The following is a 57,671-nucleotide window of genomic DNA, read 5'->3' as shown; positions in this document are numbered from 1 at the left end:
TGCTTGCAGTGTCAGGACCTGTGGTGCCTTGAGCTCAAACGAGGTTGGAGCGCCTAGATTGGCCTGAATCTCGATCGACACAAGACCTGCCTCCTCTTCAAAAAAGACGGCACCGGGAATCTCTTTACCAAGCGCTCCAGTTTCGGCCAGAACAAATGCAGTCCCAATATTGGGGTGGCCGGCGAAGGGGATTTCTGTTGTGGGGGTAAAAATTCGCACCTTTCGTGTGTGGCCAGTTTCAGCGGGCAACACAAATGCAGTCTCTGAAAAATTGAACTCCCGCGCAATCTGCTGCATCTGCCATTCCGATAGTGTCTCGGCATCCGGCAACACAGCCAGCTGATTTCCTCCGAACCGCTGTTCGGTAAACACGTCACAAATAAAGTAGTGGTATTTCACCGACGATTTACGGCATTGCCTGGGTCAATTCAATTGCGTTTATGCCGCGACGAATTCCCGGACGCTCCATCGGTCAGGTTTAACAGTCAGCACAAGGCATGATGCGCCTCCTTTGGTTCTGACTCGTCCCGCGGCACCAGGATTCATTACCCACGGCTGATTCGTTGTATCTATTCGTCTGATGTGGCTATGACCGTAAGCAATCGCTCGGGTATCAGGATACTTGTTGCGCAGCCGGCTATGGTAATTGGCGCTGTCCCAGATACGGTGACCGTGTTCGATGGCAAGAACACCGCCTGGTAATTCGATCTGCAGGCTTTCCGGCAGTCCGGACAAAACGTGATGCTCATCAACTGACCACTTCTTAGGAACATCGTTGTTGCCAGCCACCGCCAGCACATTCCCACACCTGGATTTGAGCGCTGCCAGCACCGAGGCACTGCCGATGTCACCCGTGTGAACGACCAGTTCCATGCCGGCTGCCAGTTCTACGATTGAGTCATCGACCCAGCCATGGGTATCACCGAGCAGCAGAACCTTCATTTCACCACTGCGACATCAGGATTACCTGTATCGGCGTGTTTTCTGAGGTCGCGCCTGCGCGAAACTCTCGGCGTTGGTGCGCCCGATCGGATCGCAACAGTCACGTCATCGTAGAGAACTGTTTTGAAAGATGGCTCCCGTTCAATCAACGATGTGATACACAGGGGCTTTCTCCATAGTCCACTCCCCGGATTCTTGGTCGTACTGGGATAAGGTGAAGCAATGCCAATCGGTATCATTTAGTTTCATATGATCGGCCCGATAGTAATACCCCGGCCAACGGGTTTCGGTGCGGAACATTGTGTGGTGGGTCACTGATTCAGATGCCAGAACCCGGTGCTGCAGCTCCCAGGCCCGCATCAGTTGGTGAAGATCTTCCGCCGCGAGATGGTCGAGGTCTTCTTTCAGCATATCCAGCAACTCCAGTCCACGGGTGAGCAACGGTTCGTTCGTCATGTAGTGGGCACTGATACCGCCGCAATACTCATCCATGATCTTCTCGAGACGTTGAAGACCATGGAGAGGCAGGATATAGCTCGGTGAAACGGTTCCAGCGACAATCTCATTCCGACCAATCTGATAATTCTCCAGGGGTTGGAAGATTACCTTCTTCAGATCTTGGTATTGTTTTTCACTGACCTGAAACTTTTCATTCTTCATGTCGTTCACGTAATTGACAGCCGCCTTTGCGGCGATCCGACCTTCGGCAAAGGATCCCGACGAGAACTTGTGCGCGGTGCCACCGATGGTGTCGCCAGCGCCAAACAACCCTTCGACGGTCATCATCCGGTTGTACCCCCACTGGTAATCGGACGGTGCGTAATCTGAAGGGCCACTCGCCCAGGCGCCCGAACAGGTCGCATGGGATCCCATGACATAGGGCTCGGACGTGGTCAGTTCGGGATTGATCTCCTTGGGATCGATGTTCTGCGAAGCCCAGACAACTGCCTGCCCAATCGTCATACCCAAGAAGTTCTCCCAGCCAACTTGCTCCTTATGCGGATCCTGGAAAGCCTCCTTGGTTACCATGCGGATGGGGCCACGACCGGCCTTGATCTCTTCGAGAAATGCGTGGTTGCGCAGGCAGGTCGGCACCGGGTGGCGATCGATGTAATCCCCGACTAGTTCCTTCGTATGGTCATACCACTTGGATTCGTATTCGTCTCCGTAGGCATTCTCGGTGTACGTCTTGAGGTGCAGAAAGTAGGCGCCGACCGGACCGTAACCGTCCTTGAATCGGGTCAGTACAATCCGGTTCTCCATCTGCGTCATCTTAGCGCCGACGAGAATCGGCAATGCGTAGGCTGAAGCACTGCTCCACGGTGCATACCACGTCCGTCCCATGCCTTCTCCCACTGAGCGGGGCTTATAGATGTGTGACGCGCCGCCAGCGCAAACGATTACGGCTTTGGCACGGAAGACGCAGAAATCCCCTGTGCGGACGTTAAAGCCAACAGCCCCGGCAACCCGGTTGGGCTTCGTCTCGTCCATCAGCAGGTGGGTTACCATGACACGGTTGTAAACCTCTGAAGCGGCCTTGCGAGCAGCCTCGGCGACGATCGGCTTGTAGCTTTCGCCGTGAATCATGATCTGCCATTTGCCTTCGCGCAAATAGTGTCCGGTTTCAGGGTCCTTCATGATCGGGAGGCCCCACTCCTCGAACATGTGCACGGTAGAGTCGACGTGGCGGGCAATGTCGTAACCCAGGTCTTCGCGCACGAGACCCATGAGGTCGTTGCGGGCATAGCGGACGTGGTCTTCGGGTTGGTTCTCATCCCACTGCATACCCATGTAACAGTTGATCGCATACAAACCCTGCGCAACCGCACCGCTGCGTTCGATGTTCGCCTTTTCGACGCAGACAATCTTCAGGTCCCGACCCCAGTACCTGGTTTCGTAAGTAGCGCCGCAGCCTGCCATGCCGCCGCCGACGACGAGAACATCTGAATCGACAAAAACCGTCTTGCTTCCACCAAACAATCCCATCAGATCAGCCCCTGCTTGAGTTGATCGGATCTCAACGCTGGCAATCCGTTAGCGACATTAAGCGCATCCGGTTCGTGGGCCAGTTCTTGTGAATGAAAGTCTTCAGCACTAGGTACTGGGAGTTCAGCCGGTGACGGGATCGAGCCCCATTCCGTGGTGCGAATCGGTGAGACGAAATTCTTTTCGCGGCCGTCGCGAAACTTGATCTTCCAGGAAATTGTGGCCTTGGGTTCTTCCCGGAGTACTCGCACGCTGTGGCCGAGTGGGGCAAAATCGGCATAACCACGCACGTCAATCGCGTTTTGCGGACAGGCCTTTACGCAGGCATAACACTCCCAGCACATATTGGGCTCGATGTTATAGGCACGACGATAAGTTTTATCGATGTGCATAATGTCGGAAGGACATATGTCGACACAATGTCCGCAGCCATCGCAACGAGTCATATAAACAAATGTTGGCATGATATTCCGTTATCTCCTGAATAGAGAAGTCCAGTGATGGGTTGATTAATAATGTTGAGTTGTCTGGCGGGAGCTGCCAAAAACTTCAGGCTTATCGGCAGGAGCCGGCAAGTTGCTCCTTGAACCGTCCGCTTCTGCGATACGATTTTGCAGGGCCGCTGCTGGCTTATAGAACATGTGTGAGAACTTTGACCACGGAATAGATCCGAAAAGCACCGTCGTAGCGATCATGTATAGAGCAAACAACAAGTTTGCCCACGAATTTCCTGTTACCTGCACGTACCCCCAGATCAGGCCCAAAGTCACGCTGGCGAGAAGCGAAATAATAAACAGGTCGGCCTGCACAATGCGAAACGGAGAATTGCCCTCAGCGGCAACATCCACTCGAATGAAGAACCAAAACCAGTAGCCACCAACACAAATCAGCAGACCGCCGATATACCAGATTAAGGGCCAGATGGCGGGTGCGGGTGTGGCGGGCGTTGGGTAGCAGAACACCAAAATGGCTGTGGTAATGAAGTGGGCGAGGAAGCCGTACATGGTCAAGAGATGGGCAATTCTGCGCCGGGCATTACAGAATTCGCCAGACATTAGGCCGTCGACCACGGCAGTTCGAACCGCCAGGGCCACCACTTCCCCACCACCGACCCGTCGCGCACCGCTGGCTCTTTCTTTTTGCCAGTTTTTAAAGAAATACTTGGCACTTTTTTTGTGAATAGTGTCATACAGCGTGCCAACCACGACGAGCACTACCATGATGACGACATAAGTCTGCATGAAGGCTGGTGGCATGAAGCCTGAAAGTTCGGCAAAGGGATTGCTGGTGAACATCAAATCACATCACTCCATAATTACCTGGTATTGCACCCGTATCGGATTAGATAGTAGCCCGGCGGGGGTTCGTGTCGCCAGTTGAAATCCTGTGGAAAGGAGAAACTCTAATCGTTTGTTTGAGGCTAGACTAATCAAAATGTTCCGCGGCCCGGATAAATAACGTTTATTTCTACCTCGATGATCTTTGCTGCTCGAAATTGAGTACTCTGGGGTGTTATGCCCCATAACTATCCAGACCCCATGTAATCGACCGGTACCCCACGGATCCGACATCCGTCAAGTCTGACGCGACCGCCCAGCCAACAAGAGCCAAAGTCCTGCGATCAGCATTGGCAAACACAACAGTTGTCCCATCGACAGTCCATCCAGAAAGACCAGCCCAAGATGGGCATCGGGTTCTCTGAAAAATTCAACGGTGAACCGGAATAGCGCGTAACAAATGAGGAAAAGTCCCGACACGCTTCCCGTAACCCTTGGCTTCGATGAATAGGTCCAGATGATCAGAAATAGCAACAGCCCCTCAAGTCCCGCTTCATAAATCTGTGACGGGTGTCTCGCTAAAGGGCCTGCAGATGGAAAGATCATCGCCCAGGGCACATCAGACACCCGCCCCCAAAGCTCCTCGTTGATAAAGTTCCCCAACCGTCCTGCACCCAGTCCCAGGGGACACAATGGTGCCAGAAAGTCCGAAACGGACAGGAAACTACGGCCGGAACGCCTGGCGTACAGAGCGAGTGCAACACAGGCCCCAATCAACCCACCATGAAACGACATACCACCCGACCAGATATACAGCAGCGCAATCGGATGCTCCAGATAGTAACCAACGTTATAGAACAGGACGTAACCGAGTCGGCCGCCAACGATCACGCCCACTGCCACATAGAACAGAAGATCCCAGACCTGCTGTGAGGACCACGTAGAACCGGACGCCCGGGCACGCAGCACACCCAATGCGCCACCACCAAGGAATCCGATCAGATACATGACGCCGTACCAGTAGACCGTTATCGGCCCGACAGCAAAAACAACCGGATCAATAGAGGGATAAGTCAACATCGATGAGAATCAAGTGGCTTCAATTCAGTGCGATGAGCCCCATGAACTGGCCTTCAGTGGAGACATAGAAAACCACTAGCCAGTGTCTGCGGGAAACTCTCAGGGTCAATGTTTCAGTTCCGGCAAATCTGCAAAAAGATCGAGTGCCTCCGGGTTTGCAAGTGCCTCTCGGTTTTTCACCAGTTCACCATGGATGACTTTTCGAACCGCAAGTTCAACAATCTTGCCACTCTTGGTGCGTGGGATATCAGATACCTGTACGATACGCGCCGGCACATGACGAGGTGTTGTGTTTTGTCGAATCTTGGCGCGAATGACATCAGCAAGATCACTATCCAGGACAGTTCCTTCTCTTAAACGCACAAACAGGACAACTCGGACATCGCCTTCGAATTGCTGGCCAATCACCAGGCTTTCGATGACTTCATCAATCTGTTCGGCCTGCCGGTAAATCTCGGCTGTACCGATCCGCACTCCGCCAGGGTTAAGGACTGCATCAGAACGCCCGTAGATAATCATCCCCCCATTTTCAGTTTCGGCGACATAATCCCCGTGACACCAGATGTTCGGAAATTTGTCGAAGTAGGCTGCACGATACTTCTGACCTTCCGGATCATTCCAGAATCCGACGGGCATACAGGGGAACGAATTACTACAGGTCAATTCACCTTTCTGACCCGGTGTCAGAATCTCGCCCGAGTCGCCCCGGACCTCCACCTGCATGCCCAACCCCTTACACTGGATTTCGCCACGCCGAACGGGCAGTGTCGGATTCCCGAGCACAAAGCAGGACACGATATCCGTACCACCTGAAATCGATGACAGGCACACATCTTCCTTGATCGACTGGTAAACATAGTCGAAACCTTCCGGCATCAGTGGCGACCCTGTGGAAAGTACACTGCGCAAGTCAGTCAGATCGTGTGTTTCTGTCGGATGAATGCCAGCTTTGTTTGCCGCGTCAATAAACTTAGCCGAAGTGCCGAAAATGTTCATCTTTTCTTCAGATACAAAATCGAAAAGGGCGTTTCCGTCAGGGTAGAACGGTGATCCATCATACAGCCCGAGAATCGCGCCACTGGCAAGACCCGACACGAGCCAGTTCCACATCATCCAACCACAGGTCGTAAAGTAAAACAGTCGATCACCCGGATGGATGTCAGTATGCAGTCTGTGTTCCTTGAGATGCTGAAGCAGCGTACCGCCAGCACCGTGAATGATCGCTTTCGGAACCCCCGTCGTACCCGACGAGTACATGATGTAGAGGGGATGGTTAAATGGCAGTTTATTGAATTCTATCGAATCAGCGGGAACCAGAAATTCCTCCAGTAATACCCCTTTCGTGATCCGGCTGACGTCGGGTTGATCGGCCACCAGGGGGACGACCACGACCTTTTCCAGCGATGGTAATCCTGCACGGATAGCGTTCAGTTTGTCGAGCGAGTCATGTGCATTGCCGTTGTAAAAATAGCCATCCGCACTGAACAACACCTTTGGCTCAATCTGGCCAAACCTGTCGAGCACACCCTGGACGCCAAAATCCGGGGAACAAGATGACCAGATAGCGCCCAGCGATGCAGATGCCAGCATAGCGGAGACGGTTTCAGGCATGTTCGGCATGAACGCACAGACCCGGTCTCCCGCCTCAACGCCTGTTGACCGTAGCGCGGCGGCAATATCAGCCACCTGCCCATAGAGTTCCGCATGGCTGATCACCCGTCTGACTATATTCTCGGAACGAAACACCATGGCTGGTGAATCGGCCCGTTGGATCAACAAGTGGCTGGCAAAGTTTATCCGGCTGTCCGGAAACCACCGGGCCCCAGGCATGTGATCACGGTTTTCTACCGTGCGTTCATCGGGTGATCTAGGAGGCAGGCCACAGAAATCCCACAGGCACTCCCAGAAGACACAGGGTTGAGCCACTGACCAGGCATGTACTGCATTGTAATCTGGCAGCGACTGACCAGTTCTTGACTCAACTTGACGGACAAATGCCGTGATGTGCGCGTTGGCGATTCTTGAAGAAGAAGGCTGCCACAGAATTTCTGATACCGAGTCCATGTCTTCCAAGACCAACCGTTAACCGACCCGCTAAGGTCAGCGCGTTAAGATAAAACCAGTAGAACCTGGCAACCCCAAACTGGATATTCTAACAATCTTAATTGGCGAGACTTCAGCCAACCATCCTAGAGGGATCTGCGCAAACCGCTTACACTAGCGATTCACGTCACCCCGGGCAATGCAGCAACCATGCGAACTTCCCAGTTTCTGATTGCGACCCTTAAAGAAACCCCAGCCGACGCAGAGATTATCAGTCACCAACTGATGCTCCGAGCCGGACTGATCAGGCAGGTCGCAGCCGGTATCTACAACTGGCTGCCACTGGGTCATCGCGTGCTTCGCAAAGTCGAAACTGTAGTGCGTGAAGAAATGAACAGAAGCGGTGCCCAGGAGGTCCTGCTATCTGCCATCCAACCAGCCGAACTGTGGCGTGCTTCGGGGCGTTGGGAGGACTATGGGCCGGAATTGCTGAGACTGACTGATCGGCATCAACGCGAATTCTGTTTTGGCCCCACCCATGAAGAAGTCATCACTACCCTAGCCAAGTCCGAAATACGTAGCTATCGCCAGCTGCCTCTTAACCTGTACCAGATTCAGACCAAGTTTCGAGATGAAATTCGGCCGCGGTTCGGTGTCATGCGCGCACGTGAATTCATTATGAAAGACGCGTATACGTTTGATGCCGATGCAAAAGGTATGGCCAAAAGTTACCAAACCATGTACGACACTTATCAGCGCATTTTTGATCGCCTGGGATTGGAAACCCGCGCGGTAGAGGCAGACAGCGGCAGCATTGGCGGAAGTTTTTCCCATGAATTCCACGTATTGGCTGATTCGGGGGAAGACTCGATCGCCCTTTGTTCTGAAGCCGGTTATTCAGCAAATATTGAAAAAGTAACCCTGGAGCCATCGCTGGCTGGAAGACCCTCGCCCGGTACGGCGATGGGCGAGATTGACACCCCGGGCCAACACACCATTGCCGATCTATGCCAATTCCTCGCGATTCAGCCCCAACAAACGGTTAAGACCCTGATAGTCGCAGGTGCTGACGGCGGTGTTGTTGCACTCGTTCTTCGCGGCGATCATGAGCTCAATAGCGTAAAAGCAGAGACACTGAACGAGATTGCCAAACCACTGCAGATGGCCAGTGCAGATGATATCCGCAGGGCGACCGGCTCGGAGCCCGGTTCGATTGGTCCGGTAGGGCTCTCGTTTCCTGTTGTTGCTGACTACAGTGCTGCTGTACTCGCAAACTTTATTTGCGGCGCAAACCAGGTCGATAAACACTTGGAAAATGTCAACTGGATGCGCGACCTCCCAGAACCCGCAGTAGCGGATATCAGACAGGCTGTAGATGGCGATCCCTGCCCCACCGATCCGTCAAAGACGATCCATGTACGGCGAGGAATTGAAGTAGGGCACGTCTTTCAGCTGGGCACCAAGTACAGCGAAGCACTGGGGGCCTCCTATCTCGACAAATCGGGCAAAGCGCAGCCGATGTATATGGGCTGTTATGGGATCGGCATCACTCGTATCGTGGCAGCGGCGATCGAGCAGAGCCACGATGAACACGGCATCATATGGCCCGACCCCATCACGCCGTTTGACGTGGGCATCGTGCCCATTGGCCTGCACAAGTCCGCCACCGTCGCTTCTGCAGTTGAGCGGCTTTATACCGAGCTGACAAGCTGCGGATTTGAAGTTCTGATCGACGACCGGAACGAGCGTCCCGGCGTCATGTTTTCAGAGATGGATCTGGTGGGTATTCCGCATCGGCTGGTAATCGGTGAGCGCGGCCTCAAATCCGGGACGATCGAATACCGTAACCGCCGCTCCGGTGCAACTGACGACTATCCATTCGATGAGGTCGTACAAGCGCTCGTGACTTTGCGCGAGCTATAGCCGTCCGCGTCTGTGACAGGCGCCCAAGATCCGGCGTTTAAAGAGCCAACATCAAGTAGTCAATATCTGCCTTCTCAACCACGCCTAGAGCCCATGCTCCGCGGGTTTTTGCGTGGTCTATCGCCAGCTGAATCTGCTGCTCACTGGCCTCTCGGTCGATATGCAACACCTGGCCCGGATAGATCAAGTCGGGATCGTAGATGTCGTCGCGATTTCGTTTGTACAGCAGAGGCCACTGGTAGGAATCACCATAAACCTGTGCCTGTCCAGAGATTCCCCACAGATGATCGCCCGACTGAACAATGTAACGACTGATCGGTGCAGGTCCGGTACTGCCTGAAGAGGCACTGCTGTCACTAGCAGAATCATCCGTCGACTCGGCGCTGGTGTCGGAATCAGCGGAAGTGTCGGTGGACGGCGCTGGCGCGGCAGCTGTAGCAACTCCCGCCTCGGCTTCTGTCGGCTTCGCAGTGGTACAACCACTCACTACAAAAACAATGGCGAACACCGCAAGGAGGATTCGAACTGCGCTGAAGGGATTGTTCATGAGGTCACTCGAGATTTCGGTTTTCTTGTAAAATCAGGACTCTGGGTGCGATTATGAATTCGGCACTCACATCAGTTGCAAACTAACACTCGCGTTTACCAGTGTCAAGAAATATGGAGTATTCAGTATGCCAATCACCATCTATCACAACCCTCGCTGTTCAAAATCCAGAGCAACCCTGGCGCTCCTGCACGAACATGGTCATTCTCCTGAAATTATCGAGTATTTGAAGTCACCCCCCGATAGTTCAACGCTGCGTACGCTCGCGAACAAGCTGGGGCTGCCTCTATCTGACATAGTCCGTACCGGAGAAAAGGAATTCAAAGACAACAACCTAACCAATGCGGATGATGACACACTGGCAAGCGCAATAAGCGAACACCCGATCTTGCTGCAGCGGCCGATCGTTGTATCCGGCGACCAGGCAGCCATAGGTCGCCCGCCCGAAGCCGTACTCGCCATTCTCTGACGACTGCTCGGCCCACGAGTGTCGACTGAACCACCCGGCCGGCAGCTTCCCTTGGACGCCAATGTCCTGGGTTGGACTGAAATTATTGGGTTGAAACTGCCGAGTCAGTACTCAGAAAAGAATTCTTTTTCAAGTTCCTTGACGAAAGGTACCGTGATTCGCCGCTGGCGGGAAAAAGCGGCTTTGTCGATGCGATCCAGCAGGCTGAACAGTACAGAGCTGTTTCTGGGTAGCCGCCGAATAAGGTACTGGATGACGTTATCGGGCAAATCCAGACCACGCATGCTGGCCCTGAAACGCATGGCCTGTGGCAGGTCCGGTTCCGCCAGTGATTTCAAACTGTAGACCCCGCCCGCAGCAAGACGCGTCGCGAGATCAGCGAGATCAAGTCCGACCAGTGACGGGGGTTGCTTGGCACTGACGATCAGTACGCCATCCCCGCCATTGAGTCGTTCATACAGTTCCAGGATACCCTCTTCCCACTCCCTGTCCCCGACAATCTGCTCTAAGTCATCCAGGCAGACCACTGTATCGGCATTAAGCTGGGAAACGAGATCCGGGCTAACACCGCTTGCGCCAGCGGGTACATACACATTTAGCCCATGCTCCTCAACCGTCAGGCGGCTTAACGCCTGCAGCAGGTGCGACTTTCCGCTGCCCGGCGGGCCATGGATGAAAAGCGATGGCTTAGCATTGGCGCGTTTCGTCACCGATCGAACAACCTCGACCACCTCTTCATTTCCGATCGGGTAGAAGTTGTCGAACGAAGCTGAATCACTCAGTCGCAACGGCAGGTTGAGTTGTCCTGTCATGGCGCTAGACCCTAGCTACTTGCTGAATTGTTGTTTTCAGTGCCCCGGATAAACCACAAATAAACGTAATGGATACCGCTGGCCAACGTGGTCAATCCCACCAGGACAATCAGAAATTCATTTAGCCAAGGCAGATGGACCCAGCCAGCACGGTCTATCAGGACAACAGTCACGAGAATGATCTGTAGAACCGTATTGACTTTGCTCAAGAAGCTGGGGTGTAGGGGTACGGAACCATGAAGCGTATCGAGAATGAGGTAACCGCCAATAATGCCCACGTCGCGGAACACGATCAGTAACAAAAGCCAGAACGGGAGATCGCCAAGCAGAACCAGTACCGCGTAGGTGCTCACAATCAGAACCTTGTCGGCTATGGGATCCAGAATCGATCCCAGCCGCGTTACACAGTTGAATTTCTTGGCGATCCAGCCATCGAGTCCATCGGTGATACCTGCACCGACAAAGATAGCGACGCCAATTGCGTACTCCCGTTCCCGCAGAAAAAGAATCAGTACCGGAACAGCACCAATTCTAAGCAGGGTCAAGAGATTAGGTAATTTTTTGAGCAAATGCGGCTACCATGAGAAAAAGTAGAAAAGATTCTGACAGCGGCGTGTTGCCACCATCATCATAGATGGCATCAAAAACCCGTCTACGTCAGAAATCGCCAGTACACGCCTCAGATACGATACCATAAACACCTCTTTCATCAGTACAGTGTCTCCCGATAAACCCCAGATGTCGAGCAAAGAAAAAAGTCGTCTAAGCTATCGGAGCGCGGGTGTCAACATTGACGCTGGAGACAACCTGGTTGAACGGCTCAAGCCACTCGTGTCACGCACCCGGCGAGAAGGTTGGATAACCGGTATCGGGGGATTTGGTGGGCTTTTCGAACTTCCTGTTGAACGATACCAAGCGCCCGTTCTGGTGTCGGGAGTCGACGGGGTGGGTACAAAACTCAAACTCGCAATCGAAATGGATCGGCACGACACTATCGGTATCGATCTGGTCGCTATGTGTGTCAATGACGTCATCGTCTGTGGTGCCGAACCACTTTATTTTCTCGACTACTTTGCAACTTCTGTTCTTTCAGAAGATCTGGCGGAATCAGTCATCTCTGGAATCGCCCGGGGCTGCGAAATCGCAGGTGCCGCACTGATTGGGGGTGAAACCGCAGAAATGCCGGCCATGTACCGCGAGGGCGACTATGATCTGGCCGGTTTCTGTGTGGGCGTTGTCGAAAAATCGAAGATTATCGACGGCAGCACGGTTCGTGCAGGTGATCAGGTCCTGGGACTCGCAAGCTCTGGTGTTCATTCAAATGGTTATTCTCTAATCCACGCCGTACGAGAACGATCCCAGGCGACGCTCACTGATGCTTTTGGCCAGCAGACACTCGGGGAGTCACTGCTGGCGCCAACCCGAATCTACGCCAGTTCAATCAATCGTCTACTGAAGAATATCCCAGTTAAGGGAATGGCTCACGTTACCGGCGGTGGATTGGGCGGTAACGTGAGTCGAATCATGCCTCAGGGCCTGCAGGCTCAGATAGATTCAACAGCCTGGCAACGTCCTGCGATTTTTGACTGGATCCAGACCCAAGGTGATATCGAAGAAACTGAAATGCTGCGAACCTTTAATTGTGGCATCGGTATGGTGGTAATCGTCGCTCGGGGCGACGTTGCCAACGCCCAAGTTCTGCTGGAGGAAACGGGAGAAAACATCACGGTCATCGGTGAGGTGAGACATGGCCCGCACGGTGCGATCGTTGAGTAAACCGCAGACCAGCAACTGTCATCTGCTGATCCTGATCAGCGGCAGTGGTACAAATCTGCAGGTCATCATCGACCAGTGTGCAAACGGCACGATACCGGCGCAGGTGTGTGGTGTAATCAGCGATGAACCTCAGGCCAAAGGTATTCAGCGCGCCAAGAACGCCGGAATCCAGACCACCGTAGTCGATCACCACTGTTTTGATGATCGCCAGTCTTTCGATCATAGACTTGACGAGAAGATCGATTGCTACCGACCGGACCTGGTGGTACTGGCCGGCTTTATGCGAATTCTCGACGCCAAGCTTGTGGAGCGGTACTACGGTCGGATGCTGAACATACATCCGTCCCTGCTACCCGATTACCCGGGCCTGAATACCCATGCACGGGCTATCGCAGATCTCGTAACTGAACACGGTGCCAGTGTGCACTTTGTTACCCCTGAACTCGACGCCGGGCCTATCGTAATACAGGGACGTGTCCCCGTGTTGTCATCAGATACACCTGAATCGCTGGCACAGCGGGTTCATCAAGAAGAATATCGAATCTACCCCACCGCCATTACCTGGTTTGCGCAAGGCCGGTTATCAATTGAAGCCGATCGCGTACTTCTGGACGATCGTCCGGTCGACATCTACGTGTGACCGTCGCAGCGTACTTTATTCAATCAACCCACGCAGACTGACTGGAGCTCAGAAAATTCTGAACCGTCTATTAGTGTTTTACAGGCGGCTCAATATCGAACTTGAGCGCATCATCTTCGCTATAAATCCGAACATGACCACCGCCGGCCAATTTTCCAAACAACAGCTCCTCAGCCAAAGCCTGGTTGATACGCTCCCTGATCAGTCGGTTCATTGGCCTGGCACCCATCGCCGGATCGTGGCCGTGAACAGCCAGCCACTGCCGGGCTGACGGGTCAAGCTCAAGCGTAACGTGCTTGTCCGCGAGTTGGATCTCCAGTTGAAGAATAAATTTATCCACAACATGCAATATCGTGTCAGCATCAAGGGCGCTGAATCGAATCACTGAATCAAGCCGGTTTCGAAATTCCGGGGTGAACATCCGCTTGATGACCTCCATATCGTCGGCGCTGTGATCCTGATCCACGAAACCAACTGAACTCCGCGCCACATTTTCAGAACCGGCATTGGTCGTCATCACTATTATCACGTTGCGGAAATCAGCCTTTCGGCCATTATTGTCGGTCAGAGTCCCATAATCCATCACCTGCAACAACAGGTTGAAAACATCCGGATGGGCCTTTTCTATCTCGTCCAGAAGCAGTACTGCATGCGGGTTTTTTGTGATGGCCTCTGTCATCAAACCGCCCTGATCAAACCCGACGTAGCCCGGTGGTGCCCCTATAAGGCGTGACACGGTGTGCCGCTCCATATATTCCGACATGTCAAATCGCACCAGTTCGATGCCCAATGTCATTGCCAGCTGACGCGTCACCTCCGTTTTACCAACACCTGTTGGCCCGCAAAACAGGAAAGATGAAATCGGACGGTCGGGGTTGCCGAGCCCAGATCTCGCTAGCTTTATTGCACTGACCAGTGCCGAAATTGCGTCACCCTGACCGAAGACAACGCGTTTCAGGTCGGCGTCAAGATTCCTGAGCACATCTTTATCGGAAGCACTCACTGTCCGGGGTGGGATTCGGGCCATTTTGGAGACGACCCGCTCTACGTCATTCACGCCTATCGTCTTCCGTCGTTTAGCGGCTGGAACCAGTCGGGTTTGAGCCCCTGCTTCATCAATGACATCGATTGCTTTATCTGGCAACTGCCGATCTGTGATGTACCGTGCCGACAGTTCAGCCGCGGTGCGTAACGATGGTGCTGTATACCTGACCTCATGAAATTCTTCGAATTGCGTCTTCAGACCACGCAGAATTTCCACGGTCTCGTCCACACTGGGTTCCACGATTTCGACTCTCTGGAATCGCCGCGATAGTGCTCGATCTTTTTCGAAAATTCCCCGGTACTCCTGATAGGTGGTCGAACCGATACATTTCATTCGGCCCGACGCCAACACGGGCTTGAGCAGGTTCGATGCGTCCATTGCTCCACCCGAAGCCGCACCTGCGCCGATGACCGTGTGTATCTCGTCAATAAACAAAATGGCGCCTGGGGTATCCTCTAACTCGGCCAGTACAGCTTTAAGGCGCTGTTCAAAATCTCCTCGGTATTTGGTGCCAGCGATTAGAGCCCCCAGGTCGAGTGCAAAAATGGTGCTGTCAATCAAGACTTCAGGTACTTCACCTTCAACAATCTTTCTGGCCAGGCCCTCGGCAATTGCCGTCTTTCCTACGCCAGCTTCCCCAGTAAACAGTGGATTATTCTTTCGCCGGCGGCATAAAATTTGGATCGTCCGTTCTATCTCTGTTTTTCGTCCAATCAAAGGATCTATACGACCCGCCATGGCTTGCTCATTCAGGTTGACGGCAAACGCGGTCAGAGGGGTTTGTGCTTCATCATCCTCAAACCCCTCGTCCTGATCAACGCCAGCGGGTGGGGGCAAACTGGTGCTTTCCCCACCGACTCGGGAAATACCATGGGATATATAGTTGACCAGGTCGAACCGAGTGACGTCCTCGCGAGATAAAAAGTAGACTGCGTGAGACTCCTTTTCTGCAAACATCGCGATAAGCACATTGGTGCCGGTCACCTCTTTCCTGCCCGTACCTTGAACATGCAGGATCGCCCGCTGGATCACGCGCTGGAACCCTAACCCCGGCTGAGAATCTTCATCACTATCGTTCGGCAGTAGTGGGATATATTGTTCAAGGAAATTATCAAGCTCATTACGCAGCCCCTCAATACTGCCACCGCAAGCCTGAATGGCCTGAATGGCTGGAGGGTTATCCAGCAAAGCATAAAGCAGATGTTCCACCGTGATGTACTCATGCCGGTTTTCACGGGCTTTCTGAATGGCGAGGTTCAGAGATTGCTCGAGTTCGCGGGACAACATTATTCCGGCTCCATCGTACACTGCAGTGGGTGCTCATTCTCCTTGGCGAAATTCATCACTTCACGCACCTTGGTCTGAGCAATTTCGGAAGGGTAAACACCACATACTCCCGACCCCTTCGTGTGCACATTAAGCATAATCTGAACTGCGTCATCATGAGTGAGTCGGAAAAACCGTTGCAATACCATCACAACAAATTCCATGGGTGTGTAGTCATCATTGATCAGGACTACACGAAAGAGCTGAGGTCGCTTCAGCTTGGGTTTGGCTTCTTCTACGACTAGGCCGTCCGAACGCTGAATTTCCTTACTGTCACTCATCAGTAGTACCCGATTGTCTCATTAGAAAGAAATCTGCCTCAATCCTTAAGGGTAAATGATAGTGGTTTAGCATACCAATGCTCAAGCTATTTACAGATCTCCAGCCAGTTTTTCTGAAAAACCGGTGACAGGTTACCCCGTCACCGGTTTTGTGGTTGATACAGTCCAGTGAGCGTTTCAGCCGTTTTCTGCCCCGCCCGGACATATTCTTTTAGCCGGTGGCGAACTGCGACTCTTCTGTTGACCCAGCCATCGCCGTCACTGATGACTGACCGCCTTGAATAACATTTGTGACATCGTCGAAGTAACCAGCACCTACTTCGGCCTGATGACTGGCAAATGTGTAACCCCGATCCGCGGCCGCAAATTCCTTTTCCTGGACCATTTCCACATAAGCGCTCATACCGTCACGAACATAATTCGCCGTGAGGTCAAACATGTGATACCACATACTGTGTATACCAGCCAGTGTAATGAACTGGTATTTGTAGCCCATTGCTCCCAGTTCTCGCTGGAACCTTGATATCGCTGCATCGTCCAAATTCTTTTTCCAGTTGAAAGATGGTGAACAGTTGTAGGCCAGCAATTGATCCGGATAGTCCCGCCTGATGGCTTCGGCATACTGCCGGGCTTCGTCCAAATCCGGTACTGCAGTCTCACACCATATAAGGTCTGCATAAGGTGCATAGGCAAGGCCCCTGGCAATAGCCTGGTCGAGACCGGGGCGAGTGACATAAAAACCTTCAGTACTCCGTTCACCCGTCATGAACCTTCGATCCGACTCGTCCACATCAGACGTCAACAGCGCTGCAGCATTGGCATCGGTACGGGCGAGTAACACTGTCGGTACTCCACAGACATCGGCCGCCAGACGAGCTGCTGTCAGCTTCTGAACAGCCTCCTGTGTCGGCACGAGTACCTTACCACCCATATGTCCACACTTTTTGACAGACGCAAGTTGATCTTCAAAGTGGACACCACCGGCGCCCGCATCAATCATGGCCTTCATCAGCTCGAACGCATTCAGGACGCCACCAAAACCAGCTTCAGCGTCGGCCACGATGGGCACAAAATAGTCCACATTGCCGACACCACTGGCGCTTTGGATCTCGTCTGCCCGCTTGAAAGCATTGTTGATCCGTCTCACAACAGAGGGCACCGAATTAACCGGGTAGAGAGACTGATCGGGATACATGGTGTCACCCAGATTGGCGTCCGCAGCGACCTGCCAGCCGGACAGATAAATCGCCTTGACACCGGCTTTAACCTGCTGCACTGCCTGACCACCCGTCAAAGCACCCAGGGTAGGGATAAAATCCTCCGTGTTAACCCTGCGCCACAATTTCTCGGCACCGAGCCTGGCAAACGTGTACTCGATCTGGACAGACCCCTTGAGTCGAACCACATCAGATCCCGTGTAATCCCGTCGGACGTTTTTCCAGCGTGGGTTTTCCCTCCAGTCCTTCTCGATCGCTTCAGCAGCAGCCAGCAGCGTTTTCATACCTTCATCTCCGTCAATTAATTGATGTGTCGACTCAAGAGACTGTTCATCAGCCAGCCCGCCGTGTCTCTTCAGATTCAGGCGCTGGAACGGGAACTCGCCTGTACATTGTTTGAACGACGTGGCCCACAAATTCGCCTGACCCAGGCAGGGCAGGCGCTTCTCGAGATCGCGCTTCCGCTTGTCGATGGAATAGACTCGATCGGTGAAGATTTTGCCAGTGAACTGGGGCAACTCGATTCAGGTGAGATCAACATTGCCGCCGGTGAATCAACGATACAGTATCTGCTGCCCGAACCGGTAAAGGCTTTTGCAGAAGCTTACCCTGGGATTAGGATCAAACTCCATAATGTGACCGGCCAGGACGGTATGGCAATGCTTCGGGCAGATAACGCTGATTTTGCCGTCGGCTCCATGCTTGAGGTACCTGACGATGTGGTGTACCACCCGATTGTTAACTACAAAACGATGCTGATCACCCCGCTGGGGCATCTGCTCGCACAGAAAAAACCCGGAAGATTAAGGCTTAAAGACATCGGCCCGTACGGTCTGATTCTTCCACCGCGACATCTTGCCACCTGGCGCATCGTCGATACCGTATTTCGACAACATAATGTCAACTATTCGGTCACGCTGGAGGCTGGGGGCTGGGAAGTGATCAAGAAATATGTTGAACTCGGACTGGGTATATCTATCGTTACTGATATCTGCCTTACCGGAAGCGAGGATGTGAGCAAAGTGTCGCTCCAACGCTTTTTTCCTGACCGCAGTTACGGTGTTGTCGTTCGTAAGAAAAAGTACTTGTCTGCCGCCATTCGACAGTTTCTTGAAATCTTGGCACCGGGGATAATCGATGTCTTCAGCCCAGAGACTGGCCACTGAACAAAATCGCCACCATCAGATAAAGCTTTATAATCAGACCACGTTGTGCACTTTCCAGACCCCACAAAGGACCCTCAACATGCGCTGGTTTCCATGTTTCACGAGCGTAACGGTGGTCCAGGAGTACTTTTCGGCGAGACAGCGCCAACAATTTAAGTTCTACCGGGTAGCCTGTTGATGAACGCGCGCCTTGCCAGCGCCCTGCTGGTATGTCTGTGCATCTGCGGCACGCTGGTGTTACCGGTCCGATCGCATGCCAAAGAACTCACGCTACCCGTGTGCTACGGCTTTTCCTGCAAGATTCGCCAGATAGTCAGTATTACTCCCGCCGAGTGGCGTAGCGTGGTCGACTGGTTCGATGGATCTGCGACAACACCAGAAGACGAGCGCCAGCAGATTCGTCAAGCAATTGGCTGGATGGAGGTCGTGGTCAGTCGCTATACCCCGACCCACCTGGATAAAGGCATGAATCTCGAAAAACACCCTGTCGACATGACCGGTCAGATGGACTGTATTGACGAGTCGATCAATACGACAACGTACCTTACTCTGTTTGAACAACAAGGGCATCTGCACTGGCACCGCGTCATTGACCGGGCATACCGTGGGTCTTTGCTCGATGCCCATTGGGCTGCCCAGGTAGAACAGGTAGGCAGCGCTGTGAATTACGTCGTAGACAGCTGGTTTCAGGATAACGGAATGCTGCCCTATATTGCAAAAAGTACTGAATGGGTAGACCTTCGGTGGGCATTCTTCAGGCACCGAAAAGACAACTAGATGGCCTAGAACGCCATCAAGAATGATGCCTGAAAAGAACACGCCTGTTGTCGTAGGGATCTCCGGTGGTGTGGATTCATCGATTGCAGCCTGGCGGCTTAAGGAGCAAGGCCACGACGTCATCGGACTGTTCATGAAGAACTGGGAGGAAGACGACGACGAATCTTACTGTGCCGCAGCTGAGGATCTTGAAATCGCACAGCGTGTTTGCCGGCAGTTGGACGTTCCCCTGCATACCGTTAACTTTTCACACGAATACTGGGAAAGAGTTTTCAAGATCTTTCTTCAACAGTACCAAGCTGGACGCACACCCAACCCCGACGTACTGTGCAATCGAGAAATAAAATTTCGAGAGTTTCTGGACCATGCCGATCGACTCGGCGCCAAGTACATTGCAACCGGTCACTATGCTCAAATTGATTCAAACCGGGCCACTCTCTCTTTGCTCAAAGGAAATGACCCATGTAAAGACCAGTCATATTTCCTCTATACCCTCGGCCAGGCCGAACTGCAACACACTTTATTTCCGATTGGCGCCATGCTGAAATCTGAAGTACGCCAGAAAGCGCGGTCGCTCGGGCTGCCAAATGCAGACCGAAAAGACAGCACAGGCATCTGCTTTATCGGAGAACGGCGGTTCACCGACTTTCTCTCACGTTATCTGCCCCCCTGCCCCGGGCAGATCCGTACACTGGACAACACCGTGGTCGGTCAGCACCAGGGATTGTGGTTCTATACCCTAGGCCAGCGTCACGGCCTGGATATTGGCGGCCCTGGAGACGCCTGGTACGTTGCCGCCAAAGACATGTGTAGTAATGTACTTCGTGTTGTGCAGGGGCACGATCACCCGGCATTGATGCGGAACTCTGCACAGGTAGAAGAGCTCAGCTGGGTGGAAGACCATCCATCGGCCTTTCCGTTTCGCTGTTCGGCCAAGACCCGCTATCGCCAGGCCGATCAGGCGTGCACGTTGTCCAGTGTCGGCCCGGACAGAATCGAGATTACATTCGACCAGCCTCAAAGGGCCATTACACCCGGTCAGGCACTGGTGTTGTACGATGACAGTCGACTGATCGGCGGTGGGGTATTCTGCGACCTGATCAACGGGTGAGTAGGATCCGACTTAAACGCCGAATCAGCTTACCAGTATTCCGCGCACCACGGGCGAACCACCCGACATGCTTGATCCTGTTCCACTGCTCGTCCGAGAGCAACTCGGGTGCCACTTGTTGTTTGAGTTTTAGTACGGCATCCCGGTCAACACGACAAAAGCGGCGGAACACCGCGCGCGATAACAGATTCCAGCGGCGGCCCTCGAAACAGCAAGCAACAAAATCAACTATAAAAACCTCCCCGCCTTCGTTTACCAACACATTGTTCAGGCTTCGAAGATCGCAATGGGCAACGCCTGATTGATGTATCGCAGCCAGAGTTTGTTCCAGTGTAATGAAAAACTGCTTCCAGAATTCTGTATCGCGTTGAAGCGTTTTAAAGGGTACCGCATTGAACCACTCCATGAGCAGCGCCCGCGATCCACGACGTCCTATTAGTAACGGCACTCCGTCAACGGACGACAAACATGTCAATGCCTTAGATTCCCGGCGCGCTAGGATTGGCCCTATCAGCATTGAAAACAAAGGATCACAGCCTGCATGGTCTTTTAGTACAGCATTCCGATCACCCAGCTTCACTCTCAAGACACGCGCACGAGTACCACCGCCTTCACGGATCGTTTCGACGACTGTCCATCTGTCGATATTGTCAGCTTCAATAGACATGGCGTGCTATAAGCTTGCGCGACTTTACCTCGAACCGCCAACCCAAAAGAACCGCTGTAAGTCCGATCCCTAGCACCATACCGTACCAAAGGCCAATCGGTCCCCAATTCATACCCATTATCCACGCGATAGGAAATCCAATTGCCCAGTACGACAAGACCGAAATCCACATCACCGCATTGACGTCCTTCAGCCCTCTCAAAGCACCTGCACCGGCCATGTAAAGACCATCAAATAACTGAAACATTGCTGCCACCAACAACAACGATACTGCAATGTCTGCAACTTGTGGATCACTGGTATAGATACCGACAATTATTTCTGGATAAGTCACCATGAACAATACTGAAGGCAGTGTAAGTACGGTCGCTGTTGCGATTCCTAGCCAGCCTCTGAATCTGACTTCAGCTATATTTCCACTACCTACGGACTGCCCGACCCGAGCCATGATAGCGCTTGATATTCCGACAGCAACCATAAAAATAACGGTCGCGAAATTAATGACCAACTGATGAGCGGCCAGCGCGACATGACCGAATCGACCCATCAGCAGATTCATCGCGCTGTAGAAACCCGAATCGAGTACCAGCGATAATGCAATCGGTATACCCAGCCGGAAAAGTGCACCCAGTCGGGCCGACACTGGAAGCGTCAGTCCGTCAAACAAACCCAGAGCGCGATATTGCGAGGTAGCCAACATGTAACCGCCCATTAAGATTGCAGTCAGGATCATGCCTGCGGAAAACATCAGTGCAGCGCCATCAACTCCCAGTGCGGGAAATCCTAGATTTCCATAAATCAGCACCCAGTATCCCAACACCACAAGTGGCAGAACAATAATCTGAATCACCATCATCGGCCTGGAGTTTCCAGTTGCCTCACAGAAAAACCGCATCACAAGATACACACATACTGCGGGCATACACCATGACCCGATTCTCAGATAACTTTTCACCAGCGGAATGACCTGTGGATCGACGCCGATGAGATCCATTACTCCACCAATATTGCGCATCAGAATTAATGCCAGCAGTCCAATCATCAGCGCCATCCACAGGCCCTGCTGAAAATCATCACGCATCTCGCGGTGTCTTCCTGCCCCCTGGTGCTGGGCAATGGTGGGGGATAGTCCCATCAACAGACCCATACACCCCAACCAGACGAATACCCAAAATGAAGCGCCCAGACCGACAGCGGCGAGTTCTCGTGAGCCAACTCGACCCATCATGATGATGGCAATTGTCCCCTGACTGACCTGCAGGAGCTGGGTAAAAATGATGGGGAGACCCAGCCGAAACAGTCCTGCTAACTCTAACCAAATCTTACGTTTCACAATCGGGGCTCAGTTGCCAGGTACAGGTCCAGAATTCAGGCTCGTAGCCACATCAAAGTTAAGCTGAGGCCTGTTCTTCTTCCCTTATACGGTCTAGGGTCGCTTGGTAGGTTGTGACAATCTTTGCGCGAGAAATAACTCCCAGGAAACGCCGGTGTTGACCACCCTCGACCACGGCTATCCAGTCCTGGCTCTGGTTCGCAACTTGTTGCATTGCGGTAGCCAGATCTGTTTCGGGGAACAGAACAGCGCTGGTTGACACGGCAGCTTGGGACACAGGCCAATCAGCAGCATCTGGCTGGTCAATCAACAGTAGGCGTATAGCCTCGTAACGAAGAGTTCCAGTCAAGACATGTTGACTGTCGACTACCCAGGCCAGATTCCGGGTCTGACCATCCATTTGTGTCAACACGTCGGCCAGAGACTCAGAGCCCAGAACAGTCACCAGCGGTGAATCCATCAACTCCTCAACCAGTTGAGTTTGCAGCAGTAGATAATCGCGTCCCCGACTAATATCAACACCACGATTGAGGAGTTGACGATCAAACCAGGACCGTCCAAATATTCGATACGACACCAGGTTTGCAAAAACCACACTCAGCATGGCTGCCGTCGTCAGTTCGTAGTTCCGCGTTAGCTCAAACACGATCAGAATTGCGGAAAGTGGAGCACCAATTACTGGACTGGCTACAGCTACAGCGCCGCACACTGCAAAAATTCCGAGGCCAGAATGTCCGGATTCCAATACTATAGCTAACCCTTCGCCAACCAAAGCACCAAAAAGAAGGCCAATTACTAATGCAGGTGTAAACACACCAGTCGCAAGCCCAAACCCAACGCACACTGCCGTGAGCACCAACTTAGCTATCAGAATTATGACGAGGTCGCCCATACCAAATACATTTCCTTCAAGTGTCGAATGCATGGTGCCGATTCCGATTCCTGTGACTTCAGGGAGCCAAATCAGGCACAGTCCGACCGGAATTCCTGCCAATGCAGGTTTCAGAATCGAGGGCACAGGCAAATCAAAAGCGCGACGTTCAGTCCATAACATTAAACGCATAAAGACAACAGCGAGAACTGCGCTTGCAAGACCGAGAGCAATGAATAGAACGTAATCCGCGACATTTCCCACGGTACTGGCTGACAAAGCTAATAAGGGACGTTGACCAAGAACCGGTCCTGCGATGATATAACCGACGATTGCTGAAACTGTGACCGGGGCAAAAGCGCGGAGTGAGAAATGACGCAATACCACTTCGTGGGCAAACAGAACACCCGCTATGGGCGCGGTAAAAGCCGTCGAAATAGCTGCCGCAACGCCACAGGCGATACCTGTACTACCTACCCAAGCACCCTGACCCATGAAGCGGGAAATGGCTGATCCCACTGTAGCGCCCAGGTGAACCAACGGCCCATACTGACCTGCCGATGCGCCTACCCCTAGGCCCACTAAACTGGCAGTAACCGATCGGACGCCGACCGACATTGGTATCCCCCCCCTGAAAGTCTGAACTGATTCGACAACATCTGCCGGGCCTTGAATGCTTCCCCGCGGCAACCGAGCACGAAGACCGCCTACCAACAGACCGCCGATGACCGGAATCGCAAAAAGCAGCAAGCCAGCTAATCCGGACTGGAGTCCACCATGATTGTCACCGGAACCCAGCAAGTGGGCGTAGCAGAAATTCAGAATCCAGATAAATCCGACTGTACCTCCCGCTGTCGCAACACCGATCGTGCCGCCAGCCACGAGCACCCATCCGATTCGGATCACTGTGTCCATACCCCGTATCATCGCGTTGATCTGACCACAGCAGCGGTCCTCGGTGCTCGTCGCCAACCCGGCACCATACAGAAAGCGACAAATAAGGTTGCGACAACTCCCATCACCAGTGGAAATCCATGTGTGCCCCACAAATCCATGGTGTAGCCGGCGATGATTGGTCCAGCCAATCCGCCCATTCCCCAGAACACGCCGAATGACGCTATAGCTATAGCCAGTTCGGTACCACGAAACCATTGCCCAGCCAGCGTCAAAGCAATGGTGTACACACCAGCGAAAAAGCCCAACCAGATAAACAAGGTCAGAAACAACAGCCAAGGCACTGTGACTACGAATGGCAGCACCGCTGCTCCGGCGATACCCACCAAACCACACAAGACCATCACTCCGACACGGCTGAAGTAATCTCCTAACCAACCAATGGGAAACTGCAGCACCGCACCGCCAATGGCAGCAAAAAACAACATCAATGCTGCTGTAGCATCTGATAAACCGCTTCTCACACCATAGACAGGTAACAACCCAACGCTGGCCATATCTTTGAACGCCACCACGAAACAAGCGATGACCAGCAAAGGCGCTACTTTGATGAAACTCACTATGTTGAACGTGGGTGTATCTAACTCGTCTGGCGAATAGCTCTTGACCAGCAGCAGCGGGACAATCGCTACCGACATCAGTCCGATCCCGACCAGAAATGGTAATTGACCTTGAATACCCGTCATGGCCAATACCACTGGCCCGATCGCAAAACTTAAACCCAGCATCGTGTTGTATAGCCCGATGACTCGACCCCGGAGCCGTTCGGGCGTGATGTCATTGAGCCAGGTTTCTGAAACGATGAAAACGATGCTGCCGGAAATACCACCGAGAAATCTGATCACAAACCAGACCAACACCTTGTCGGTCAACATCAACCAGACGATCAGGAATATTTCGACAAAAACGCCTATCAGTAACAGGGTTCTTCCACCTGCCATTTTCAAACACAACGGCACGAAGAACGCTCCCAGCATCACGCCAATCGCCGGGGTTGTCGCCAGACTGCCAATCAGAAAGTTGCTGGCACCACGTTGCTCGAGAATCAGTGACAACAATGGACTATACAGACTGAAGGTCATGCCAAATAGGCAGACACAGCCGATCACCGATATCAGCCCTTGAAGACGCAAATCCTTCCAGGAATGCGGGCTGAACGTTTTCTGTGCGGACAAATTCTCTGGGCCGTAAAGCTTGTGTTAGAAATCCGCCAGAGGGATTACGGATTCACTCACAGGGTCATGTCTGATCCAAGCTAACCGAATTGCGAAGCCAGTGGCCTGCCATTGGGGTGAGCCGGCGGAAACAAGGCCGTATTTTCCTCCAAACACAAGAGCTGCGCATGATTTTATTTATGAGTGCTTGTGTCGGCGTATAGAATAAGTTCTTTCATCAACCCGCGCATCACTGCTACATCACCGAGATCACTTTATCGCCAGTCAAGCCGGTCAGCAGCTGATTCTTGTACCAAAATCGAATAATACACACATGATCACACGAGTCAGAGGCCGATATATCGGCCGGAATGCATCTTCAGCGTATAAAGACCTTGTCTGGGCAGTCGGCACCGCCAAAGACACGACGGTTGGAATCGAAGAGCAGACAACACAAACGCTAGCGGCCTTGGACAACCTCCTGCAGGAGCAAGGGTCACATCGATCAAAGATCGTATCTGCACAGGTCTACCTGACGAACATGGTCAATAAATCCGCGATGGATCGCATCTGGTGTGACTGGCTGGGTGACGATCCACAGCATTGGCCGCAAAGGGTCTGCATTGGTGTCGACTTACATGGCGATATGCTGATTGAAATCAGCGTGACAGCCGTTCGGCTAGAGGATTAAGCACTGTCTTAAAATGCCTTCCGTACGGCAGAGCCTGACGTGAACGCACTCTTTCGATCGGCTCCTTACCGCAGACTGTGGTGCAATAGCGCTCTCAATGCTGTCAGCATGGGCGGCGATTATGTACTGATTGGCTGGCTGGTATTGGATGCAACACAAAGTTCGAGCTGGGTCGGCATCGCATTTGCACTCTACTACCTACCAAACATCATATTTGGCATCATCGGTGGCGGGATAGCCGATCGGTTTCCGCGTCGTGGACTTCTTCAGAGTCTCGACTTTGGCGCTGCCGGATTAATCATCCTGTTTTCAGTACTGTTCGTTTATCAAACCCCGCAAGCACCCCTCGTTCTGGTACTGACCTTGGTACTGGGCAGCCTACGAGCTATTAAGAACCCAGTTCGGCTGGCACTTGCTTATGACCTTGCCGGACGGCAACAAGCGACTCGAGCCCTCTCGGGTATCAGCGTCGCAAGCCGTCTAGGCATGCTGATCGGCGCAATTGCGATCGGGGTACTCACAGACCGTTTCGGTGTGGCAGTTGCCCTGATACTGATGGCATTGATGCATACAGCAGCTGGGGGAGCGCTCACCGGAATACGGTCAAGAAATCAGCGTGTTGCTGCTGATAACACCCCTTTGTGGCAAAACCTCAGCGACTACGTCAGAGAGTTCAGAGTAAACCGAGTGCTACTAATGCTGGTTCTGGTCACCGCAGGTATCGAATTATTCGGCACCTCCTACTCCAGTGCGCTACCAGCAATGGCAACATCTCGTCTGGACCTGCGAGCTGATGGTCTCGGCCTGATGCATGCCGCCCAGGCATCTGGCGGCCTACTGATTGGATTATTACTATTCGCCGTATCACCGCAGAAAAGACGCATCAGAATCTATGGTATCTGCGTATTACTCCTTGGAATCAGCATTATCGCACTGGGACATGTTTCAGATATTCCCACTGTACTACTGACGCTTGCCGTCGTCTCAGCAATGATATCAGCCTGGGACATCCTCACACAGAGTATGATGCAGTCGTGTGTGCCGGATCATTTGAGGGGCCGGTCGATGGGAGCATGGATGTTCGCGATAGGCTCAGCCCCGTTGGGCCAACTCGAAATGGGTTTTCTCGTAACCGCCATTGGCATCGGGCCCGCTCTCTACCTCAATGGTTCTGGTGTGCTGCTTGTCATCCTGCTTGCCTTTACGGCGACACCCATACTGCGAAAACTGTAACATTATGGTCACTTTGGTTCGAACATACTGAGCAAGAAGTTCGATGAACTTTGAATCATTAATCAAGAAAATGACCCGTGCGGCTGTTCAGGGCAATGGCGCAACGGTTGCCGACTGCTTTACTGCTGACGGGGTATATCACGACGTCTTCTATGGGAACTTCACAGGCCGAGACATCGCTCGGATGATTGAGGATTATTTCCACCGTGATGGCGAAAACTTTAAGTGGGATATCTTTGAGCCGGTAGAACAACGGAATATGGGTTATGCACGTTATGTATTCAGTTACGATTCCCGACTGCCTGATTTCCAAGAGCAAAGAGCCATCTTTGAGGGCGTTGCAATTTGTCAGCTGCGTGATGGCAGAATTTCTGATTACCGAGAAGTAGCAACAGCCACCACCGGCCTTGCTCTAATGGGTTATTCACCCGACAAGATTTCTAGATTCATTGCCCGCGAGACAGATGTCCTGGTTAAACGACCCGAGGCAGCCAGTCACCTTGCTGCCTCAACCAGCCGCAGTTGATAACGGCACGGTATGCCTACCCGTGTTGACCATCTCGATTAGCTGAGTAGCCGGCAATGCATCTGCATGGATAGACCAAAATGACCAAACCGATACCTACAAATATGACCGGCGGATTGAATGACCTTTTGGGCTTTCAGCTGGTTGAATGGCATTCGGGTTATGCCGTACTTGAAGTCGAACTGGATGACCGGCATAAGAATCGACAAGGTGGCCTGCATGGCGGTATCATCGCCACAATGATCGACGCTGTGACTGGTTATTGCGGCATATACGAACCGGATCCCAGCCGACGCCGGGGCAATGTCACCGTTTCTCTGAACATTAATTTCATCAACCGGCCCAAGGGCAGTCTGCTCAGGGCCACCGCAGAACTTATCCGGGCAGGACGTCGGCTGTACTTTGCTTCCGCTCGAGTGACAGATGATCAAGGCACGCTCGTAGCGACAGCTGAAGCGGTCTACGCCTATGTTGAAAAGCAACCGAAAACCGGCTCAGCGGTGTCCTGATAAATTCCTTTGGAGCACAATTGTGGTCAATACCCCAAGATCTAACGGTAAAACGCTGTTCGAAAAAATATTTGACCGGCACGTAATCGTTGCGCGTGAATCGGGAGATGCACTGCTGTTCATCGATCGACAGCTTATCCATGATCTTCATTACCGCTCGTTCGATGAACTACAGGCCGCCGGACAGACAATCCGTTATCCCGATCAGCTGTTCGCGACACCAGACCACAGTGTTCCCACCACTGCCAAGAAACTGACCGACATACCACAGGGCGAAATGCACGATACGATTGCCGGTCTTCAGAGGGCGGCCGATCGGATCGGCTTTACTCATTTCGACATGACCGACCCGCGCCATGGCATTGTCCATGTTGTCGGACCCGAACAGGGTATCACCCTACCGGGCCTAACACTGGTCTGCGGCGACTCTCACACCTCTACCCACGGTGCACTGGGCTGTCTCTCATTCGGTATTGGCTCAACTGAGGTCAAGCATGTACTGGCGACCCAAACTTTGTGGCAGCGAAAACCGCGGAATATGCGCATCACGGTAGACGGAACGCTCGGTCCTGGGCTCAGTGCAAAAGATATTATTCTGGCCATCATCAGGCACATTGGCGCCGCTGGTGGCACTGGTTATGCGATCGAATACGCCGGTTCAGCAATTCGACAGCTGTCTATAGAGGGTCGCATGACAATCAGCAACATGACCATCGAGGCTGGTGCCCGGTTTGGCATTATTGCGCCCGATGACAAGACCCTGGAGTACGTTTATGGTCGACCCCACGCACCCACTGGCGAAAAATGGGAAGAAGCCATGGCTTATTGGCGAACGCTACCTTCCGACGATACAGCAGTCTTCGCCAAAGAGATCAACATAAACGCTGCTGCAATAGAGCCGACTGTAACCTGGGGTAACAGTCCGCAATTCTGTGTGGGTATCAGCGATGTGGTCCCAGATCCAACCTCCGAGACGGACCTGTCAATCCGAGCCAACATGGAATCTGCGCTCACTTATATGGACCTTTTACCCGGCACGCCGATCAACAAGATCGAAATCGACAGAGTATTCATTGGTTCATGCACAAACAGCCGGATTGAAGATCTACGGCAAGCTGCAGAAGTATTCAAAGGCAGATGTGTGGTCGTGCCTACACTTGTCGTACCTGGTTCCGGCCTGGTCAAAAGCGAAGCTGAACGAGAAGGACTTGATCGTATATTTATTGATGCAGGTGCCCAGTGGCGAGAACCGGGCTGCTCTATGTGCGTGGCTATAAACGGTGACGTGCTTTTACCAGGTCAGCGCTGTGCATCGACCAGCAACCGAAATTTTCAAGGACGTCAGGGCATGGGAAGCCGCACCCATCTGGTCAGCCCGGCAATGGCAGCAGCCGCAGCTGTCACTGGGCGTTTCACAGACAGTCGACAACTCAGCAGTTAGCACCCATGCAACCATTCCTCAGATTCTCAGCTGTTGCTGTTCCGATTGATATTCCCAACTGTGATACCGACCAGATTATTCCAGCCCGCTTTCTACGCCGAGCAAAGGATGATCCGGCCTATGCCCGCTTTCTACTTCATGACCTCCGATTTCATGCCGACGATACTGAAACCGGCTTCATATTCAATCAGATCCCTTACAGCGATGCACAGATTCTGGTATGTGACATAAATTGGGGTTGTGGTTCATCACGAGAGGCTGCCGTCAATGCATTGATGGCCAATCACATCCGTGCGGTAATTGCACCAACTTTTGGTGATATTCACTACAGCAACTGCATCAAAAACGGTTTGCTTCCTGTCAGGCTCTCTGCTGCAAATTGCAATCACATCCGGCTACAGCTGCACGAATCCCCTGGCGCGACCATAGCCATAGACCTCGAGGAACAGGTCGTCTCAGGCCCGAATCAGAAAAGTTACAACTTCGATATCGACTCACTGGACAAGATCAGGTTGCTTAACGGGCTGGACGACATCAGCATGACGCTTGAACATCAGACCGCGATCGAGGCGTTTGAACAGGACTATCGTAAGAACAACCGCTGGATCTTCTGAATCACCCTAGCGAAAAATCAACTGGCCAACAGTCAGGCTGGTGATCTACTCAGTCAGGTACCAACAAATCTCTGAGTTTTGACTGAAACCAGTGTACGCCGGCTTCCTGCTTGTGGCTCAACGGCCCCGGCACATATGCATTTGAGGCGTAGTTTTTATGCGTCTGAACACAGATTTCAAAATCTTCCTCGATAACAGCCAGATTCTGTGCGATGACTTCCTGGCATGATGATTTGTCCACCCGCTTCTCATCACAGAAATAGAACTCGTAAATCAGTTCGGTCTGCGCGGGTCCGACTGGATTTACCCGGGAGGTGTTCATGCCGCCGTCGAACACAGACAAGGTCCAATTGGGCCACATCCACAACCATCTGCCCCGATAAAAAAGTTTGTCTTGTGCCGGTGCAGACATACGCACCATGTTGTCATGCACGGTGGTCTCAAACTGTTCAAATTGGATAGCCTCAAAGAAACTGGGATGTATGGTGGGAATATGATAGCCCTCTACAAAATTGTCCGTGTAGACTTTCCAGTTGGCATCAAACACCAACCGATGTTGTGCCACGGGCTGATAGGTTTCAATCGGTTCCAAGGCCAGCTCGCCGATAACGGCTGCAAGCTGGCTCTCCAGAGTACGATCCGTATCCAGGGCAACAAACACCAGGCCGCGCCATACGTCGACATAAATTTCGTCAAGCGGCCAGTCAGCTGGATCAAATTTCGGATCGTCGCCAAACCACGGTGTACGCTCTAGGCTACCGTCCAGTCTATAGACCCAGCTGTGGTAGGGACATCGGATACGCTTACAGTTGCCCTGCCCTTCCGGCAACAGTCGGGCGCCCCGGTGACGACAGACATTGCGAAATGCACGCAGTTTCCCGTCATTGTCACGGATGGCGAATACCTTGGCCCCGGCAATCTCTGTAGCCAGATAATCCCCTGCCGAATAGAGATATGTGACCGGTCCCAGCAACTGCCATGTATTCCAGAAGATCACCCGGCGCTCGCGCTCATAGAGTGCAGAATCCGTGTAAAATTCAGGGCCGAGATTCTTCATCTTGCTAAACCACCTCATCCGTAAATCGCACAGCAACAACCACGCTATTGCGCTAGGTGCCCCAGGGCCTAATCTGGTTCTTAAGTTCGCCGTAGCCTTCTAGAAATCCAGGTCGGTCGTCAGCATAAACCCTGTCGAACACGTTCAGTGCTTCATCCAGCCAGTCATGAAGTGCAGCATTGCCGGGATTTGCGTCTATGTAAGCATCCCGGATCAATACAAAGTGGATTCTTGGGTCGTAGGGTTTTTTCGTCCCGCCCACGGATTCATCACCGTCTAGCAGGCGGAGTAACATGGCGTCCGCTGATCCAAGCGTTTGTTCGTGAATGGGTGGACCTTCCATCCTGTACATAATAGATGTCATATCCCTACCGTTACCAGTGGTGTAGCCAAGCTCACCCCACAAGTCATCCATGCGAGCTTCGGACCCCAGCTTGTCGATCACAATTTGACCGAACCGGCGCAAAGGTTCAGATACATCGGCCAACAGGTCGGTCAACCGATCACCATCGAGGTCGGTCGCCAGCACAATCACTTCACGGTTTTCGATCAGGTCCCAGAGCAGCAGTCCATAATTAGTGTCGGCGATATGCATTTCGATCTGACCGCCCCAAGACTCCATACCGGCCTTGAAGTCTTCTGGCAGCAGCGACACGATCCGATCAACCTGCTCACGATATTCAACATAACCATCAACGGTGAACTTCCGGCCAATCTTGAATTGCGTGTCCTGCAGCATCCAGGACAGCAATCCGGCGTTGACTCCGTCCTCCATTGCCTGGGTTGGTTTCATGGCAACCCGTCCCAGTCGACCGGTTTCATGGACCATCTGCAGAAATCGACGGTTGGCATACGCCATCTGAATACCTGGGGTGTTCATTTCCGAATGGATGACACCGGTTTGGGCATCGACATCAAACACAGCCCGATCCTGGGAATACGGAAGGCACGGCATGCAGCGCACAACTGTGATGCAACCGTACGGTCTCACGTTGCAGTAGACCCCAGCCTGGGTTCGCAACGCTGCATTGCCTGACTTTCCCATCACCACAACTTTGCCGCCCTGGCCATCAGCAACATAGACGTCACCGGCTGTTGACCACTTGATTGAGGTACAGGACATGTTTCCGAACCAGGCCAGCGGCTCAAGATTATGGTCGTGACGGTACTGTGCCCACATCGGTACTGCATAGTAGGGCAGTCCCAAAACGTCTACAGCAGCAATGGTGCCAATCAATGCATAGGCATCCGTCAAGGCGTGCGCGACGGGATTAATCTTTCCATCATGTAAACCGCCCTGCCAGATCAACGCATCGGGATAACCTGCCGGTCGAACATCGCTGGTCTGAAACAGCGCCGACAATGCCTCCAGAAGATCACCCCCATCTGCCTCAGTTTGTGCAATCTCAAGTAAATCAATCATCTTGTTTTGTAACCTTTGTGGTTGAATTCTATGTCTAACATCTACAGATCGTTCAGACCCCCGATGAATCCAGACATACCTTCTTACAAGCCATTATTGGGAACACTAATCTTTATAGAGCCTTTTCGATCGCCTTGTCCAAACTGCTGGGTGATCGTCTCGTTCCATATCGTGCCAGAACCTCCCCATCCCGACCGACCAGAAACTTGGTGAAATTCCAAGTGATTCTTTGTGATCCCAAAAGACCCCGCCGGGCTTTTTTGAGCCGCTGGAAAAGCAGATGTGCACCCTCACCATTTACGCGAATTTTGGCACACATCTGAAAGCTCACATCGTAGTAACGCTGGCAGAAATCCAGAATCTCCGCACCAGTACCAGGCTCTTGCCGGCGAAACTGATTACACGGAAAACCGAGGATTTCCAAGCCCTTCTCCTTGTATGACCTGTAGAGCTGCTCCAATTCTGCATATTGCGGGGTATACCCGCAGCGGCTGGCCGTGTTACAGATCAACAGCACTTTGCCACGAAACTCGGACAGATCGATGATGCGACCGGATATCAACTCGATGGTTGTGTTGTAATCGATCTTCATCTGTCGACTACGTCAACCTTGTTACAAAAGATGTCTGCAGAAACAATCTCATCTTCTTCAGCGGTTCGAACTGTCCCGTCGGCCCCAAAGACTCACTATTCCAGAAGACGCACATACTACCACCTGGTCATTAGCCTGGAACAAACCGGCCGTCCTTACGCCAGCTTGATGGACATCGCTTGAGCCGTGTGTGGTAACGTTTCAGCTACGCAACGATCAACACCTCAGGGAATACCCCCATGGCGTATGTCAATTCACACTATCTGGTAGATGCCGATTGGCTGTCTTCGCATCTGGCTGAACCTAACCTGCGCATTTACGATTGCACGACTCATCTGATCCACCAGAATGACCCGGCACTGCCCGGTCCATACCGGGTCCAGTCGGGCCTTAAGGATTACCTCAAGGAACATATCCCCGGCGCAGCCTTTATCGATCTCCAGGAAGACCTGTCGGATACAAATAGCAACCTGCGCTTTACCTGCCCCGACAACGGCCAGCTGTTGCAAGCATTTGCCACTCTTGGTGTCGGAGATGAATCTCAGGTGGTTCTCTACAGCCAAACGACGCCCCAGTGGGCAACCAGAATCTGGTGGCTGTTGCGGATTGCAGGGTTCGACAATGCCCGCGTCCTAGACGGTGGGTTAACGAAATGGAAACTAGAGCAACGGCCCGTCAGTAACCAGCAAACAACCTATACGCCGACACAACTGACAACCACGCCTCGGACTGGGCTGATGGCTTCCAAAAATGACGTACTCGACGCCATCAATGATTCCACAGTCTGCACTATCAACGCTTTGCGCCGTGTACAGCACGCCGGCCAGGATGCGGGGGAATTTGGTAACTATGGGCGCCCTGGACACATCAGCGGATCGGTTAATGTACCCACCGCAGAACTGGTTGACGGCAATACTACTGAGTTTCTACCTGCTGAACACATCGCTTCGATGTTCACTGAGATCAGCGTGGATAAGGCAGATCGCATACTGACCTACTGTGGCGGAGGGATCGCCGCCAGTGCAACAGCGATGCTTTTAGTCATGCTGGGGTTCGATAACGTCTCCATATACGACGCTTCCCTCAGCGAGTGGGCACCGGACAAGACGCTGCCAATGGATACGCTGAACTGAGTCCGGCACAACCAAACAGCTGTTGAAAGTGTCTTGTCAAACAATATAGAGGCAGCAGTACTCATCGTTGGTGCGGGTCCTGTCGGTCTGACCCTGGCACTGGATCTGGCCTGGCGAGGTATCGAAGTAGCCGTGGTGGAAATCAGAGGTCACGGGGAACCCCCACCTGCAAAATGCAATCACGTGTCCGCCCGCACGATGGAGGTATACCGGCGCCTGGGAATATCTCAGAACATCCGAGACGCTGGATTACCGACTGATTATCCCAACGATGTGGCATTTCGCACAACATTTACCGGTATTGAAATCGCGCGTATCCCCATACCGTGCAGACGTGATCGCTACATTGCAACTGACGGGCCTGACACCGGGTGGCCGACCCCGGAGCCGCCCCACCGTATCAACCAGATCTATCTTGAACCAATTCTGTTTGAACAAGCTGCCACAACAGCCGAGATATCCATCCACTGCCGGTCCCAGTTCATAGCCCTCGAACAAAGCGATAATGGCGTAGTCGCCATCATAGAGGACTTGGAAACGGGCGACACCTGTCGCGCTTCCTGTGAATACCTGATCGGCTGCGACGGTGGCTCATCTGCCGTGCGCAAAAACATTGGCAGCCAGTTTGCCGGTGACTCTGTTTTACAGCGTTGCCAGTCCAGCTTCATTCATACCGCTGAGCTGATCCACTTGCAGAACGAGAAACCGGCCTGGAGTACCATATCTCTGAACCCCCGGCGTTCCGGCAATGTCTATGCGATAGACGGCCAATCACTGTGGATAGTCCACAACTACCTACGCGAAGATGAAACCGACTTTGAATCGGTTGATCGCGACGGGTCCATCAGAACCATCCTCGGTGTCGAGGATGAGTTCAAATACGACATCCTGGCACGAGAAGACTGGTTCGGAAGACGCCTGGTGGCTGATCGTTTTCGCAAAAACCGGGTATTTCTGTGCGGCGATGCGGCCCATATCTGGGTGCCTTATGCCGGCTACGGCATGAATGCCGGCGTTGCCGACGCCGTGAATCTGTCCTGGCTGCTCAGCGCCAGACTGAACCAGTGGGCACCCGACTCCATTCTGGATGCTTACGAACGAGAGCGCCTGCCCATTACCGAACAGGTTTCCCGCTTTGTAATGAATCATGCCCACGCCATGGTCAAGCAGAGACGTACCGTACCTGGAAACATTGAGGCACCAGGGCGAGAAGGAGAGCGCGTACGGCAGCAAATGGGTCGCTACGCCTATGAACTGAACGTTCAGCAGTACTGCGCCGCGGGACTTAACTTTGGCTACTTCTACGACGACTCACCTATTATCGCTCACGAACCGGAATTACCCCCCGCTTACACGATGTCTACCTTTACACCATCAACGCTGCCCGGCTGTCGCCTCCCACATCTGTATCTAGAGTCTGGACGCTCGTTGTACGACCTTCTGGGTCCCGAATTCACGCTATTGAGGCTCGACCCTGCACTGGATACTACAGCGCTTACTGCAGCTGCCAAACACAGGCGCTTTCCACTCCACATTCTTGATATCACCGCGCGGCCGGACAACGGTGAATACACGCACCCCTTGATCCTGGTCCGGCCCGATCAGCACGTTGCCTGGCGTGGACACACTTGTCCGAGTGACGGTCTCTCCTTGATCGACCACATTCGAGGGTGCACACCGGCATGATCGCCCCCAGGCCAAACTATTGAGTCAAGTCGGCGCAATGAAAAATCGAGGATCGACCTCATCATCAGGTGTTCCGTCCTTCAGATAGCGACGAAGATTATCCAGGAACTGTTCCGTCCCCCGACCCGAGGTACCATCGCCGCGATTGGACATATGTGCCGTGATGATCACATTCGGGTGTGTCCAGTAAGGATGCTCTACCGGCAACGGCTCCACTGAAAACGCATCCAGCACCGCGAACTCCGGTCGACCGTGTTCGAGTCCGGTTATCAACGCTGAATCGTCGATCAAACCGCCGCGTGCAACATTGATCAACAGTGATCCTTTTTTCATGGCAGTGACAAACGCCACATCAACAAGCCCGGTAGTCTCCGTATTTTCAGGACACGCCAACACCACTACATCGCTTTTTGCCAGAGTGGTAGACAACTCCGCCCGGCCGACGACCTCATCTGCGGCTGGGTCTGAGGTACCGGAACGGCGCAGCGTTGTGATATGGCAGTTAAACGCTCGCGCTCGTTGTGCGACACGACGTCCGATATGGCCGAAACCAACAATCAGCCAGCGGCTGCCGTAAAGTTCCCTGAATCTCTTGCTTTTCCATTCGGTTGCACGCTGTGACGCCAGTCGAAACTCGATATCCTGAAAATAGTAAAGGGCGTATGCCAGGGTGTATTCTGCGATTGCGATCGATTGTGCATAACTCTTACTCAGTCGTACACCGCGCTCTGCCAGTGCACTGTACAGGGGATCGTCAAGCCCGGCATGCCCGGTCTGGACCCAACGCAGGCTGTCAAACTGCAATAGGGTCTCGACATATTTTCTCATTTTTCCGCGGGCCAAGATATCGAAGCTGATCCAACCGATTTCCGGTTCAATGGCGTCGGCATCAACGGTTTGACCGCCCAGTGAGAATCTGCCATCAGTATGCCAGCAAACAATCCGCAAGCCATCATGATGTGCTAACGCTTCGCTAAGCCGCGGCAACGATTCCTCAAACACAAGCAGGTCTACCATATTTAACTGATCATCCGTTCAAAATTCTTGAATCAGGTCAACTGGTCATCGGCTGCGAAGCGTCAGCTTAGCTCAAAGTGAAACGGGTTGTTTTCGGACCGCCCTTCCAGCGCTGGGTAACCAGAATGCGCACAAAACCGCGACCACAGCTGCAGCAGAAAAGAGCAGGTAGAGCACACCAAAAGTTCCGGTCCGGTCAAACAGATCGCCTGCCACATAAACCGTCAAACCACCGATGCCCAGTGCCAGAACAAATCGGGCACCGTATGCCAGCGAGCGCCATCTGAATGGCGTGTACCGAGCCACCAACATATTCTCTGCCGCTGCAAAAGTCACCAGAAACGACATCGCTAAAAACATCGCCAATATGAGACGGTACCCCGAAGCGGTCGCAACCAGTATCAATGCCGGTACCAGCAACATCCAGAACACAAGGTAGATCCTTCGCGGAGAATAGCGATCTGCTAGCCAGCCACCGATAAAGCTGCACACTGATGATAACCCGATGACAGTACCGGTGAGTATCCCAATCCCCGTGTATGAATCCGTAAAAGTGACCGTTAACCCCACTTCGAACACCTTCGGCGCTGTGTTCATCATGCCGGCGTATACAAAACCGTTGCAAGCCATGGTCACGAGCAGCACCAGAAATACACGACGATAGTCGCCAGGGGCAGGCGCTGGCATCGGTACACGATCAGCATTGCGGTCCGATACCCAGCCCTGAGCCCAGGCAACCCATAGCAAGGCCCCCGTCAAAATTGCTGCGGCACCGGGCAACACAAAGGCTGCTCTCCAGGAGACATAATCAATCATCACTCCTACGAACACCGGCGCCACAGCACTGCCGAGATGGCCAAATGCGCCGTTGACACCCAGGGCCAGGCCCTGCCGGCGCGCGCACGCGACCAGCCAGGCAATCCCCACCGGATGGTAGATCGACGCAAAAAGACCTATCAGTGACAGCCCGATAAACAGACTGGTGGTATTCGTTGCCAAGCCGGTGAATGCTGTAGAAACACCAATCCCAATAAAGAAAATTACAAGCATTCCCACCTGACTCCACCGATCACCAAACCAGCCTGCGGGCAGCGAGCCCACACCAAACAGGATAAGGCCCACGCTCGAAAGACCCAGCATCTCACCATAAGACAGATCAAATTTACTGGGCAAATAAAGCACGGCAGTGGCATAGAGAATGGTCAGCATATGTGTAAACACATGGCCGGCATTCGAAAATGCCATGGAAACGAAGGGCTCGGTATCAATTCGACCGGCGTACAAATTTGTCAGTGCCCAAGATAACGGCTTTTCATGCCGCGGGGAGATGGTCTACAGCCTCGAACAGGCGCTCCACTTCATTTGCCTCGTTGTAGAGATACGGGCTCACCCGCATCGCATCTCCACGTTTACTGACGTAAACACCCAATGAGGCGAGTCTGTCCTGGAGATCCTCGGGCCATCCTTGGTGCCGGCGTATGCCGATGATATGCGGGACCCGGCAGTGCTTGGGTGGCACCAGCATGCCTCGATCCAGAGCAGCGGCTTCTACAAGATCTGTCAGCATTTCTATGGACCGGCTGATTCGTTCTAGTCGCCATTCGATCAACTGGTCCAGTGCCTTAATAGCCATGGCGGGCAGTATTGGATTATTGCGTTCACCCATATCAAACCGACGTGCGCCAGAGGCTCCGTCCATATCATCTCCCCGCATCATACCCAGAGGGGGGGTATCACTAAGCGTCCAAGTGTAATGCTCGATTGGTTGCGCTGAATGATGCCGGGGTGCCGCGTATAAAAAACTGAACGCATAGGGACACAACAGCCACTTGTACCCGGATGCAATCATGAAGTCAGGATCAATCTCGTTTACATCCAGTTCCATTGCACCGGCCGACTGCGTGGCATCGACGACCAGAGCAGCATCGACCTCACGACAGCGTCGCCCCAGCGCAACCAGATCGATCGAACTGCCGTCGGTCCACCGGCAGGGCGCGGTTGCAACAATCGCGGTGTTGTGATCGATGTGCGCAAGAATCGCGGCGGTCCAGTCCCAGTCATCAGGCGTGGGGACGATAGTGAGCTTGGCGCCAACCTCCAGTGTTTTAAGGTACCAGGCGTGGAAATTAGAAGGGAATTGGTCTTCGATGACGACTATATTCTGTCCCGCGAGAACCGGCAGGGTCTCAGCAGCCAGTTTTATCCCGTAGCTCGTTGAATGAACCAATGCAATGTTGTCCGCCCCGCTCCTGACGAGCGTGCCATAGGCGGACCGGCAGCGCTCAATTTCGTCTGCAGTACGATCTCTGCTTTGGGCATCCCATGGCTGGGCCTTTCTCATCACACTTTCTTGACCCGCGCGACAAGATGTTTGCAGTAGAGGCCCCTGAGAGGCACAGTTGAGATAGACAATATCCTCTGGGATGTCGAACATCGCCCTCTGATTGGACAATCGGTCTATCATGTGCTTCTCATCGTAATCCCTGGCTGGTCGTACGCTTACCCATTTCTAGAAGTGGCTACGCTATAAGATCCCGCTGTATACGCGCTTTTCAAGCATGCGTGCATCGACTTAGTCTAACCTTAAGCCCGCATTGCAGAACTGATTGTATTCGCTATCGGCATGGCATAATGCACAACCAGATCTGACTCGTGACGGACTGGTTGAGTCTGATCGCGATCAGTCATCAAACTGGCCTGGACTCTATATCCCATGTACTTATGCTTGAGCGCGTAAATGACAGATAGCAGCGCCTCTCATTTTCCACAACTATTCTCACCTTTTAGGTTAGGCCATACGGAAACACCGAACCGTATTGTCTCAACCAGCCATGGCACGAACATGGCCAGCGAAGGCATTCCGACACCGCAACTGATTGCCTACCATGAGGCCAAGGCACGAGGAGGTTGTGGCACGGTAATGATGTTCGGCAGCGGCGCGGCCTCACCGTTGACACCGATTATGAACAATCACGTGAACCTTTGGGATGATCGTGCTAAAAATGGACTCCGTGACGCGGCACACGCTATCAAGCAACACGGCGCACTGGCTATCAGCCAGGTCACGTCAATGGGTCGTCGAACCAATCTTCACGCTGACATCTTCGGTCGGGGCCCTTCAGCTACGTCGTGTGAACTGTCTCCGGCAATTCCTCATGTCCTGACAATCGGTGAAATAGAGCAGATCACAGCCGATTACGCTCAAGCATGTGCCACGCTCAAAGATTGTGGCTTTGATGGAGCCGATCTTGCCTTTTACGACGACCAGCTGCCGGATCAGTTCTGGAGTCCTCAAACCAATCATCGACGTGACCGTTACGGTGGTGTACTGGAGAACCGACTGCGATTTTCTCTCGATGTTCTGGAAGCGATACGTGGCGCTGTAGGCCGGGAATTTATCGTTGGCGCCCGAGTATCCGGTGATGATCGACTGCCGGGTGGACTGTCACCCGAGGAACTCCTGGAGATCATCCAACGACTGGATCGTACAGAGCAACTCGACTATTTCACGGTGACAGGCGGTACGATCTCGACTTTTCGCTCACGTGGTTGGAACATCCCATCGGCCTACTACGGCCTGGGCACCTTCGTCACTCTGGCTGGTCGGATCCGATCTACCGTAAACACCCCGGTAATTGTGACCGGCCGAATCGTGACCCCGGCTCAGGCTGAACAGGTACTTAAGAGTGGCGCGGCTGACCTAGTCGGCATGACCCGTGCACTGATCGCTGATCCGGATCTTCCAACAAAAGCTAGGAACCAGCAGCCTGAACAAATTCGTGTGTGCATGGGCTCAAATGAAGGCTGCATTGACCGGCTGTATTTCGGACTGCCGATTGGCTGTGTACAGAACCCAGTTGTCGGCAGAGAACAATCCTGGGGAAATCTTACGCCAGCTACAAAACCTCGGCATATTGTGGTGATTGGTGGGGGGCCGGCAGGTATGGAAACCGCCCGGGTTGCAGCCTCCCGACAGCACCAGGTAACGCTTCTTGAACGTGACAATAAACTGGGCGGTGCTATACAGATAGTAGCCCGAGCATCCGGATGGGAAAGCTACTTGCAGTGCGTCACCTGGCTTAAGAATCAGCTACAGGACCTTGAGATCGACATTCGACTCGAGACTGATGCCACGACTAACCTGATCTGTTCACTGTCACCCGATGCGGTCGTTGTGGCGACTGGCGCAGAACCAAGAAGACCAAATCTAGCCGGTGCCAACCTACCTCATGTTGTTACGGTTTCGGACATCCTCAGTGGTAGTGCAAACCCATCGGGGCGCTGCGTGATACTGGATGAAACCGGGTATACACCTGGTGCTACAACTGCTGATACCTTAAGTCAGTTGGGGTATGACGTTGAGATCGTGACCCGTCAGTATGCATTGGGCGAAGACATTGGCACCACTGTCAGGGCCGTCCTGCACGAACGTTTGTTGCGCACTGGTGTCAGGATCACCACTTTGCACACACCCGTCGAGATCACGACTTCCGGGGTTCGCTTGATGCATGTGCTTACAGATGAAGAACGTTTTATTGAAGCAGACACCGTGGTCCTTTCTTCCAGTGGTATCGGGCGCGACGCGCTCCACCGTGAACTGGGTGAAGGAAACAACTATGAACTCCATCTAATTGGGGATGCTTTTGCTCCCCGTCACTTGAGACATGCCATGGTGGATGGCGCCCGGACCGGACGGGCACTGTAGGGACTTATGTCCTGGCCTGATCAATCGTCGCTGTCGCAAGCTCTGTTCACCCGGGCGCAGAAGGTTCTCCCAGGTGGTATTTCAAGGCTACAAACGCTGGTTCAGCCGTTTCCGATCTATGCCACCGAGGGTCAAGGCGCAACGATAATAGATGCCGACGGTGTGACGCGCACAGATTTTATGAATAACTTTGCCTCTCTGATCCACGGACATGCACATCCAGAAATTCTCAGCTCTGTCACTGAGGCTATGCACAAAGGCACCTGCTTTTCGATGCCCACGGAGCTAGAAATTCAGCTCGCCGAATTAATTGTAGACCGAGTCAAACGGGTCGAGAAAATCCGTTTCTGTAACAGTGGGACAGAAGCTGTGATGCTTGCCATCAAAGCAGCGCGGGCGCGGACGAACCGACCCTGCATCGCTAAGATTGAAGGTGCCTATCACGGGATGTATGACTATGCAGAAGTCAGTTTAGATTCTTCGCCGGATAATTGGGGTGACGCGCCTACCCCGTTAGCCTATACCCGCGGTACCCCTATGAGCGTCTTAGAAGACACTATCGTCATACCGCTCAATGACAGCAACACCAGCGAGCGGCTATTGCGTGACTGTGGCGACAGATTGGCTGGCGTACTGATCGACCCTGTACCGTTGTCCTGCGGGCTGGTACCGATGGCCGATCATTTTATCGACATGCTGCATCGCGTAAGCCGTGAACTCGGTGCGCTGATCATTGCTGACGAGGTCATTGCATTCCGTCTTGACTATCATGGTGCACAGTCAAGGTTTGGGATCAACCCAGACCTCACAACTTTTGCCAAGATTATTGGCGGCGGCTTCCCTGTTGGAGCCATTGGGGGAACTGAAGATGCCATGTCTGTTTTTAGCCATAATCAAGGCAAACCCCCAAACTCATCTAGTGGAACATTCACAGCAAACCCAGTATCGATGGCGGCGGGACTCAAGACACTAGAGATGCTAGACACCAAAGCCTACGATTACCTGGAAGATCTAGGCACTTACGCCAGACATGTCGTGGAGAATGCATTTGCTGCGAGTGGATTCAAGGGACAAGTAAGCGGGGTCGGTAGCATGTTTCACTTGCATCTTCATGATCGTGAAGTGACTGACTACCGAACATTCTTCCAGACTGAGGCTGAAGCTGGAGCGACCACCCGACTTCATCTTAGACTTCTTGATTCCGGATACATTCTCTCACCTAAATTGGGTGGTTTTCTGTCTACCGTGAACACACGAGACCAAATCGACGGATTCGGCAATGCGCTAGCCACTGCCCTCACCATTGAGATGCCTACACGTTGACGCATTCGGTACCCGTCGGAATCCAACTCTACGAAACTATAGATTTAGGCTGTCGCACATAGATTCGCATTATCAAAATCCCAGCGCGCTGCATATAATCGGGACTGGCAGTTCCAATTGAAAACGACTGTTCGATAGATCGTCCAACATTCAATCACAATGGAGGAAAATATGGCTAAAGGATACTGGATTAGTGCTTATCGTGAAATCAATGATCCTGCAAAGCTGGCAGCCTATGCGGAGCTGGCAGCGCCGGCAGTCAAGGCTAACGGCGGGAATTTCTTGGTTCGAGGAGGCGCAATTACGGCCAAAGAAGCTGGCGTGGCAGAACGCACAGTGGTAGTCGAGTTCCCCAGTTATGATGCCGCGCTGAGTACTTACCAAAGTGATGCGTATCAGGCGGCCCTTGAAAAACTCGCAGACGGTGTGGTGCGGGATTTTCGAATTGTCGAGGGCTCTGAATAGGTACTCACGACATCAGCTGCATTACTCCACCTGATAACGCGCGACGGCTTCTGTATTCCATTCGATACCATTACCGACAGTCGTCGGTACTTGCACCTTTCCGCCCAACGCAACTGTAGGCTCACGAATAATTGGGCTGGCCCAGTCGACATACTCAAGCCAGTGCGCATTGTTGGTCGTGGCCATCAGGTGAATGCTGATCTCTGGGAAAAGATGAGTAGATACTGGAATGCTTTCAGCTTCCGGCAGGGTGACGGCTGCACGCCAGCCTGAAACCCCGGCAATACGCTGTACGTCTAGCATATAGTAGTCAGCGGCTTTGGCTTTCAGAGCTTTCTGGAATTCAAGCGGGTTGAGCAGGTTCTCACCCGTCTGAATCGGAGTATCCACCGCAGCCGCCAGTGCAGACGACCCATGGTAATCGTCGTAGCGAACGGGCTCCTCAATCCAGTACAACCCCTCTCCATCCAGTGCCTGACAGCGAAGAAGCGCTTCTTTTTGATCGAGCCCCTGATTGAAGTCGCTCATCAGATCAACCGTGTCGCCGCAACTGCGCTTGACTGCACGAACCACAGCAAGATCCTCTTTAAAAGTCTCATAACCGAGTCGCAGCTTGACTGCGCTGAAGTCACCTTCAGCAAGTAGCTCGTGCGCCTGGTCTGCGAGTTTCTCTGGATCCCCCTTTTCGAGCCAAAGGCCGCAACTGTTATAAGTCTTTACGTAATCCCGCGGATCACCTAACACCTTAGCTAACGGAAGGTCTTCAGATTTTGCCCGTATATCCCAGAGTGCCATGTCTAGCCCTGCGAGTACTTGGCCGAGGATCCCGTGAATATCCAACAGTCGGAGCTGTCGTCTCAGAAGTGGATCTACCTGATCGGGATCAGCGTTCATACCCCGCACCAATTCTGCTAATGCGGCCACACAGTCCATAGTTGGCTTTAACATCGATTTTAGAAATACAAACAGATAGGCGTGACCCGTCAGCCCGACATCAGTTTCTACATCAAGCAGAACTAGGGGTAGTTCGCCAATGGCGCCACTGGCTGTCACTGGTGGACGCCTGAAAGGCACGAGAACCGGTGTTGTCTTAATATTAGAAATAACAATGGTCATATCGCAATCCTTATTGTGCGTGCTGAATACGTCGAGGCATCCGCCACAGGCCCGATAGGTCAAATACTGAGGTCAAGTAAATTGTAATCATGGATCGTTTGTTTGACGCTCTCGTTCCATTCCAGCTTCTCACCGCTCTTCACAAAAGGGGCGTAGGTATAGGGTGATTCATCTGGAAACCTTTGCCGTCTGGCATCGATCCCATACCCGATCATTCGCGATCGTTTATGAATCCGTTCTTCGTCATAGACCGCTGTTGCATTGTGAACGCCACCCCCCTGAACACCCAATACGCTGGACCGCCGGTGATATCCGAGCGTGAAGGATACACGCCAGTCCGGGCTGGTATTGGCAAACGAACCGTGAACCAGTTGACGGTTATGGATCACGACGTCTCCCGGATCACAGATGTACGGGACGGCATCGGGGAGCCTCTCCGAACCGTTATCAGCCGCCCAACTCGAAATATCGACTTTGCCTAGACGATGAGAACCCGGTACCGACCAGACAGCATTGGCCGCAGTACAGCCATAGAGTTGAGCTTGAAAAGTGTACCCGTGAATACTGCTGTCCCAGTGTTTGCTGTCCCAGTGTGTCACCCCGTCTTGATGCCACGCCACAGACGCACCTAATCCAGGCTGCTTGATGAACATGGCCTCATTAAATGGCACGAAATCCTCTCCGTTCAGACATGCGGCCAACCTAAGCAAATCTGGATGAGCATACAGACGCAAAAGAGCGTCAGAAAACTGAAGTACCCCCAAAATCAGATAAACGGTTTGCTCGGGTGAATCGGCCACCGGTTCAGGTTCCAACATTTTGACTGGATGGCGGCCAGCGGCGCGATCAGTTCCACCAAACGGGTCACCCAGAGGTCGGGACCAGAACAGGCTCACTCCCTCACAGTCAACACCCAGTGCGGACCGCCCCTGTTTGTCTACGGGAGACCCTTTAGAAGTCGGTAGACGCTCAAGGATGTTAAAGACATCGACCTCGATGTCGTTGAGTTCGTCCGAACAAACCAGATTTTTCAGGACATAAAACCCGTACTTCTGAACCGCTGAACTGATATCGGGATGGAGGTCACCATTGTCCAAGAATCGCAACTGGCCGCGGTTTGGCAGTGCCAATGCACGCGACTGACCAGCACGGATATAGGCTTGCATGGCCTGTTCGTGCACGCCGTAGTCAGCACGGTGAGCGACCTGCTCTTTGTTGATAACTAAAGGTTCTGTCATGGTGGCTGTACGAACAGGGAACAGCGTCATTCGTATCAAGCCAGTATAGGATAGAAACGCCTGTTGTTGCCGTAATTCTCGAAGCCGTGGAACCGGTCAGGCAGGACGTCAGGCAGCTAAACTTATCGACGAGGTTGCTCTGCGTGTCAATGCCGTACACTGCAGCGCCAAACGTCCCTACTGGTAGACTGTGATCCCCACCTTTGACCTGCTGCTCCCCGTCGTACTCGCACTGCTTGCCGCAGTGCTTTTTGCATTCGGTAATCAGTGCTCACGTATTGCCCTGCGTTTTACAGATTCACAGACCGCCGCTTTATTCCAGATTGGTGTGAGTACGGCTTTGTACTGGCTCATAGCGCCGTTTTATCTTGAAATTAGCTTCTGGAATTCGCCGGTACTTCCACTTCTTGCCGCGATTGGGCTGATTCGACCTCTGCTTTCAGCAAACCTTGGCATGGCAGGTACCCGGATACTTGGCCCAACGATCTCCAGCACTTTAGCGGCCACCGCCCCTTTGTTTGGCGTAGCATTAGGTGTCGTACTGCTTGCAGAAACACTAACTTGGGAGGTCGCACTCGGGACAGCTGGAATTGTTTTTGCTGTCGCTATCTTGTCTTGGCAACGCGACTCGGGTCGAACCTGGCCGATGATTGCCCTGTTGCTGCCTATAGGTGCCGCCGTGCTTCGAAGCCTGGCCCATGCTCTGGCCAAAATCGGTCTTGAAACGCTGCCCAGCCCATTTTTCGTCGCATTGATTGCTTACACAGTATCCTTCCCAATCGCGCTGGCTAATGATCTTCGAATCCGGCGACATAATCCCCGCAGACTATCCACAGCAGGGCTGAAGTGGCTAGTCATCACAGGACTGATCTATGCTGTATCCGTACTGGTGATGAATACAGCACTGATGTCTGGGCGGCTGATCGTCGTCAGTCCAATAGTCGCCTGTTCACCGTTGTTTACGTTACTCCTGGGTCGGTTCGTGTTTCGAGAAGAGGCCCTGAACCGCAAGGTTGCAGTTGCTGTTCTGCTCGTGGTTCCCAGCGTCGTCCTGATTGGTCTGCGTGCCTGAACGTTTTAACCTGACAGAATCTGTCAACAGACTTAAGGCATGGCAGGCTTTTATCCGGAGGTTTGGAGATTGACGCGTCTCAGCAGTCCCTCCAGTGGTAGATCTTGGATTCCGGCCTTTCTTAAGGCATCGATCGTGTTCACGAGGTAATCGCGGCAGGAACCCAGTTCGCCTACCGCAGAACTGATCATTGCGGCCTGAGTCTCCTCAGAAAGGTCACCCGCACACTGCGGATGAGACTCATCGACTACAAAGGTCAATGCTGTGGTAAATTTTGAATCTACCTCTACGCTGACCCACTGTGGCTGATACACAGCCGTCAGCATTTCTCGTTCCCAGATCGACGTCAGAGCCTCAGATCTGCCATCCTTCGGCAGCGGCAGAAGAACACCTTCGCAAGACGCAGAATTAACGCGAAGCCCCACACCGAGACCAGGGCTATCCGGTACACCCCGTGCTTCGACCGTGAAAACACAAAAATCACGTCTATAACCATGAAGTATGGCTTTGCATCTTGACTGCACTTCAAAACAAGGTCGCCAAATCAGTGATCCATAAGCGAACAACGAAATCGCTTCCGGGTCTGGTGCTGATTCAATCGCGCGTTGAAGCGATTGCCTCCGCTCACGAGTGGTTAGATGGTCAAAACGCTTCATGCTATTACGCCCCTATAGTTTCAACCACACCCATTCAACGTTTTGAACACTCCCGCAACTAAGGCTATCACTACCGAACAGCGAACCGACACCGTATAATGCGCTGCTCATTTTATATGCCTTATTGCCGACTATTCATCCGTTTGACCATTCTTTCTTTTCGATTGCACGTCAACAATCGTTCCTCAACATGCTGACCACCCGGCAGTATCGTGGCTTCGGATCAATTGTCGGTATCGTGGACATACCAGTCAAAGCAGCGAACGGATGAAGCCAATTCCGACCGCTCAACCCTCGCGTGCGGAGGAATTTCGCTCCGCACGAAAACTAGACATCGAGATTCTCGCGCGGATCATCGCTAGCGTTCTGCATTATCCCGCCCGCGTTGCCATTGCAGTGGCCGCGACCCTTCTGTCATCATCGTTCCTGCTGTTCATCCCCCGCTATGTCGGGCAGGCCGTAGATCACGCACAGGGGCTAATCGGGGAGCAGGCGACAACATCCGGAGAGATTGAAAACGCCCTGTTATTTGCCGGCCTGATGATCATTGGTCTGAGTATCCTGCGTGGGCTGTTTGCGGTCGTACAGAACTATTTTGGAGAATCGGTCGATCATTGTCTTGCGGCTGAACTTCGCAAACGTTTCTATAATCGCGTGCAGCAGCTGGACCAGTCTTTTCACGACCATGCCCATACTGGCGACCTGATTACGCGTGGCATGCTCGACCTTGAGGGTATTCGATATTTTCCCAGCACGGGTCTGATCCGGACCTTGATGCTGCTGGTACTCGTGACTGGTGGGGCCGTGATATTGCTGTCGACCAATTTTGTGCTGGGTCTGGTTGCACTCAGTTTCGTTCCGGTGATAGCTGTGCGCTCGGCAGTCGCCCGGCTACAGTTGCGGTATCTATGGCTCAAGCAACAGGAAAGACTTACCTACCTGACCAATTTCATGGAAGAAAATCTAACGGGTATTCGTACCGTCAGAGCATTTTTCGCTCGTGATCATGAAATAGGTCGCTTCAAAATCCATTCGGCAGGCGTACTGGAAATTTCTTTTCAGCGGCTGATGGCCAGGGTACGGAATATGACCTTTATGGGGTTGGTGTTCTATGCCGCGATGACTGCCGTATTGTGGGTCGGCGGAAACATGGTCCTCAGCGAACAGATCACAGTCGGCCGGCTTACAGAATTTCTAGCGTTCATGATGATCTTGCAGATGCCGGTTCGCCAGATCGGTATGACCGTGAACTCCTACGCAAGAGCATCGACCTGTGGTGCAAGACTTTTTGCTGTACTCGACGAACCGAGTCTCGTCGACACCAACACTGGCCTTCCACGCCTTAAAGTCACCCAAGGTGCAGTAAGGTTTGAAAATGTTGATTTCCAGTATCCACTCAGTAAATCCGGCGAAAACATCATTTCTGGCATCAGTTTCGAAATTGGATCGGGTCGCACACTGGGCATTGTCGGACCGCCGGGCAGTGGCAAGTCCACCATTGCCCGTCTGATTCCTCGTTTTTATGATCCCACGGCCGGCAGAATTTTGATTGATGGTCAGGACATTGCCCAAGTGTCTATCGCGTCACTTCGTCGAACAATCGGTGGCGTACAACAGGACTCGTTCCTGTTCACGGCATCGGTCGACCATAACGTGGCCTATGGCGACCCGTCGACAGATATGGATCAAATCGTGCAGGCCAGTACAGATGCCCAGATCCACAGTTTTATTGAGGAACTGCCCCGAAACTACCAGACACTGGTGGGTGAGGACGGCGTGTCACTATCAGGCGGACAGCGACAGCGAGTATCCATCGCCCGCGGTACACTGACCGATGCGCCTATCTTTATTTTCGATGACGCCACTGCAGCAATAGACGCAGGCACGGAACAGCGCATCCGCCGAGCACTTAAAGCGCGAGCCGGCACGCACACCACGATCATCATCTCTCATCGTCTCGTCAGTATCATGCATGCTGATGAGATTCTTTTCCTCGACGAGGGCTGCATTGTTGAGCGCGGCACCCATGAGCAGTTGCTCGCGCTGAAAGGGAGATATTTCGAACTCCATTCTCTGCAGCTTAGGGATGAACACCGGTCACCCCATCTGACTGAACGCGTAAAGCCAGCATGAGACTGATAACCGAGAACCCGGGGGCTGCATCTGGAGCCCAGCCCGAACGTGCTGTAGTCGGTGCCCAGATCAGCCACGATGAAGAGATGTTCGGCCGTGCATTCGACGGCCGTGTTATACGGCGCTTTTTTTCATTTGTATGGCCGTACCGAGGGACAGTGGTGCTCGCACTATTGGCTGTACTGGTGTTCGTCTGCACGCAGCTGGCCATTCCGCTGGTCATCCTGTATGCCATTGACCACACCTTGAGCCCAACGACTGAAGCGACCACTACGCTCGGCACCGTGGTTATGGTATTCGCCGGCGTGATTCTGGTGAATTTCCTGGCCAACTACCTGCAGGAACTACTGGTCGGGCGTGTCGCAGAGACTGTTATTGTCGACCTGCGACGCGCAATGTTTTCCCACCTCCAGCGGGTCGCTTTGTCTTTCATGGACAAAACCGAAGTGGGCCGAGTGATGTCACGACTTCAGAGCGATACCGGCACGCTGCAGGAGTATCTGGAGAGCTCAGTATTTGCAATTGGCGATCTCGCGCTGCTGTTGGGGATCACGATTACTTTACTGGTGCTCAATGTTGAACTGGGCGCACTCACACTGTCCATCATGCCCGTGCTGCTGTTAGTCAGATATTTCTGGTTGCCGCATGCCCGTGCAGCATTCCGCCGCGCAAGGGAAACCAACTCAATGGCGAATGGTGCGCTCGCAGAATCGATCCGGGGCATTCAAACCATACAAGTAATGGTTCGCGAGTTGGTGAATTTCCGCCTATATTCCAAGTTGTGCGACCTCAACCGCCGGGCGCACCTGCGGGCCGCCAAACTAGCCCAGGTCAACGTTCCTATAGTTGACACGCTGACCGGCGTCGCGATGGCAATCGTCATTGTTGTTGGAGGCCGCATGGTATTAAATGATGAACTTGCACTGGGCGTCATGGTCGCCTTCTTATTCTACGTTCAGAGATTTTTCGATCCCATTCGATCGCTGACCATTCAATACAGCATGATGCAAAGGGCAATGGTGTCGGGCCAGCGGATCCTTGAAGTTCTTGACGTTCCTGAAGCAATCAAAGACAAGCCCGAGGCACTGGAGCTCAAGTCCTGTGCGGGTCACATTGATTTCAGTCACGTGGACTTCGCGTACGTGAGTGATACCCCTGTACTGACTGACATCAGCTTTTCGATCAAAGCCGGTGAAAAGATCGCGCTGGTCGGACCCACTGGATCCGGCAAATCCACAGTCGCCGCGTTATTGCGCCGGTTTTATGACGTGTCGTCAGGCCAGGTACTGATTGATGGGCACGATATACGCAACCTGTCGCAGAGGTCGCTGGGCACACATATGGCGATGGTGCTGCAGGATCCCTACCTGTTCTCAGGCTCCATTTTCGAGAACATCCAGTATTCAAATACCGGCAAGGGATTGGCTGATGTCGAGGCCGCCGCCCGCGCTGTCAGCGCCCATGAATTTATCACCCGTCTCCCGGGCGGCTACGAGTTTATGGTGGATCAGCGCGGTGGAAATCTTTCGCTGGGACAACGCCAGTTGCTGAGTTTTGCCCGCGCCCTGGTGGCTGATACAAAAATCCTGATACTCGACGAAGCGACTGCCAATGTCGACAGTTACTCCGAGATGAAAATTCAGAAGGCGTTGAATGTTCTGCTTCGAGGGCGCACAGCCATTGTTATTGCCCACCGGCTGGCCACAGTGAGAGAGTGCGATCGAATTCTAGTACTTCACCACGGGCGCCTGGTTGAAGAAGGGAGTCACGATCAGTTGATCCTCCAGAACGGTCTTTATGCCGGGCTTCATCGGATGAACTACGGATCATTTGATGACCTCGCGGTTGGGCAAAACGACTGAGGAGATAGTGCTGCCAGTTCCGTATTGCGGTACCTTCGGTCGTTGAAAAAAGAGTGTTATTCTCCAGTAAAGTTTGGGGGTCGACGTTCAGCCATGGCTTTGATTCCTTCGTGAAAATCAGCGGTTTTACGTAAGCGACTCTGTTCCGCCAGTTCGTGCTCAGTTGCCTGAACGACTGCATCAGCCAGGCCACTGCGCAAGGTCGCTCGAATGCTCTGAACCGCGAGGGGACCGGACAATGCGACCTCGGCCGCCAGTGCCTGTGCAGCTTCGCGCACCTCATTCTGGGGTACAAGCTGATCAGCTAAACCGATCGTTACGGCATCAGTGCCGTTCACGCGTCGTCCTGTCAGTAGAAGCAGGCTGGCCTGAGTCTCACCCACGAGTCGCGGTAGCGTAACGCTGAGGCCGAAGCCCTGGTGAAATGCCAGCCGCGCAAAGTTTGCAGAAAACCGGGCTTCGGCACAGGTGATCCGGTGATCAGCAGAACAAGCGAGCCCCAGGCCTCCACCTACAGCTGCACCCTGTATTGCCGCTATCACCGGTTTCCGGGCACTGAAGACCCGGGCAGCCTCACGATACAACTGACCCGCTTGCGTATCGAGTTGTGCCTGACCCCACGACTCGCGCGCCGAGAAATCTGCCCCCGCACAAAAATGCTTTCCTTCGGAACACAGCACAACGGCCCGACAATCGTCGTCAGCATCCAGCATCTCGTAAGCATCGGCGATCGCACTGATCAACTCGTAATCAAAAAAATTGTTTGGCGGGCGGTGTATTTCTACGGTTGCCACGTGACCATCTAATTCGACTGTGATGTCGTTATCCACATTGTTTGTCATCAGGCGTTTTCTCCAGAAAAAGTCAGGGTGTCGGTTTGAAGAACCAGTTCATTGCGAGGGTTCAATCAACACATCCGCGATCGTAATGCCGTTACCGTGAGGATGAACGATCACCGGATTAAGGTCCAGGGCACGCAGTGCATCCCCCTGGGCTACAGCAAAATCTGAAACTTTAACGATGAGCTCCAACAGTGCCGGCACGTCCGCCTCGGCCCTGCCTCTGAGGCCCTGGAGCAATGGCCAGCTGCGCAGTTGTTTGACCATGCGTTGTGCCTGCCGAAGAGTCAAAGGAACCGGCAGACTGATCACGTCGTTGATCAGCTCGACCAGGATCCCGCCACTACCTAGGGTGAGTATTGGACTAAATCCAGGTTCTGTTGTGACACCGATGAGCATTTCTTCACCCGCCGATGCCATGGGCTCGATGCGGATACCCTGGATATCCGCAGTTGGCGCCTTGCGTTTCACCGCTGTCATCATCGTGTCAAATGCCTGGCCGATGGCCTCATCATCAGAAAGATCAAGTACAACGCCACCAATTTCTGTTTTGTGCGGTATCTCCCTGGACTGCAATTTCATCGCCACAGGCCCATCAAATGTCCGGGCGGCATTGATGGCATCGACCACTGAATTAACCAGTATTCCCGGTAGACAAGGGATGCCCCAGGCCAATAGATGTTCTTTAGCTTCATGCTCACTGTATGAAAGCTGTTTCATCGGCGGGCCTGAAATCGATGGCCTTATGCTGGGTGTTGCGTAAAGATCCGGTGCATCCAGCGATAGAAATAAGTGGTAGTCAGCCATTGCTGCCAGCGTCCGCGCGCTGTTAGACATACTGGTCAGACAAGGGAACCCCGCCCGTGCCAATAATGCAACCGCACGAGGATGAGCACGGGTATACGCACAAAAAATGATGGGTTTGTCTATCTCTTCCCGCAGGGTCACCAACTCGTCGAGATCCCGCTCGATATAGGTGGGATGGGCAAGTGAACCGGCCACCAGAATAGCGTCTATGCTGTCAGAGTCAGCCATGATTTTTAGGACTGGGGCGTACCCGACCGAGAAAATCACCTGGGCTGTCACATCTACCGGATTTCGTGATGTTCCGTAATCTGGCAGCAGGGGATCAATACGGCCTCGTGTTTGTTCATCCAGTACGGGCACTTCGAGACCGTTTGCCTCGCACAAATCCGCAAACCACGCACCAGCACCGCCCGATGGTGTCAGGATGCCGACCCGATGTCCCCTGGGCAGGTGATCCCGGAAAAATTTAAATCCAGCCGCGACATCGATCATATGGTCACTGTCCAGACCATTGATCACGCCACACTGTCGAAACAGCGCTTCGTAAGCCTGGTGAGAGCCTGCCAGGGAGGCCGTATGGGACGCAACAGCGTCGGCCGCTGCCTGTGAGCGACCGACTTTTGCAACGATCAATGGTTTTCCCTGACGCGCCGCCTTCACTGCTATCGGTACCAGCCTGCTGGGTGACCTGACGCCCTCGATAAACATCAAAATCACACCAGTACCCACATCATCGACCAGATAGTCAGCAACATCGAGAGCATCCAAGGTTGCTTCATTACCCGTGGTGACAACGAAGCTAAACGGCAGCGCCTTGGGTATTCCTCTGTGAAAAAAAGAAAAACCGATGCCGCCGCTTTGAGAGACCACGCCAAGACCATCGGCATCGGCAACACGGGGAAGATCCACTGGGTCCAGGTCTGAAACAGTCGGGCTGAATGTTGCAGCGAGGTCGTGTGCTGAATTAAAAAAGCCTTCTGCGTTGGGTCCGATCAAGGCCATGTCGTAACGCTGGGCGATTTCTCCGAGAGCCCGCTGCCGAGCACTACCCCGATCTCCTTTCTCTTCAGCGAAACCCGAACTGATCACGACAGCGGCCTGTATGCCCTTCCTGCCGCAGGCATCCAGTACACCAGCGACGTAGTCGGCAGGTATGGTGATAATTGCAAGGTCGACCGCACCGGGCAGTTCGTCGACCGAGGCATAACATTTCAGATTCCCGATCATCTGGTGGGATCGACTGACTGCGCAGATTGAACCGGTATAAGGATAACGCTGGATGGCTTCCACGATCCGGCCACGTATGATCGTCTTATCAGTCGACGCACCAACCAGTACAATCGATTGTGGCCAAAAAAGGGCCTTTAAATTGGCCATGTGAGATGTTTCTTACTAGCGCAGGCCCAAACCACGGGCGATGATGCCACGAAGAATTTCCCGGGTTCCGCCTTGGATTGTCAGTTTAGGTGCGATCAGTATGGCCTGCCCTAGAACCGCCTCAAACGCCTCAAAGGCTTCCTGATCGGCTGAATCATTCGTTACCAAATTCCGCGCCTCGCCAGGCAAACTCTGCTCCCAGTTGGTCCCGAGATCTTTCACCAGTGCCGCTTCGACTTGCGGCACCTTCCCTGCACTGAGCATGCCAGCAACAGATACCGACATCTGTCGTAGTGTCGACAGTTGTGCCACCAGTCGTCCGATACCCTCAGACAATCGCTTGTCCGGGTTCTTTCCGGCAACACGAATCAAGGCCTTAAGCACGGCGATGGTTTCAAGAAACCTTTCCGGACCGCTTCGCTCGTAAGCTAATTCGTTGGTAGCCTGACTGGAGGCCGTGTCGACCTCACCAATGAGATGGCTATCGGGTACAAAAACGTCGTCAAAGGTTACTTCGTTGAAGTCATGTGCGCCGGTGAGATTGCGGATCGGGCGTATGGTAATGCCTGGCGAATCCATGGCAATCAGAAACTGAGTCAAACCATATCGGCGGTTCTCGCTCGTGGCTGCAGACGTTCGCAGCAACGCAATCATGTAGTGCGACCGGTGAGCATTGCTGGTCCAGATTTTTCGACCGTTGATCCGCCAACCACCCCCTACCGGCTTTGCTGTGGACCGCAAAGAAAACAGGTCCGAACCCGCATCCGGTTCACTCATTCCGATGCAGAAATAACACTCTCCAGCAACAATTCTCGGCAATACGTCCTGTCTGACTTCATCTTTGGCGTAGCGAATCAGGACTGGACCACTCTGTCGGTCAGCAACCCAATGTGCCCAGACCGGTGCCCCAACGGCAAGCATCTCCTCGGTTACCACGAACCGTTCTAGAAAGCTCCGTTCCTGACCACCATAGGTGGTGGGCCAAGTCATACCGATAAACCCGGCTTCCCCACAGCGCCGGCTGAACTCAGGCGAGTGCGTGGTCATACCGAATCCGTCAGCTTCAAAATTTCCAGCGGCGATTTCTGCCGCCAGAAAATCGCGAACGGTCTGTCTCATTGCCTCCGCCTCTTCTGGCATCTGGACGGAGTCAAACTGTATACCCTGCGACATATCGTAAGAAGGATTTGCGTGTCGAATTCCAATTGTGCGAAATTCCGTACTCAAGCGCCAACTTTTGTTGCTCATCACCTCGGGATACACACCCTGATGTCTACAGTCGACCCCCTGATTCTTGACACATGTTCCCGACTGTTCACAGAACAGTGCTCACCGGCCGTCGTTAACACCGCCGAGGACGGCGACTGGCCTGTTGAACTTTGGACGGCAATTGAGGCCGCTGGCCTGTCATTGGCCTGGGTGCCTGAAAAGTATGGCGGTGCCGATGGTTCGCTCGCCGACGGTTTTGCGATCGCTCGGGCTGCAGCTGCTCATGCCGCCCCGGTCCCACTGGCCGAAACTCTGCTGGCCGGCTGGTTGCTGGCTGAGGCCGGCCTGAATTGTCCCACCGGCCCGATGTCAGTCGCCACAACGGTACTGACACTGGATTCAGAACAGCGATTGAACGGTTCTGCAAAACGTATCGCTTTCGCCGCCAAGTCAGAACATCTTGCAGTCCTGGCATGTACTCAGCGGGATAGCCTGTGTGCAGTACTGGTGCCCTGTTCTGGCCTGAATATCAGCCCTCATCAGAATCTGGCCGGGGAGTCGGCTGGTGATACCGCATTCACCAATAGCATACCCACTGCGGTGATCAACTGTCGGCCTGACCAATCTGCTCGCCTGAGCCAGATGGGAGCGGTAATGCGCAGTCAACAGATCGCAGGTGCTCTCGCCCATGTTCTGGGCCAGTGTATTGAGTACGCTGGCGACCGGCAGCAGTTCGGTCGCCCAATCGGTCGTTTCCAGGCAGTTCAGCACAACCTCGCCATGCTGGCAGGTGAAGCTGCAGCGGCCAGCTCGGCTGCTGATGCGGCTGTCAGGGCTATAGAGCGACACGGGCTGGATGATCCAAGAACAAGGATCGCCGTTGCCAGTGCCAAAGTGCGTTCGGGTGAGGCAGCCGGTGCCGGTGCAGCCATCGCCCATCAGGTCCACGGTGCAATGGGCTACACACACGAATACAGCTTGCAGCATTACACGCGCAGACTGTGGTCCTGGCGTGATGACTTCGGATCAGAAAGCGTGTGGGCTGTACAACTGGGTGATCAGGTCACGGCAGCCGGCCACCAGTCACTCTGGCCTGCGCTGTCGGATATCTAAATAAATTATACCGATCACTCAGTAAAACTTCAGTTCTACCACGTTCTGGTCGGGATCATAAAGATACAAAGATTGACCATCTCCACGTGCTCCCCAACGGGTTCCAGGTCCGTCGAAATACTCCTGTTTTATTCATATCTAAGTCATTGATTTGTATTATTTATTGTAGTTTTATGGTCATATCAGATATGTTCCGTCTACTAATATTTCTACTATTATCGAGTGGTAAGTCATTGACTTTAGGACATTTTGAGTTCCCATCAAACACCCTGTAATCGTCTGTGTCGTCTTTTATCTGTCTAGATACATAAAGACACTAACCTGTCTCCAAACCCTGTTAGAACTCAACTAAACCCCGTTCTAAACTGAATATCCAGACACCTCTTACCTCACTTCCCGAAATACCTCTTGATTAGCTCAGTTTCAAACGTGACCAG

The 57,671-nt window shown here is 53.1% G+C and carries 50 protein-coding genes and 2 pseudogenes (1 of these 52 running past the window's edge); 22 read left to right on the top strand and 30 right to left on the bottom strand.

Annotated features, from left to right (window positions below; genetic code table 11):
- From MK323_10420 to MK323_10390, 7 genes are all read right to left on the bottom strand, one after another.
- Nucleotides 1-399: the 5' end (the start) of a PhzF family phenazine biosynthesis protein gene (locus MK323_10420; GenBank protein MCH2482572.1), read on the bottom strand. Its footprint begins 504 nt before the window's first position; the window shows 399 of its 903 coding nt (coding positions 1-399); its start codon is at nt 397-399; its stop codon lies beyond the left edge, outside the window.
- Nucleotides 400-438: 39 nt separating this feature from the next.
- Complete coding sequence (locus tag MK323_10415; protein MCH2482571.1) at nt 439-942, bottom strand: metallophosphatase family protein; 504 nt, start codon at nt 940-942, stop codon at nt 439-441.
- Between the two features lie 141 nt (nt 943-1,083).
- Nucleotides 1,084-2,928, bottom strand: coding sequence for an adenylyl-sulfate reductase subunit alpha (gene aprA / locus MK323_10410; protein ID MCH2482570.1), 1,845 nt, complete (start codon nt 2,926-2,928; stop codon nt 1,084-1,086).
- The gene (gene aprB, locus MK323_10405; GenBank protein MCH2482569.1) at nt 2,928-3,392 is read right to left on the bottom strand and encodes an adenylyl-sulfate reductase subunit beta; all 465 of its coding nucleotides are present in this window, start codon (nt 3,390-3,392) and stop codon (nt 2,928-2,930) included. The genes aprA and aprB overlap by 1 nt, the downstream gene beginning before the upstream one ends.
- Before the next feature lie 45 nt (nt 3,393-3,437).
- The gene (locus tag MK323_10400; GenBank protein MCH2482568.1) at nt 3,438-4,223 is read right to left on the bottom strand and encodes an adenylyl-sulfate reductase; all 786 of its coding nucleotides are present in this window, start codon (nt 4,221-4,223) and stop codon (nt 3,438-3,440) included.
- A 279-nt stretch (nt 4,224-4,502) separates the two neighbouring features.
- Entirely contained in the window at nt 4,503-5,285 is a 783-nt protein-coding gene (gene lgt / locus MK323_10395) for a prolipoprotein diacylglyceryl transferase (GenBank protein ID MCH2482567.1), read from the bottom strand.
- A 105-nt stretch (nt 5,286-5,390) separates the two neighbouring features.
- Nucleotides 5,391-7,349 carry an acetoacetate--CoA ligase gene (locus tag MK323_10390; protein MCH2482566.1) on the bottom strand — a complete coding sequence of 653 codons (1,959 nt, stop codon included), beginning with the start codon at nt 7,347-7,349 and terminating at the stop codon, nt 5,391-5,393.
- A 189-nt stretch (nt 7,350-7,538) separates the two neighbouring features.
- Here MK323_10390 and MK323_10385 point away from each other — a divergent pair, with 189 nt between their 5' ends.
- Nucleotides 7,539-9,251, top strand: a complete 1,713-nt coding sequence (locus MK323_10385) for a proline--tRNA ligase (protein MCH2482565.1) — start codon at nt 7,539-7,541, stop codon at nt 9,249-9,251.
- A gap of 37 nt (nt 9,252-9,288) precedes the next feature.
- On the opposite strand, the gene MK323_10380 is transcribed toward MK323_10385, so the two are convergent.
- Nucleotides 9,289-9,798, bottom strand: coding sequence for a LysM peptidoglycan-binding domain-containing protein (locus MK323_10380; GenBank protein ID MCH2482564.1), 510 nt, complete (start codon nt 9,796-9,798; stop codon nt 9,289-9,291).
- Nucleotides 9,799-9,925: 127 nt separating this feature from the next.
- Here MK323_10380 and arsC point away from each other — a divergent pair, with 127 nt between their 5' ends.
- Entirely contained in the window at nt 9,926-10,267 is a 342-nt protein-coding gene (gene arsC / locus MK323_10375) for an arsenate reductase (glutaredoxin) (GenBank protein MCH2482563.1), read from the top strand.
- A 104-nt stretch (nt 10,268-10,371) separates the two neighbouring features.
- On the opposite strand, the gene hda is transcribed toward arsC, so the two are convergent.
- Together hda and MK323_10365 are read right to left on the bottom strand one after the other, a co-directional pair.
- Complete coding sequence (hda, locus tag MK323_10370) at nt 10,372-11,079, bottom strand: DnaA regulatory inactivator Hda (protein MCH2482562.1); 708 nt, start codon at nt 11,077-11,079, stop codon at nt 10,372-10,374.
- A gap of 11 nt (nt 11,080-11,090) precedes the next feature.
- Nucleotides 11,091-11,624 (bottom strand): CDP-alcohol phosphatidyltransferase family protein, encoded by a 534-nt coding sequence (locus MK323_10365; GenBank protein ID MCH2482561.1) that lies wholly within the window; start codon nt 11,622-11,624, stop codon nt 11,091-11,093.
- Between the two features lie 193 nt (nt 11,625-11,817).
- Here MK323_10365 and purM point away from each other — a divergent pair, with 193 nt between their 5' ends.
- Complete coding sequence (gene purM / locus MK323_10360; GenBank protein MCH2482560.1) at nt 11,818-12,855, top strand: phosphoribosylformylglycinamidine cyclo-ligase; 1,038 nt, start codon at nt 11,818-11,820, stop codon at nt 12,853-12,855.
- On the top strand, nt 12,827-13,495 hold the full coding sequence (gene purN, locus MK323_10355; protein MCH2482559.1) for a phosphoribosylglycinamide formyltransferase: 669 nt from the start codon (nt 12,827-12,829) through the stop codon (nt 13,493-13,495). Before purM ends, purN begins: the two co-directional genes overlap by 29 nt.
- A 70-nt stretch (nt 13,496-13,565) precedes the next feature.
- Here purN and clpA read toward each other — a convergent pair whose 3' ends face one another.
- The 3 genes from clpA to aceA form a co-directional block, all read right to left on the bottom strand.
- Nucleotides 13,566-15,827: an ATP-dependent Clp protease ATP-binding subunit ClpA gene (gene clpA, locus MK323_10350; GenBank protein ID MCH2482558.1), complete on the bottom strand. Its 2,262-nt coding sequence runs from the start codon at nt 15,825-15,827 to the stop codon at nt 13,566-13,568.
- Nucleotides 15,827-16,147, bottom strand: a complete 321-nt coding sequence (gene clpS, locus MK323_10345) for an ATP-dependent Clp protease adapter ClpS (GenBank protein ID MCH2482557.1) — start codon at nt 16,145-16,147, stop codon at nt 15,827-15,829. The genes clpA and clpS overlap by 1 nt, the downstream gene beginning before the upstream one ends.
- Before the next feature lie 211 nt (nt 16,148-16,358).
- A complete protein-coding gene (aceA, locus tag MK323_10340; protein MCH2482556.1) occupies nt 16,359-17,648 on the bottom strand; it encodes an isocitrate lyase in 1,290 nt (429 codons plus the stop codon).
- A 36-nt stretch (nt 17,649-17,684) separates the two neighbouring features.
- Here aceA and MK323_10335 point away from each other — a divergent pair.
- The 3 genes and pseudogenes from MK323_10335 (at nt 17,685) to mnmA (ending at nt 20,418) form a co-directional block, all read left to right on the top strand.
- Nucleotides 17,685-18,530 (top strand): annotated as a pseudogene (locus MK323_10335) (LysR family transcriptional regulator).
- Nucleotides 18,531-18,707: 177 nt separating this feature from the next.
- Entirely contained in the window at nt 18,708-19,307 is a 600-nt protein-coding gene (locus tag MK323_10330) for a hypothetical protein (protein MCH2482555.1), read from the top strand.
- Between the two features lie 25 nt (nt 19,308-19,332).
- Nucleotides 19,333-20,418 carry a tRNA 2-thiouridine(34) synthase MnmA gene (gene mnmA, locus MK323_10325; GenBank protein ID MCH2482554.1) on the top strand — a complete coding sequence of 362 codons (1,086 nt, stop codon included), beginning with the start codon at nt 19,333-19,335 and terminating at the stop codon, nt 20,416-20,418.
- On the opposite strand, the gene MK323_10320 is transcribed toward mnmA, so the two are convergent.
- Genes MK323_10320 through MK323_10305 form a run of 4 tightly spaced genes read right to left on the bottom strand, consistent with a single transcriptional unit; the run spans nt 20,408 to nt 25,418 of the window.
- The gene (locus MK323_10320; protein MCH2482553.1) at nt 20,408-21,085 is read right to left on the bottom strand and encodes a hypothetical protein; all 678 of its coding nucleotides are present in this window, start codon (nt 21,083-21,085) and stop codon (nt 20,408-20,410) included. The two genes, mnmA and MK323_10320, sit on opposite strands and share 11 nt — an antisense overlap.
- Entirely contained in the window at nt 21,075-22,418 is a 1,344-nt protein-coding gene (locus MK323_10315; GenBank protein ID MCH2482552.1) for an MATE family efflux transporter, read from the bottom strand. The genes MK323_10320 and MK323_10315 overlap by 11 nt, the downstream gene beginning before the upstream one ends.
- Nucleotides 22,419-22,476: 58 nt before the next feature.
- Nucleotides 22,477-24,204: a chloride channel protein gene (locus MK323_10310; protein ID MCH2482551.1), complete on the bottom strand. Its 1,728-nt coding sequence runs from the start codon at nt 24,202-24,204 to the stop codon at nt 22,477-22,479.
- Between the two features lie 8 nt (nt 24,205-24,212).
- Nucleotides 24,213-25,418 carry an MFS transporter gene (locus MK323_10305; protein ID MCH2482550.1) on the bottom strand — a complete coding sequence of 402 codons (1,206 nt, stop codon included), beginning with the start codon at nt 25,416-25,418 and terminating at the stop codon, nt 24,213-24,215.
- A 313-nt stretch (nt 25,419-25,731) separates the two neighbouring features.
- Here MK323_10305 and MK323_10300 point away from each other — a divergent pair, with 313 nt between their 5' ends.
- The 6 genes from MK323_10300 to leuD all read left to right on the top strand — a co-directional run bounded on the left by MK323_10300 (nt 25,732) and on the right by leuD (nt 30,411).
- Nucleotides 25,732-26,088 (top strand): Rid family hydrolase, encoded by a 357-nt coding sequence (locus MK323_10300; GenBank protein MCH2482549.1) that lies wholly within the window; start codon nt 25,732-25,734, stop codon nt 26,086-26,088.
- Between the two features lie 39 nt (nt 26,089-26,127).
- On the top strand, nt 26,128-27,321 hold the full coding sequence (locus MK323_10295; GenBank protein MCH2482548.1) for an MFS transporter: 1,194 nt from the start codon (nt 26,128-26,130) through the stop codon (nt 27,319-27,321).
- Between the two features lie 43 nt (nt 27,322-27,364).
- Nucleotides 27,365-27,847, top strand: coding sequence for a nuclear transport factor 2 family protein (locus tag MK323_10290; GenBank protein MCH2482547.1), 483 nt, complete (start codon nt 27,365-27,367; stop codon nt 27,845-27,847).
- A gap of 80 nt (nt 27,848-27,927) precedes the next feature.
- Nucleotides 27,928-28,356, top strand: a complete 429-nt coding sequence (locus tag MK323_10285) for a PaaI family thioesterase (GenBank protein MCH2482546.1) — start codon at nt 27,928-27,930, stop codon at nt 28,354-28,356.
- A gap of 22 nt (nt 28,357-28,378) precedes the next feature.
- On the top strand, nt 28,379-29,797 hold the full coding sequence (leuC, locus tag MK323_10280; GenBank protein ID MCH2482545.1) for a 3-isopropylmalate dehydratase large subunit: 1,419 nt from the start codon (nt 28,379-28,381) through the stop codon (nt 29,795-29,797).
- A gap of 5 nt (nt 29,798-29,802) precedes the next feature.
- Entirely contained in the window at nt 29,803-30,411 is a 609-nt protein-coding gene (gene leuD / locus MK323_10275; protein MCH2482544.1) for a 3-isopropylmalate dehydratase small subunit, read from the top strand.
- A gap of 49 nt (nt 30,412-30,460) precedes the next feature.
- Here leuD and MK323_10270 read toward each other — a convergent pair whose 3' ends face one another.
- The 3 genes from MK323_10270 to MK323_10260 form a co-directional block, all read right to left on the bottom strand.
- Entirely contained in the window at nt 30,461-31,468 is a 1,008-nt protein-coding gene (locus MK323_10270) for an aromatic ring-hydroxylating dioxygenase subunit alpha (protein MCH2482543.1), read from the bottom strand.
- Between the two features lie 52 nt (nt 31,469-31,520).
- A complete protein-coding gene (locus MK323_10265) occupies nt 31,521-32,891 on the bottom strand; it encodes a hypothetical protein (protein MCH2482542.1) in 1,371 nt (456 codons plus the stop codon).
- A gap of 112 nt (nt 32,892-33,003) precedes the next feature.
- Entirely contained in the window at nt 33,004-33,483 is a 480-nt protein-coding gene (locus MK323_10260; GenBank protein ID MCH2482541.1) for a glutathione peroxidase, read from the bottom strand.
- Between the two features lie 239 nt (nt 33,484-33,722).
- Here MK323_10260 and MK323_10255 point away from each other — a divergent pair, with 239 nt between their 5' ends.
- Together MK323_10255 and MK323_10250 are read left to right on the top strand one after the other, a co-directional pair.
- Nucleotides 33,723-34,616 carry a hypothetical protein gene (locus MK323_10255; protein MCH2482540.1) on the top strand — a complete coding sequence of 298 codons (894 nt, stop codon included), beginning with the start codon at nt 33,723-33,725 and terminating at the stop codon, nt 34,614-34,616.
- A gap of 33 nt (nt 34,617-34,649) precedes the next feature.
- Nucleotides 34,650-36,302, top strand: coding sequence for an FAD-dependent oxidoreductase (locus MK323_10250; protein MCH2482539.1), 1,653 nt, complete (start codon nt 34,650-34,652; stop codon nt 36,300-36,302).
- Nucleotides 36,303-36,326: 24 nt separating this feature from the next.
- On the opposite strand, the gene MK323_10245 is transcribed toward MK323_10250, so the two are convergent.
- From MK323_10245 to MK323_10235, 3 genes are all read right to left on the bottom strand, one after another.
- Complete coding sequence (locus tag MK323_10245) at nt 36,327-37,319, bottom strand: D-2-hydroxyacid dehydrogenase (protein ID MCH2482538.1); 993 nt, start codon at nt 37,317-37,319, stop codon at nt 36,327-36,329.
- A 72-nt stretch (nt 37,320-37,391) separates the two neighbouring features.
- Nucleotides 37,392-38,564, bottom strand: coding sequence for an MFS transporter (locus MK323_10240; GenBank protein MCH2482537.1), 1,173 nt, complete (start codon nt 38,562-38,564; stop codon nt 37,392-37,394).
- A gap of 67 nt (nt 38,565-38,631) precedes the next feature.
- Nucleotides 38,632-39,660 (bottom strand): aminotransferase class V-fold PLP-dependent enzyme, encoded by a 1,029-nt coding sequence (locus tag MK323_10235; GenBank protein MCH2482536.1) that lies wholly within the window; start codon nt 39,658-39,660, stop codon nt 38,632-38,634.
- Between the two features lie 396 nt (nt 39,661-40,056).
- Here MK323_10235 and MK323_10230 point away from each other — a divergent pair, with 396 nt between their 5' ends.
- From MK323_10230 to MK323_10220, 3 genes are all read left to right on the top strand, one after another.
- Complete coding sequence (locus tag MK323_10230; protein MCH2482535.1) at nt 40,057-42,024, top strand: FAD-dependent oxidoreductase; 1,968 nt, start codon at nt 40,057-40,059, stop codon at nt 42,022-42,024.
- Nucleotides 42,025-42,030: 6 nt separating this feature from the next.
- Nucleotides 42,031-43,347, top strand: a complete 1,317-nt coding sequence (locus MK323_10225) for an aspartate aminotransferase family protein (protein ID MCH2482534.1) — start codon at nt 42,031-42,033, stop codon at nt 43,345-43,347.
- Between the two features lie 171 nt (nt 43,348-43,518).
- The gene (locus tag MK323_10220; GenBank protein MCH2482533.1) at nt 43,519-43,812 is read left to right on the top strand and encodes a DUF1330 domain-containing protein; all 294 of its coding nucleotides are present in this window, start codon (nt 43,519-43,521) and stop codon (nt 43,810-43,812) included.
- 21 nt (nt 43,813-43,833) lie between these two features.
- Here the strand turns inward: MK323_10220 and MK323_10215 are convergent, their stop codons facing one another.
- A complete protein-coding gene (locus MK323_10215) occupies nt 43,834-44,928 on the bottom strand; it encodes a mandelate racemase (protein ID MCH2482532.1) in 1,095 nt (364 codons plus the stop codon).
- A gap of 59 nt (nt 44,929-44,987) precedes the next feature.
- On the bottom strand, nt 44,988-46,196 hold the full coding sequence (locus MK323_10210; protein ID MCH2482531.1) for a phytanoyl-CoA dioxygenase family protein: 1,209 nt from the start codon (nt 46,194-46,196) through the stop codon (nt 44,988-44,990).
- 160 nt (nt 46,197-46,356) lie between these two features.
- Between MK323_10210 and MK323_10205 the strand changes: the two genes are divergently transcribed.
- Nucleotides 46,357-47,238, top strand: coding sequence for a DMT family transporter (locus MK323_10205; GenBank protein MCH2482530.1), 882 nt, complete (start codon nt 46,357-46,359; stop codon nt 47,236-47,238).
- 50 nt (nt 47,239-47,288) lie between these two features.
- On the opposite strand, the gene MK323_10200 is transcribed toward MK323_10205, so the two are convergent.
- Nucleotides 47,289-47,894 carry a gamma-glutamylcyclotransferase gene (locus tag MK323_10200; protein ID MCH2482529.1) on the bottom strand — a complete coding sequence of 202 codons (606 nt, stop codon included), beginning with the start codon at nt 47,892-47,894 and terminating at the stop codon, nt 47,289-47,291.
- 267 nt (nt 47,895-48,161) lie between these two features.
- Between MK323_10200 and MK323_10195 the strand changes: the two genes are divergently transcribed.
- Together MK323_10195 and MK323_10190 are read left to right on the top strand one after the other, a co-directional pair.
- Nucleotides 48,162-50,027 carry an ABC transporter ATP-binding protein/permease gene (locus MK323_10195; GenBank protein ID MCH2482528.1) on the top strand — a complete coding sequence of 622 codons (1,866 nt, stop codon included), beginning with the start codon at nt 48,162-48,164 and terminating at the stop codon, nt 50,025-50,027.
- Nucleotides 50,024-51,889 (top strand): ABC transporter ATP-binding protein/permease, encoded by a 1,866-nt coding sequence (locus MK323_10190; protein MCH2482527.1) that lies wholly within the window; start codon nt 50,024-50,026, stop codon nt 51,887-51,889. The genes MK323_10195 and MK323_10190 overlap by 4 nt, the downstream gene beginning before the upstream one ends.
- A gap of 56 nt (nt 51,890-51,945) precedes the next feature.
- Here the strand turns inward: MK323_10190 and MK323_10185 are convergent, their stop codons facing one another.
- Genes MK323_10185 through MK323_10175 form a run of 3 tightly spaced genes read right to left on the bottom strand, consistent with a single transcriptional unit; the run spans nt 51,946 to nt 56,085 of the window.
- Nucleotides 51,946-52,731 carry an enoyl-CoA hydratase/isomerase family protein gene (locus MK323_10185; protein MCH2482526.1) on the bottom strand — a complete coding sequence of 262 codons (786 nt, stop codon included), beginning with the start codon at nt 52,729-52,731 and terminating at the stop codon, nt 51,946-51,948.
- A gap of 48 nt (nt 52,732-52,779) precedes the next feature.
- On the bottom strand, nt 52,780-54,912 hold the full coding sequence (locus tag MK323_10180; protein MCH2482525.1) for an acetate--CoA ligase family protein: 2,133 nt from the start codon (nt 54,910-54,912) through the stop codon (nt 52,780-52,782).
- A gap of 15 nt (nt 54,913-54,927) precedes the next feature.
- Nucleotides 54,928-56,085: an acyl-CoA dehydrogenase family protein gene (locus MK323_10175; protein ID MCH2482524.1), complete on the bottom strand. Its 1,158-nt coding sequence runs from the start codon at nt 56,083-56,085 to the stop codon at nt 54,928-54,930.
- A 96-nt stretch (nt 56,086-56,181) separates the two neighbouring features.
- On the opposite strand from MK323_10175, the gene MK323_10170 reads away from it, so the two are divergent.
- The gene (locus MK323_10170; protein ID MCH2482523.1) at nt 56,182-57,234 is read left to right on the top strand and encodes an acyl-CoA/acyl-ACP dehydrogenase; all 1,053 of its coding nucleotides are present in this window, start codon (nt 56,182-56,184) and stop codon (nt 57,232-57,234) included.
- A gap of 18 nt (nt 57,235-57,252) precedes the next feature.
- Here the strand turns inward: MK323_10170 and MK323_10165 are convergent.
- Nucleotides 57,253-57,348, bottom strand: a pseudogene (locus MK323_10165) (VOC family virulence protein).
- Nucleotides 57,349-57,671: the final 323 nt, after the last annotated feature.

The organism is Gammaproteobacteria bacterium (genome assembly GCA_022450155.1).
In the GTDB taxonomy this organism is placed as follows: Bacteria; Pseudomonadota; Gammaproteobacteria; order Arenicellales; family UBA868; genus REDSEA-S09-B13.
This window is presented reverse-complemented; position numbering and strand designations above follow the sequence as displayed.

Excerpts from the sequence above, each read along its gene's own strand:
- MK323_10175 (MCH2482524.1), bottom strand. The coding sequence starts at position 56,085 with ATGTCGCAGGGTATACAGTTTGACTCCGTCCAGATGCCAGAAGAGGCG.
- MK323_10200 (MCH2482529.1), bottom strand. The coding sequence starts at position 47,894 with ATGAAGCGTTTTGACCATCTAACCACTCGTGAGCGGAGGCAATCGCTT.
- mnmA (MCH2482554.1), top strand. The coding sequence starts at position 19,333 with ATGCCTGAAAAGAACACGCCTGTTGTCGTAGGGATCTCCGGTGGTGTG.
- MK323_10195 (MCH2482528.1), top strand. The coding sequence starts at position 48,162 with ATGAAGCCAATTCCGACCGCTCAACCCTCGCGTGCGGAGGAATTTCGC.
- MK323_10255 (MCH2482540.1), top strand. The coding sequence starts at position 33,723 with ATGGCGTATGTCAATTCACACTATCTGGTAGATGCCGATTGGCTGTCT.
- hda (MCH2482562.1), bottom strand. The coding sequence starts at position 11,079 with ATGACAGGACAACTCAACCTGCCGTTGCGACTGAGTGATTCAGCTTCG.
- MK323_10210 (MCH2482531.1), bottom strand. The coding sequence starts at position 46,196 with ATGACGCTGTTCCCTGTTCGTACAGCCACCATGACAGAACCTTTAGTT.
- lgt (MCH2482567.1), bottom strand. The coding sequence starts at position 5,285 with ATGTTGACTTATCCCTCTATTGATCCGGTTGTTTTTGCTGTCGGGCCG.
- MK323_10415 (MCH2482571.1), bottom strand. The coding sequence starts at position 942 with ATGAAGGTTCTGCTGCTCGGTGATACCCATGGCTGGGTCGATGACTCA.
- MK323_10220 (MCH2482533.1), top strand. The coding sequence starts at position 43,519 with ATGGCTAAAGGATACTGGATTAGTGCTTATCGTGAAATCAATGATCCT.
- MK323_10245 (MCH2482538.1), bottom strand. The coding sequence starts at position 37,319 with ATGGTAGACCTGCTTGTGTTTGAGGAATCGTTGCCGCGGCTTAGCGAA.
- clpA (MCH2482558.1), bottom strand. The coding sequence starts at position 15,827 with ATGTTGTCCCGCGAACTCGAGCAATCTCTGAACCTCGCCATTCAGAAA.
- MK323_10385 (MCH2482565.1), top strand. The coding sequence starts at position 7,539 with ATGCGAACTTCCCAGTTTCTGATTGCGACCCTTAAAGAAACCCCAGCC.
- MK323_10185 (MCH2482526.1), bottom strand. The coding sequence starts at position 52,731 with ATGACAAACAATGTGGATAACGACATCACAGTCGAATTAGATGGTCAC.
- aprA (MCH2482570.1), bottom strand. The coding sequence starts at position 2,928 with ATGGGATTGTTTGGTGGAAGCAAGACGGTTTTTGTCGATTCAGATGTT.
- MK323_10400 (MCH2482568.1), bottom strand. The coding sequence starts at position 4,223 with ATGTTCACCAGCAATCCCTTTGCCGAACTTTCAGGCTTCATGCCACCA.
- MK323_10265 (MCH2482542.1), bottom strand. The coding sequence starts at position 32,891 with ATGATTGATTTACTTGAGATTGCACAAACTGAGGCAGATGGGGGTGAT.
- MK323_10310 (MCH2482551.1), bottom strand. The coding sequence starts at position 24,204 with ATGGACACAGTGATCCGAATCGGATGGGTGCTCGTGGCTGGCGGCACG.
- MK323_10320 (MCH2482553.1), bottom strand. The coding sequence starts at position 21,085 with ATGTCTATTGAAGCTGACAATATCGACAGATGGACAGTCGTCGAAACG.
- MK323_10380 (MCH2482564.1), bottom strand. The coding sequence starts at position 9,798 with ATGAACAATCCCTTCAGCGCAGTTCGAATCCTCCTTGCGGTGTTCGCC.
- MK323_10285 (MCH2482546.1), top strand. The coding sequence starts at position 27,928 with ATGACCAAACCGATACCTACAAATATGACCGGCGGATTGAATGACCTT.
- MK323_10235 (MCH2482536.1), bottom strand. The coding sequence starts at position 39,660 with ATGAGAAAGGCCCAGCCATGGGATGCCCAAAGCAGAGATCGTACTGCA.
- MK323_10300 (MCH2482549.1), top strand. The coding sequence starts at position 25,732 with ATGATCACACGAGTCAGAGGCCGATATATCGGCCGGAATGCATCTTCA.
- MK323_10270 (MCH2482543.1), bottom strand. The coding sequence starts at position 31,468 with ATGAAGAATCTCGGCCCTGAATTTTACACGGATTCTGCACTCTATGAG.
- purN (MCH2482559.1), top strand. The coding sequence starts at position 12,827 with ATGGCCCGCACGGTGCGATCGTTGAGTAAACCGCAGACCAGCAACTGT.
- MK323_10190 (MCH2482527.1), top strand. The coding sequence starts at position 50,024 with ATGAGACTGATAACCGAGAACCCGGGGGCTGCATCTGGAGCCCAGCCC.
- aceA (MCH2482556.1), bottom strand. The coding sequence starts at position 17,648 with ATGAAAACGCTGCTGGCTGCTGCTGAAGCGATCGAGAAGGACTGGAGG.
- clpS (MCH2482557.1), bottom strand. The coding sequence starts at position 16,147 with ATGAGTGACAGTAAGGAAATTCAGCGTTCGGACGGCCTAGTCGTAGAA.
- MK323_10260 (MCH2482541.1), bottom strand. The coding sequence starts at position 33,483 with ATGAAGATCGATTACAACACAACCATCGAGTTGATATCCGGTCGCATC.
- MK323_10230 (MCH2482535.1), top strand. The coding sequence starts at position 40,057 with ATGACAGATAGCAGCGCCTCTCATTTTCCACAACTATTCTCACCTTTT.
- aprB (MCH2482569.1), bottom strand. The coding sequence starts at position 3,392 with ATGCCAACATTTGTTTATATGACTCGTTGCGATGGCTGCGGACATTGT.
- MK323_10215 (MCH2482532.1), bottom strand. The coding sequence starts at position 44,928 with ATGACCATTGTTATTTCTAATATTAAGACAACACCGGTTCTCGTGCCT.
- MK323_10240 (MCH2482537.1), bottom strand. The coding sequence starts at position 38,564 with ATGGCATTTTCGAATGCCGGCCATGTGTTTACACATATGCTGACCATT.
- MK323_10180 (MCH2482525.1), bottom strand. The coding sequence starts at position 54,912 with ATGGCCAATTTAAAGGCCCTTTTTTGGCCACAATCGATTGTACTGGTT.
- MK323_10170 (MCH2482523.1), top strand. The coding sequence starts at position 56,182 with ATGTCTACAGTCGACCCCCTGATTCTTGACACATGTTCCCGACTGTTC.
- MK323_10390 (MCH2482566.1), bottom strand. The coding sequence starts at position 7,349 with ATGGACTCGGTATCAGAAATTCTGTGGCAGCCTTCTTCTTCAAGAATC.
- MK323_10290 (MCH2482547.1), top strand. The coding sequence starts at position 27,365 with ATGAACTTTGAATCATTAATCAAGAAAATGACCCGTGCGGCTGTTCAG.
- purM (MCH2482560.1), top strand. The coding sequence starts at position 11,818 with ATGTCGAGCAAAGAAAAAAGTCGTCTAAGCTATCGGAGCGCGGGTGTC.
- leuD (MCH2482544.1), top strand. The coding sequence starts at position 29,803 with ATGCAACCATTCCTCAGATTCTCAGCTGTTGCTGTTCCGATTGATATT.
- MK323_10225 (MCH2482534.1), top strand. The coding sequence starts at position 42,031 with ATGTCCTGGCCTGATCAATCGTCGCTGTCGCAAGCTCTGTTCACCCGG.
- MK323_10330 (MCH2482555.1), top strand. The coding sequence starts at position 18,708 with ATGAACGCGCGCCTTGCCAGCGCCCTGCTGGTATGTCTGTGCATCTGC.
- arsC (MCH2482563.1), top strand. The coding sequence starts at position 9,926 with ATGCCAATCACCATCTATCACAACCCTCGCTGTTCAAAATCCAGAGCA.